The 46,878-nt window shown below is 68.8% G+C and carries 47 protein-coding genes and 1 tRNA gene; 33 read left to right on the plus strand and 15 right to left on the minus strand.

Annotation, left to right across the window (positions count from 1 at the left end; translation table 11 throughout):
- Positions 1-176: 176 nt before the first annotated feature.
- The 4 genes from ACFWQC_RS24565 to ACFWQC_RS24580 are packed head-to-tail and all read left to right on the plus strand — an operon-like array spanning position 177 to position 3,935.
- The gene (locus ACFWQC_RS24565) at positions 177-1,253 is read left to right on the plus strand and encodes a sulfate ABC transporter substrate-binding protein (protein ID WP_378684190.1); all 1,077 of its coding nucleotides are present in this window, start codon (positions 177-179) and stop codon (positions 1,251-1,253) included.
- 7 nt (positions 1,254-1,260) lie between these two features.
- A complete protein-coding gene (cysT, locus tag ACFWQC_RS24570) occupies positions 1,261-2,100 on the plus strand; it encodes a sulfate ABC transporter permease subunit CysT (protein WP_378684193.1) in 840 nt (279 codons plus the stop codon).
- Positions 2,093-2,935 (plus strand): sulfate ABC transporter permease, encoded by an 843-nt coding sequence (locus ACFWQC_RS24575; protein ID WP_378684196.1) that lies wholly within the window; start codon positions 2,093-2,095, stop codon positions 2,933-2,935. The genes cysT and ACFWQC_RS24575 overlap by 8 nt, the downstream gene beginning before the upstream one ends.
- Positions 2,936-2,963: 28 nt before the next feature.
- Positions 2,964-3,935 (plus strand): sulfate/molybdate ABC transporter ATP-binding protein, encoded by a 972-nt coding sequence (locus ACFWQC_RS24580; protein WP_378684199.1) that lies wholly within the window; start codon positions 2,964-2,966, stop codon positions 3,933-3,935.
- A gap of 30 nt (positions 3,936-3,965) precedes the next feature.
- Here ACFWQC_RS24580 and ACFWQC_RS24585 read toward each other — a convergent pair whose 3' ends face one another.
- The 3 genes from ACFWQC_RS24585 to ACFWQC_RS24595 are packed head-to-tail and all read right to left on the minus strand — an operon-like array spanning position 3,966 to position 5,454.
- On the minus strand, positions 3,966-4,424 hold the full coding sequence (locus tag ACFWQC_RS24585; RefSeq protein ID WP_091044275.1) for an Rrf2 family transcriptional regulator: 459 nt from the start codon (positions 4,422-4,424) through the stop codon (positions 3,966-3,968).
- Between the two features lie 39 nt (positions 4,425-4,463).
- Positions 4,464-4,958 (minus strand): SRPBCC domain-containing protein, encoded by a 495-nt coding sequence (locus ACFWQC_RS24590; protein ID WP_378684202.1) that lies wholly within the window; start codon positions 4,956-4,958, stop codon positions 4,464-4,466.
- Positions 4,959-4,962: 4 nt separating this feature from the next.
- Positions 4,963-5,454, minus strand: a complete 492-nt coding sequence (locus tag ACFWQC_RS24595; protein ID WP_378684205.1) for a YajQ family cyclic di-GMP-binding protein — start codon at positions 5,452-5,454, stop codon at positions 4,963-4,965.
- A gap of 133 nt (positions 5,455-5,587) precedes the next feature.
- On the opposite strand from ACFWQC_RS24595, the gene ACFWQC_RS24600 reads away from it, so the two are divergent.
- Positions 5,588-5,670: transfer RNA gene (locus tag ACFWQC_RS24600), tRNA-Tyr, on the plus strand.
- Positions 5,671-5,760: 90 nt separating this feature from the next.
- Here the strand turns inward: ACFWQC_RS24600 and ACFWQC_RS24605 are convergent.
- A complete protein-coding gene (locus tag ACFWQC_RS24605; protein ID WP_378684208.1) occupies positions 5,761-6,555 on the minus strand; it encodes a MerR family transcriptional regulator in 795 nt (264 codons plus the stop codon).
- A gap of 78 nt (positions 6,556-6,633) precedes the next feature.
- Here ACFWQC_RS24605 and ACFWQC_RS24610 point away from each other — a divergent pair, with 78 nt between their 5' ends.
- Entirely contained in the window at positions 6,634-6,996 is a 363-nt protein-coding gene (locus ACFWQC_RS24610) for a nuclear transport factor 2 family protein (RefSeq protein WP_378684211.1), read from the plus strand.
- 30 nt (positions 6,997-7,026) lie between these two features.
- Positions 7,027-7,815 (plus strand): SDR family oxidoreductase, encoded by a 789-nt coding sequence (locus ACFWQC_RS24615; RefSeq protein ID WP_378684214.1) that lies wholly within the window; start codon positions 7,027-7,029, stop codon positions 7,813-7,815.
- Positions 7,816-8,103: 288 nt separating this feature from the next.
- On the opposite strand, the gene ACFWQC_RS24620 is transcribed toward ACFWQC_RS24615, so the two are convergent.
- Positions 8,104-9,114 carry an NADP-dependent oxidoreductase gene (locus ACFWQC_RS24620; RefSeq protein ID WP_378684217.1) on the minus strand — a complete coding sequence of 337 codons (1,011 nt, stop codon included), beginning with the start codon at positions 9,112-9,114 and terminating at the stop codon, positions 8,104-8,106.
- A gap of 240 nt (positions 9,115-9,354) precedes the next feature.
- Between ACFWQC_RS24620 and ACFWQC_RS24625 the strand changes: the two genes are divergently transcribed.
- The 7 genes from ACFWQC_RS24625 (at position 9,355) to ACFWQC_RS24655 (ending at position 16,298) form a co-directional block, all read left to right on the plus strand.
- Positions 9,355-10,323, plus strand: a complete 969-nt coding sequence (locus ACFWQC_RS24625; RefSeq protein ID WP_378684220.1) for a polysaccharide deacetylase family protein — start codon at positions 9,355-9,357, stop codon at positions 10,321-10,323.
- A 51-nt stretch (positions 10,324-10,374) separates the two neighbouring features.
- Entirely contained in the window at positions 10,375-11,883 is a 1,509-nt protein-coding gene (locus tag ACFWQC_RS24630) for a long-chain fatty acid--CoA ligase (protein ID WP_378684223.1), read from the plus strand.
- Positions 11,884-11,967: 84 nt separating this feature from the next.
- Complete coding sequence (locus ACFWQC_RS24635) at positions 11,968-12,915, plus strand: AraC family transcriptional regulator (RefSeq protein WP_378684226.1); 948 nt, start codon at positions 11,968-11,970, stop codon at positions 12,913-12,915.
- Positions 12,916-12,999: 84 nt separating this feature from the next.
- Positions 13,000-13,836, plus strand: a complete 837-nt coding sequence (locus tag ACFWQC_RS24640) for an SDR family oxidoreductase (RefSeq protein ID WP_378684229.1) — start codon at positions 13,000-13,002, stop codon at positions 13,834-13,836.
- A 58-nt stretch (positions 13,837-13,894) separates the two neighbouring features.
- Positions 13,895-15,112 carry an acetyl-CoA C-acetyltransferase gene (locus tag ACFWQC_RS24645; protein WP_378684320.1) on the plus strand — a complete coding sequence of 406 codons (1,218 nt, stop codon included), beginning with the start codon at positions 13,895-13,897 and terminating at the stop codon, positions 15,110-15,112.
- Positions 15,112-15,849: a 3-oxoacyl-ACP reductase family protein gene (locus tag ACFWQC_RS24650; protein WP_378684232.1), complete on the plus strand. Its 738-nt coding sequence runs from the start codon at positions 15,112-15,114 to the stop codon at positions 15,847-15,849. Before ACFWQC_RS24645 ends, ACFWQC_RS24650 begins: the two co-directional genes overlap by 1 nt.
- On the plus strand, positions 15,846-16,298 hold the full coding sequence (locus tag ACFWQC_RS24655) for a MaoC family dehydratase (RefSeq protein WP_378684235.1): 453 nt from the start codon (positions 15,846-15,848) through the stop codon (positions 16,296-16,298). Before ACFWQC_RS24650 ends, ACFWQC_RS24655 begins: the two co-directional genes overlap by 4 nt.
- 7 nt (positions 16,299-16,305) lie before the next feature.
- Here the strand turns inward: ACFWQC_RS24655 and ACFWQC_RS24660 are convergent, their stop codons facing one another.
- Positions 16,306-16,572 carry a hypothetical protein gene (locus tag ACFWQC_RS24660; protein WP_378684237.1) on the minus strand — a complete coding sequence of 89 codons (267 nt, stop codon included), beginning with the start codon at positions 16,570-16,572 and terminating at the stop codon, positions 16,306-16,308.
- Positions 16,573-16,786: 214 nt separating this feature from the next.
- Here ACFWQC_RS24660 and ACFWQC_RS24665 point away from each other — a divergent pair, with 214 nt between their 5' ends.
- The 3 genes from ACFWQC_RS24665 to ACFWQC_RS24675 all read left to right on the plus strand — a co-directional run bounded on the left by ACFWQC_RS24665 (position 16,787) and on the right by ACFWQC_RS24675 (position 18,010).
- The gene (locus tag ACFWQC_RS24665) at positions 16,787-17,116 is read left to right on the plus strand and encodes a nucleoside triphosphate pyrophosphohydrolase family protein (RefSeq protein WP_355019422.1); all 330 of its coding nucleotides are present in this window, start codon (positions 16,787-16,789) and stop codon (positions 17,114-17,116) included.
- Positions 17,117-17,167: 51 nt separating this feature from the next.
- Positions 17,168-17,581: a TIGR03618 family F420-dependent PPOX class oxidoreductase gene (locus tag ACFWQC_RS24670; RefSeq protein ID WP_378684241.1), complete on the plus strand. Its 414-nt coding sequence runs from the start codon at positions 17,168-17,170 to the stop codon at positions 17,579-17,581.
- A 78-nt stretch (positions 17,582-17,659) separates the two neighbouring features.
- On the plus strand, positions 17,660-18,010 hold the full coding sequence (locus tag ACFWQC_RS24675) for a DUF1330 domain-containing protein (protein ID WP_378684244.1): 351 nt from the start codon (positions 17,660-17,662) through the stop codon (positions 18,008-18,010).
- A 20-nt stretch (positions 18,011-18,030) separates the two neighbouring features.
- Here the strand turns inward: ACFWQC_RS24675 and ACFWQC_RS24680 are convergent, their stop codons facing one another.
- Both ACFWQC_RS24680 and ACFWQC_RS24685 read right to left on the minus strand, forming a co-directional pair.
- Entirely contained in the window at positions 18,031-18,807 is a 777-nt protein-coding gene (locus ACFWQC_RS24680; protein WP_378684247.1) for a carbonic anhydrase family protein, read from the minus strand.
- Positions 18,808-18,898: 91 nt separating this feature from the next.
- On the minus strand, positions 18,899-19,666 hold the full coding sequence (locus ACFWQC_RS24685) for an IclR family transcriptional regulator (protein ID WP_378684250.1): 768 nt from the start codon (positions 19,664-19,666) through the stop codon (positions 18,899-18,901).
- A 108-nt stretch (positions 19,667-19,774) separates the two neighbouring features.
- Here ACFWQC_RS24685 and aceB point away from each other — a divergent pair, with 108 nt between their 5' ends.
- The 7 genes from aceB to ACFWQC_RS24720 all read left to right on the plus strand — a co-directional run bounded on the left by aceB (position 19,775) and on the right by ACFWQC_RS24720 (position 26,474).
- Complete coding sequence (gene aceB / locus ACFWQC_RS24690) at positions 19,775-21,418, plus strand: malate synthase A (RefSeq protein WP_378684253.1); 1,644 nt, start codon at positions 19,775-19,777, stop codon at positions 21,416-21,418.
- Complete coding sequence (locus tag ACFWQC_RS24695) at positions 21,415-22,668, plus strand: DUF6986 family protein (protein WP_378684256.1); 1,254 nt, start codon at positions 21,415-21,417, stop codon at positions 22,666-22,668. The genes aceB and ACFWQC_RS24695 overlap by 4 nt, the downstream gene beginning before the upstream one ends.
- Positions 22,669-22,721: 53 nt before the next feature.
- Positions 22,722-23,189: a helix-turn-helix domain-containing protein gene (locus tag ACFWQC_RS24700; protein ID WP_378684259.1), complete on the plus strand. Its 468-nt coding sequence runs from the start codon at positions 22,722-22,724 to the stop codon at positions 23,187-23,189.
- Positions 23,190-23,291: 102 nt separating this feature from the next.
- The gene (gene uraD, locus ACFWQC_RS24705) at positions 23,292-23,798 is read left to right on the plus strand and encodes a 2-oxo-4-hydroxy-4-carboxy-5-ureidoimidazoline decarboxylase (protein WP_378684262.1); all 507 of its coding nucleotides are present in this window, start codon (positions 23,292-23,294) and stop codon (positions 23,796-23,798) included.
- Complete coding sequence (gene uraH, locus ACFWQC_RS24710) at positions 23,795-24,139, plus strand: hydroxyisourate hydrolase (protein ID WP_378684265.1); 345 nt, start codon at positions 23,795-23,797, stop codon at positions 24,137-24,139. Before uraD (ACFWQC_RS24705) ends, uraH begins: the two co-directional genes overlap by 4 nt.
- Position 24,140: 1 nt before the next feature.
- Positions 24,141-25,046, plus strand: a complete 906-nt coding sequence (gene pucL, locus ACFWQC_RS24715) for a factor-independent urate hydroxylase (protein ID WP_378684267.1) — start codon at positions 24,141-24,143, stop codon at positions 25,044-25,046.
- A gap of 9 nt (positions 25,047-25,055) precedes the next feature.
- Complete coding sequence (locus ACFWQC_RS24720; protein WP_378684270.1) at positions 25,056-26,474, plus strand: nucleobase:cation symporter-2 family protein; 1,419 nt, start codon at positions 25,056-25,058, stop codon at positions 26,472-26,474.
- 52 nt (positions 26,475-26,526) lie between these two features.
- Here the strand turns inward: ACFWQC_RS24720 and ACFWQC_RS24725 are convergent, their stop codons facing one another.
- From ACFWQC_RS24725 to ACFWQC_RS24750, 6 genes are all read right to left on the minus strand, one after another.
- Positions 26,527-27,828, minus strand: a complete 1,302-nt coding sequence (locus ACFWQC_RS24725; RefSeq protein ID WP_378684273.1) for a guanine deaminase — start codon at positions 27,826-27,828, stop codon at positions 26,527-26,529.
- Positions 27,829-27,836: 8 nt separating this feature from the next.
- The gene (gene xdhC / locus ACFWQC_RS24730) at positions 27,837-28,664 is read right to left on the minus strand and encodes a xanthine dehydrogenase accessory protein XdhC (protein WP_378684276.1); all 828 of its coding nucleotides are present in this window, start codon (positions 28,662-28,664) and stop codon (positions 27,837-27,839) included.
- A 4-nt stretch (positions 28,665-28,668) separates the two neighbouring features.
- Positions 28,669-31,050 carry a xanthine dehydrogenase molybdopterin binding subunit gene (gene xdhB / locus ACFWQC_RS24735; RefSeq protein WP_378684279.1) on the minus strand — a complete coding sequence of 794 codons (2,382 nt, stop codon included), beginning with the start codon at positions 31,048-31,050 and terminating at the stop codon, positions 28,669-28,671.
- Positions 31,047-32,516, minus strand: a complete 1,470-nt coding sequence (locus ACFWQC_RS24740; RefSeq protein ID WP_378684281.1) for a xanthine dehydrogenase small subunit — start codon at positions 32,514-32,516, stop codon at positions 31,047-31,049. The genes xdhB and ACFWQC_RS24740 overlap by 4 nt, the downstream gene beginning before the upstream one ends.
- Positions 32,513-34,468: a 2-oxo-4-hydroxy-4-carboxy-5-ureidoimidazoline decarboxylase gene (gene uraD / locus ACFWQC_RS24745; protein ID WP_378684284.1), complete on the minus strand. Its 1,956-nt coding sequence runs from the start codon at positions 34,466-34,468 to the stop codon at positions 32,513-32,515. Before uraD (ACFWQC_RS24745) ends, ACFWQC_RS24740 begins: the two co-directional genes overlap by 4 nt.
- A 306-nt stretch (positions 34,469-34,774) precedes the next feature.
- Complete coding sequence (locus ACFWQC_RS24750) at positions 34,775-36,307, minus strand: PucR family transcriptional regulator (protein WP_378684287.1); 1,533 nt, start codon at positions 36,305-36,307, stop codon at positions 34,775-34,777.
- Positions 36,308-36,506: 199 nt separating this feature from the next.
- Between ACFWQC_RS24750 and ACFWQC_RS24755 the strand changes: the two genes are divergently transcribed.
- The 8 genes from ACFWQC_RS24755 to ACFWQC_RS24790 all read left to right on the plus strand — a co-directional run bounded on the left by ACFWQC_RS24755 (position 36,507) and on the right by ACFWQC_RS24790 (position 45,205).
- Positions 36,507-37,328: a hydroxypyruvate isomerase family protein gene (locus ACFWQC_RS24755; protein ID WP_378684292.1), complete on the plus strand. Its 822-nt coding sequence runs from the start codon at positions 36,507-36,509 to the stop codon at positions 37,326-37,328.
- Positions 37,329-37,350: 22 nt separating this feature from the next.
- Positions 37,351-38,244, plus strand: coding sequence for a 2-hydroxy-3-oxopropionate reductase (locus ACFWQC_RS24760; RefSeq protein WP_378684295.1), 894 nt, complete (start codon positions 37,351-37,353; stop codon positions 38,242-38,244).
- A gap of 1 nt (position 38,245) precedes the next feature.
- Positions 38,246-40,021, plus strand: coding sequence for a glyoxylate carboligase (gene gcl, locus ACFWQC_RS24765; RefSeq protein WP_378684298.1), 1,776 nt, complete (start codon positions 38,246-38,248; stop codon positions 40,019-40,021).
- 12 nt (positions 40,022-40,033) lie between these two features.
- Complete coding sequence (locus tag ACFWQC_RS24770) at positions 40,034-41,164, plus strand: glycerate kinase (RefSeq protein ID WP_378684300.1); 1,131 nt, start codon at positions 40,034-40,036, stop codon at positions 41,162-41,164.
- 234 nt (positions 41,165-41,398) lie between these two features.
- Positions 41,399-42,271, plus strand: a complete 873-nt coding sequence (locus tag ACFWQC_RS24775) for a fumarylacetoacetate hydrolase family protein (RefSeq protein ID WP_378684303.1) — start codon at positions 41,399-41,401, stop codon at positions 42,269-42,271.
- The gene (gene allB / locus ACFWQC_RS24780) at positions 42,268-43,626 is read left to right on the plus strand and encodes an allantoinase AllB (protein WP_378684306.1); all 1,359 of its coding nucleotides are present in this window, start codon (positions 42,268-42,270) and stop codon (positions 43,624-43,626) included. The genes ACFWQC_RS24775 and allB overlap by 4 nt, the downstream gene beginning before the upstream one ends.
- Complete coding sequence (locus ACFWQC_RS24785; RefSeq protein ID WP_378684309.1) at positions 43,623-44,471, plus strand: bifunctional allantoicase/(S)-ureidoglycine aminohydrolase; 849 nt, start codon at positions 43,623-43,625, stop codon at positions 44,469-44,471. The genes allB and ACFWQC_RS24785 overlap by 4 nt, the downstream gene beginning before the upstream one ends.
- Positions 44,471-45,205, plus strand: coding sequence for an SDR family oxidoreductase (locus ACFWQC_RS24790; protein WP_378684312.1), 735 nt, complete (start codon positions 44,471-44,473; stop codon positions 45,203-45,205). Before ACFWQC_RS24785 ends, ACFWQC_RS24790 begins: the two co-directional genes overlap by 1 nt.
- Positions 45,206-45,220: 15 nt before the next feature.
- On the opposite strand, the gene ACFWQC_RS24795 is transcribed toward ACFWQC_RS24790, so the two are convergent.
- Positions 45,221-45,706, minus strand: a complete 486-nt coding sequence (locus tag ACFWQC_RS24795) for a GNAT family N-acetyltransferase (RefSeq protein ID WP_378684314.1) — start codon at positions 45,704-45,706, stop codon at positions 45,221-45,223.
- A 476-nt stretch (positions 45,707-46,182) separates the two neighbouring features.
- Here ACFWQC_RS24795 and ACFWQC_RS24800 point away from each other — a divergent pair.
- Positions 46,183-46,878, plus strand: a 696-nt coding sequence (locus tag ACFWQC_RS24800; protein WP_378684317.1) for a DUF222 domain-containing protein, incomplete at its 3' end; no start/stop codon positions are given.

Raw genomic sequence — 46,878 nt, forward strand, 5'->3', positions numbered from 1 at the left:
GTCGAGACGGCACCCAGCTGCCGTCTCGACCGACCTGAGTGACGTCTCGGCGACTGCGTGCGTCCAAGGAGCGGACCGATCGCGTGTTTTCACATTCAATCGACTAATTCAAGTATTCTCCTCGACATTCGTAACCCGATCGACCTTGACTCGGCAGGGCAGAAGTGAGGAACCAGATGAAGAAGATCAAGGTTGCGGTGGCGTTGGCCGCTGCGAGCATCCTGACCTTGACCGCGTGCGGCGGCTCCGGCGGCGGCAGTGACGCGGAGTCGATCTCCATCGTCGGCTTCGCCGTCCCCGAGACGGCCAACAAGGCGATCGCCAAGGAGTTCAACAAGACCCCCGAGGGCGAGGGCGTCACCTTCCAGACCTCATACGGCGCCTCGGGCGACCAGAGCCGTGCGGTCGAGTCCGGCCTGAAGGCCGACTATGTCCACCTGTCCGTCGGCACCGACGTGCAGCGCCTGGAGAAGGCCGGCCTCGTCGACGCGTCGTGGGACGACGGCGACAACAAGGGCATCGTGTCGAGCTCGGTCGTCGTACTCGGTGTCCGTGAGGGCAACCCGAAGAACATCCAGGGCTGGGATGACCTCGTCAAGCCCGGTGTCGGCGTGGTCACGGCCAACCCGGCCTCGTCCGGCGCCGCCCGCTGGAACGCGTTGGCCGCGTGGGGCTCCGTGGTGAAGAACGGTGGCACCGAGGAGGAGGGCAAGGCGTACCTCGACAAGCTCTTCAAGAACGTCGTCACCCTCACCAACTCCGGCCGCGACGCCACCACCGCCTTCCTCGGCGGCACCGGCGATGTGCTGCTCGCTTACGAGAACGAGGCGATCCTCGCGGCCCAGCAGGGTGAGGGCTTCGAGTACATCATCCCGGACTCCACCGTCCTGATCGAGAACCCCGGTGCCATCCTCAAGGACTCCTCCAAGCCGTCTCAGGCCTGGCTCGACTTCGTCCTGGACCCGCAGGGCGGCCAGAAGCAGTTCGCGCTGACCGGCTTCCGCCCCGTCAACACCGCCGAGCCCGGCGTCGTCGACTGGGACGCGATCGGTCTGAAGCCCGAGGACATCAAGGGTGCCAAGGACCCGGCCGACCCGTTCCCGGCCCCGCAGCAGCTGCTCACCCTGGAGAACGACTTCGGTGGCCGCGACTGGTCGGGCGTCAAGGAGAAGCTCTTCGGCACCGGTGAGGACGGCGAGGAGCTCGGCATCGTGACCGACTCCATCGCCAAGTCCGGCAAGGCCTCGCAGTAGCCCGGTCATGAAGACAACCATCCCTACGGCCCGGCCGGCTGCCCGTCGCAGCCGGCCGGCCACCACTCTGACAAGGACCAGCGGCATCGGGCTCGGTATCACGATGCTCTGGTTCAGCCTGCTCGTCCTCATCCCGCTGGTGGCGGTGATCATCACCGCCTCCAGCGGCGGCTGGTCCGCGTTCGCGAACCAGTTCACCAACGAGCAGACCGCGTCGGCGATCCTGCTGACGATCCGTGCGGCCATCGTGGTCACCCTGATCAACGTCGTCATCGGCACTGTCATCGCCTGGGTCCTGGTCCGCGACAAGTTCTGGGGCAAGGGCCTGCTCGAGGTCATCATCGACATCCCGTTCGCGCTGCCGACGATCGTCGCGGGCCTCGTGCTGCTCTCCCTCTACGGCGCCGAGTCGCCCCTCGGCCTGCACTGGGCGAACACGTCGACGTCGGTCTACCTCGCCCTCGCCTTCGTGACGCTGCCCTTCGTCGTACGCATGGTGCAGCCCGTCCTCGAGGAGCTCGACACCGACCTGGAGGAGGCGGCTGCCTCCCTAGGTGCCTCCCGGTTCACCACGTTCTGGCGGATCATCCTGCCGTCGCTGGCCCCGGCCATCGCGGCGGGCGCGGCGCTCTCCTTCGCGCGCGGGATGGGGGAGTACGGCTCCCTGGTCCTGCTCTCGGGCAACCTGCCGTTCAAGTCCGAGGTCGCCTCGGTGCGGATCCTGTCCGCGATCGAGAACGACAACCCGGAAGGCGCGGCGGCGATCGCGGCGATGCTGCTGGGCGTCTCGCTCCTCGTCATCGTCGTCCTCGACCTGGTCCAGAGGAGGATGGTTCGCCGTGGCTGAGACCCGTCGCGCTCCGCGCACCCCGCTGACGTACGTCCTCCGCGTCATCGTCATCGCCTACCTCGGGCTCCTGGTGGCCTGGCCGGTGGTGCTGGTCGCCTGGAACGCCTTCTACGTGCCCGATGTCGGGTTCACGACCGAGGCGTTCACCGCGATCTTCAACGACCCGCAGATGATGCACGCCATCCAGCTGACCTGCGTGGCCGCGATCGTGGCGACGCTGATCAACCTGCTCTTCGGCGTCTCGATCTCGCTGCTGCTGGTGCGTACGGAATTTCCCGGCAAGCGCCTCCTGAGCGCGATGATCGACCTGCCGTTGTCGGTCTCGCCGATCGTCGTGGGCCTGGCGCTCGTGCTGGTCTACGGCGGCCGCGACGGCTGGTTCGGGCCGACGCTCGAGTCGGCCGGGATCCAGATCATCTTCTCGACGCCCGGCATCATCATGGCGACCGCGTTCGTGTCGCTGCCGCTGGTGATCCGCGAGGTCATCCCGGTGCTCGAGGAGATCGGCACCGAGCAGGAGCAGGCCGCCGCGTCGCTCGGCGCGAGCGGCTGGCAGACGTTCTGGCGGATCACGCTCCCAGGGATCAAGTGGGCCGTCATCTACGGCGTCGTGCTCACCCTGGCTCGCTCGCTCGGCGAGTTCGGCGCGGTCAAGGTCGTCTCCGGCAACGTGCTCGGCCAGACCCGCACAGCCACCCTCGCCGTCGAGGAGAAGTACCTCAACTTCGACCAGCAGGGCGCGTACGCCGTCGCCTTCCTCCTCGCCAGCGTCTCGGTCATCTGCATCCTCATCGTCTTCGTGCTGCGCGCCCGCGGTGCGCGCGTGCGGTGAAAGACTCTGACACGAAAGGCTGTATCCCATGAGCATCGAAGTAAGTGGTGTCAACAAGCGTTACGGCGACTTCGTGGCGCTGGAGGACATCAACCTGACCATCCCCACCGGGCAGCTGACCGCCCTTCTGGGGCCCTCCGGCGGCGGCAAGACCACGCTGCTGCGGGTCATCGCCGGGCTGGAGACACCCGACACCGGGTCGGTTGTGATCGAGGGCAAGGACGCGACCTCGCTGCCGGTCCAGAAGCGCAACGTCGGTTTCGTCTTCCAGCACTACGCCGCGTTCAAGCACCTCTCGGTGGCTCGCAATGTCGCCTTCGGTCTGGAGATCCGCAAGCGTCCTCGTGCGGAGATCGCCGCGAAGGTGGAGGAGCTCCTGGAGCTCGTCCACCTGTCGCAGTTCGCCAACCGGCTGCCCTCGCAGCTCTCCGGCGGCCAGCGGCAGCGGATGGCGCTGGCCCGGGCGCTCGCCATCGAGCCGTCCGTGCTTCTGCTCGACGAGCCCTTCGGCGCCCTGGACGCAAAGGTACGCAAGGAGCTACGTGACTGGCTGCGACGGCTCCACGACGAGGTGCACGTGACCACCGTCTTCGTGACCCACGACCAGGAGGAGGCCCTCGAGGTCGCCGACGAGATCGTAGTCGTCAACCAGGGCGGCATCGAGCAGATCGGCACTCCCGAGCAGCTCTACGACGAGCCCGCCAACGACTTCGTGATGTCGTTCCTCGGCGACGTGACCACCCTGGGCGGTTCCTTGATCCGACCCCATGACGTCGAGGTCACCCCGTCGCCGATCTCCGAGCACTCGCTCGAGGGCACCGTCTCACGCGTCCTGCGGATCGGGTTCGAGGTGCGCCTCACGATCCTCACCGACGACGGTGAGGTCGTGACCGCCGAGCTGACGCGTACGCATGCCCGTGCTCTGCAGATCGAGGAAGGTGTCAACGTGTTCGTCACGCCGTCGCCCGGGGCTTACACGATGCCGGCGCCGGCGGCGTAGGGCTGCGCCTTGCTGGAGGAACCCGCCCGCTCAGTGAGGCAGCCAGGCCTCGTCGCGCGCGGTGCGGGTGGTGACCTCGTCGGGCAGCTCGCGGGAGGCGAGCTCGGCGATCGAGACCTTCTCGAAGACCTCGCGCAGCGAGTCGCGAGCAGCGATCCACACGTGCTGGAGGACATCGGCGCGCTCGTTGTAGGTGACGCCCTCGGGACGCAGCCCGTAGACCGAGACCAGCGGACCGTCGACGGCGCGGATGACGTCGGCGACGGAGACGTCCGACGCCTTGCGAGCCAGGCGCCAACCGCCGGACTGGCCGCGCTGAGAGATGACGACGCCGGCCTTGCGGAGGTCGGCGAGGATCGCCTGCAGGAATCCGTGAGGGATCTCCTGGGCGCGGCCGAGCTCTTCGGCGCTGACAGCTTTTCCGTCCTCGCGCGCGGCCATCTCGATGAGGGCGCGGAGGGCGTAGTCGGACTTGGCAGATACTCGCACGGCCACATTCTTGCAGATGAATGCAGAATTTCGCTCAATCTAGTGGTCAAGTCCACTTTCATTCACGAGCGTCTCGGCTCGCACCTTGAGAGCCGCTGCATGCCGCCGGAACCCGTCCGCAACTCGCTCGGGTCCGGCCAGCCCGACCAGTGGACCGGAGAACTCCTCGACCGTCTCGTAGCGCGTCGGTCCGCCGGGTCGCTGGGTCAGCCGCTGGTGACGTACGCCCCGCACCAGGCCGAGCCGCGCCGGCCAGCCCTCATAGACATAGGCAAGGTACGCAGCCTCGACCCCGTCCGCGCCGACCACCGGTGGCTCGACCGCCGAGATCCGCTCCGGCGAGCGCGAGCGGCCGCCGTCCGCCCAGGTCACATGCAGCACGATCGAATTGCCCGCCGCCGCCGGCTGCGCGGTGTCGGCCCACACGACGAACGGGTTCCAGGCGGCGTACGCCTCGGTCTCGACCATCACCCGCCACACCACCTCGATCGGAGCGTCGATCTCGACCGAGGCTCGCGGGTGCTCGTAGGTCACGAGCTCAGCGGTAGTTGATGAACTGCACCGCGAAGTCGTAGTCCTGCCCCTTGACCAGCGAGATCACGTTCTGCAGGTCGTCGCGCTTCTTGGAGGAGACGCGGAGCTCGTCGCCCTGGATCTGCGCCTTGACGCCCTTGGGCCCCTCGTCGCGGATCAGCTTGGAGATCTTCTTCGCGTCCTCGGAGGAGATGCCCTCCTTGAGCGTGATCGAGATCTTCGACTGCTGCCCCGACTGGCGTGGCTCGCTCGCGTCGAGGATCTTCAGCGACTGCTGGCGCTTGATCAGCTTGTCCTGGAAGACCGAGAGGACGGCGCTGGCGCGGTCGTCGGCGGAGGCGGAGATCTCGATCCCGTGCTCACCGCTCCACTCGATGCTCGCGTTGGTCCCCTTGAAGTCGAACCGGGTCGCGACCTCGCGTGCGGTCTGGCTCAGCGCGTTGTCGACCTCCTGACGGTCGATCTTGCTCACGATGTCGAACGACGAGTCCGCCATGACTCTCTCCTCTGGATTCTGACCAAGTCTGTGGTGTCTCACCCTAGGACCTCGTCCCGTTTTCGTACGCCGCCAGCCCCTGCGCTATCGTTTCTTGCTGTCGCGATCCCTTTGTGGGAGCGCACGTAATCCCGGCAGATTGCCCGAGCGGCCAATGGGAGCGGACTGTAAATCCGTCGGCTTTTGCCTTCGAAGGTTCGAATCCTTCATCTGCCACACCAGGGAGAACACACCCCGGTGACCAGCGAGACGCTGGCCACCGGGGTGCTTCGCTTTTCGGCTGTGTCCAGCCGTAGCCCGCTGTCGTCAGGTGACGCGAAAGACCGGCCAGCCGATCTCGGTGCGCCACGCAGAGGGATCGCTGGTGTCACGAGGGCCGACAAGGTAGACCTCCCGTACGGGCCCGGCCACAGACATCGCGTTCTCCACGACCCAGGTCCCGAGTTCGCCGTAGGTGACCTCGATGCCGTCGTGCTCGCCGACGTGGGTGGTGACGGCCAGCTCCGCGGCCGGCAGGATCGCGGGGTGCACGCGTCCAGCGTGAGGCGGCTCAGCGGTCGGCAGGTAGACGAGCGCGTGACCGCGCTCCTGCTCGAAGAGGGCGTTGTCGTAGCTGCCGCCAGGCGGTCCGGTCACGGCGGCGCCGACTGCCGCCTCCAGTTCGGCCATCGCGCCCGCGTACCAGGTCGTGACGTCGCGATGCCCGACCACGGCCTCCACCGCCGCGACCGTACGGGCGGGCTCCGCACGCAGCTCGACGTCGATCGGCGCGGGGTCGGGCTGGAGCAGGCGGCGCAGTGACGTGACCGCCGCCCGGGTGCGGTCGAGTACATCCTCGAGGCGTTGCAGGTGGTCCGCGACCAGGGCCGCCCGGACACCGGGGTCGGGGGTCCTCAGAATCTGTCGCACATCGCTCAGGGGGACGTCGAGCTCGCGGAGTCGTTGGATGACCTGCGCGGTCGGGATCTGGTCTACGCCGTAGTAGCGGTAGCCGGTGGTCTCGTCCACCACGGCGGGCTCAAGCAGGGCCGCCTCGTGATACCGGCGCAGGGTCCGCACGCTCAAGTGGGTCAGTCGCGAGAACTCCCCGATGGTCAGCACACGCTCATTGTGAACGCTCCCCCTGGGGGAGAGTCCAGCGCTTGACCCTCCCACGCCGAGAGGCCAGATGGTGGACTCATGACACAGCACACCGATCTCCCGTCCGACCTGCTCCCGACCACTGTGCGCGACTTCTTCGCCGCCCACGTCGTCCGCGACGCCGACACCGCCTCGTCGTTCCTCACCGAGGATGGGGTCATCGTCGACCAGGACGAGACCTTCCGCGGCCGGCAGGAGACCCACGCGTTCCTGCGGGATGCCGGGTCCGAGTTCGAGTACACGACCGAGCAGATCGGCGCTCGCCGCGTCGATGACACCCACTGGGTGGTGACCGTGCGGCTCGAGGGCACCTTCCCGGGTGGCGTCGCCGAGCTCGACTACCGGTTCGCGTTGCGGGACGGCCTCGTCGCCGAACTCGTCATCGCCAACCGCCCAGCCTGACCGGCGCACCTCGATCTTCATAGGAGAGAAATGTCTGGTTCAGATCGCGATCGTCTCGACGGTCGCCGGGCGCTGGTCACGGGCGGTTCGAAGGGCTCGGGCAAGGCGGTCGCAGAGAGACTGCGAGAGATGGGTGCCGACGTGTACGTGACTGCGCGAGCGATGCCCGACGGGTACGAGCACCCTGACCGATTCATCGAAGCGGACGTGTCGACGGCAGAAGGCACCGACGCCGTGGCCGCTCGAATCGCAGAGGCCGGCGGCACGCTCGACATCCTGGTGCACGTCGTCGGAGGGGCGTCGACGCCTGCTGGTGGGTTCGCCGTCATCACCGATGACCAGTGGCTCACCGAGCTGAACCTCAACCTCCTGGGAGCGGTGCGGCTGGATCGTGCTCTTCTCCCGGCGATGATCGAGTCCGGGTCGGGCGTGGTGCTGCACTTCACCTCGATCCAGCGTGAGCTGCCCCTGCACGACGCGACCTTGGCCTACGCGGCAGCGAAGGCCGCACTGCGCACATACAGCAAGGGACTCGCCAACGAGCTCGCCCCGCGCGGCGTACGGGTCAACGCAATCAGCCCCGGCGGAATCGAGACCGAAGCCTACGAGAGATTCGTGGACCGGATCGCCGAGGGCAACGCACTCACCCGTGAAGCAGCCAAGCAGACCATCTACGACTCCCTCGGAGGAGTGCCCTTGGGACGGTTCGCGCACACCGAGGAGATCGCGGACCTGGTCGGCTTCCTGGTCTCGGACCGCGCCTCGGCAATCGTCGGCGCCGAGTACGTGATCGACGGTGGCACCGTCCCGACCGTCTGAGCCAGGCATCGGCTCCGAGTAGCCACCTGCGAACAGCTCGATCCGAAGGCGAAACCGAGGTTCGGCGTAATCAGAGGTTGAGCTTGGCCGAGCGGACGGCATGGCCATCGGTTTCGGGCACCGTGCGTCGTGCACCGTTTGTGGTCAAGACCTTGAAGTGGCCGCCTTCGCCCAGTTGCGCTGCGGCCTGCCCGAGCAGCAACGCCGAGCTCGGGTCGGAGTGCTGCCCGGATGTGCCGTGGCGACCTGTACTGATGACAGGGGCCGACCTTGGACGAACGTCGGCGGTTATCCCTGAATGTCTACGATGACCTTTCCCGGGCGGCTGTTGCTGAAGGTGTCGATGAACGCCCCAGGAAGTTGGCCGAAGCCTGGCAGGACGGTCTGGACGGCCGCGAGCTTTCCTGTAGTGATGAGCTTCGCGAGGTCAGCTTCGACCGCAGTGGCGCGGTCCATGTAGTCGAGGACGATGAAGCCTTGGGTGGTGACGCGTTTGGTGAGGAGCATGCCAAAGTTGCTGGGCCCTGCTGGTCGCTCAGGGAGGTTGTAGCCGTCGATCAACCCGCAGAGCGCAATCCGCGCGTGGTCGTTGAGCAAGTCGATCGCTGCTTCGAACATCGGGCCGCCGGAGTTCTCGAAGAGTCGGTCGATCCCATCGGGTACGGCTCGTCTCAAGAGTGCGCGCCAGTGCGGATCCTTACGGTCGATCACGGCGTCGGCGCCGAGGCTCGTAACCATGTCGCTCTTCTCCGCGCCGCCAGCGATTCCGATCACCCGGGCACCCGCTACCTTCGCGAGTTGAACAGCCACCGAGCCGACGGCGCCGGAAGCGCCGGAAACCAGCACGGTCTGCCCAGGCTGAGGCCGCAAGATGTCGTTGATTCCTGCCCATGCGGTCAGTCCCGTCATCCCGAGGATTCCCAGGTGGTACTCCAGAGGCACACCTGTGGCCGGCTGGATCTTCTGCCAGTTCGCGTCTGGCGCGGCGATGACTTGGCGCTGCTGCCAGCCGACGAGGCCGCGCACGAGGGTGCCCTCAGGGAAGTCTCCGTTGCGCGAGGCGGTGACTCGGGCGATCCCGAACGCCCGGACTGGTGCCCCGATCGCGACAGGAGGCAGGTAGCTCGGGCGATCGTCGAGCCAGCCGCGAATCGCTGGGTCGATCGAGATTTGGAGTGTCTCGATCTCGATGCCACCTGTTTCGACGGGCGGAACCGGTGTTTCTTCGTGTCGGAAGTCTGTGTTCTTGACATGTCCATGCGGACGCGTGGCCAAGACGATCTGCTGACTCGAGGTCATGGGGTTCTCCTTTGTTCATCGCGACGTTAGGCCCGGCTGAGTTGGCGCGTCTTGGCTAGGCGCGCACACCACTCGACACCGGCGTACGACACACGACGACCGAGCCAGCGGTCGCAGGTCCGGGTTGTGCGCTGAGGACAAGCGGAGCAGCGCGCACGGCCAAGACGTGGCGGTCGTCACATTTCTACGGTGGCCGAAGCGGGCTGAATCCGAGGAGCCCACAAGCGCACAGGAGTCGACATGCCAAAGACCACCGCCGAGCGACCGCTCAAGATCGCCGTCACCATCGACGACTTCGTCCTGTGGGACGGCGCGCCGATGCCAGCCGACGCCACACCCACCACAATCACGCGATCTGTGGCGAAGACCCTGAACGACTACGGGCTCAATGGCACCTACGGGTTCTCACACACGTACCGGCTCGATGCGGAGCCTGAGCATCTGGCGGCGTTCGACGCCTGGGCCGAAGCGGGCCACCATGTCGGCAACCACACCCACGAGCACGCGCCCCTTCGATGGATGTCGGATGCGGCATTCCGACACGACTTCGAGACCGCTGAGAAGCACATCGGACACCTGATCGAGGCTGCTCCGCGCAAGTACTTCCGCTACCCGATGGACATGTGCTCTGGCTCGGAGCAGCGACGCGGCAAGGTTGAGCAGTATCTGGCCGACAACGGCTATACGAATGCCCCGATCACCAGCTGGTTCAGCGACTTCGCGTTCATCGTCCCGTACTTTCGGGCCCTCACACTTCGGGACTCCGAGGCGCAGAAGCAGGTACGTGACATGCACGTCGCGACCGCGGTCGAGATGCTCCACAAGCACGCCGACACCGCCCGCGCGCTCTTCGGAGCGGATGCCCCGCTGATCTGGCTGGTGCACGGAACGACGGTCGCGAGGGACACGCTGCCTGCGATTCTCGAGGCCTTCCTCGAGCAGGGGGTCGAGTTCGTGCCCCTCGATGAGGCGATGCGCCACCCGGTGAACTACGCGATGCCGCCAGCTGTCGAGAGCTTCAGCAACCACCTGCAGCGGTTCGCCATCGCTGCTGGCCTGCCGAAGCCCGAGCTCGAGTATGAGCGCCTCGGCGAGATCATCCACCTCGCACCGATGCCGGGCAGCGACACCATGGCCGTCCTCGAGGACGGGGTGTTCAAGCCGATGGCGGAACGCCTCGGCGTGGCCTATGACTGGGACTGGTCCTGAAAGCCAGAAGCCCGCGACCCGCCGTACACCCCTGGATCCGAAAGTCACACGATGCTGAATCTGGCCGTCATGCTGTCCGACACCGCACGCACCGAGCCCAACCGACTCGCCCTCATCGAGGGTGATCGCACCTTCACCTACGGCGAGGTCCATGCCGCCGCGCAGAAAGTGGCGCAGTTCCTTTCCTCGCACGGTGTCCAACCCGGTGACCGGGTAGCGATGACCATCCCGAACGTGGCCGAGTTCCCCATCGTCTACTACGGCATCCTTCATGCCGGCGCTGCCGTCGTACCGCTCAACGTGATGCTCAAACGCGAAGAAGTCGCCTACCATCTCCAGGACTCGGGAGCAAAGGTCTACTTCTGCGCCATCTCAGACGGCGAGGACGCATGGCGCGGCTTCGATGCAGCCCCGGCCTGCGAGCACCTGGTCACCTTCGGTCCAGGGACAACCCCGCCTGAGGCCAGCACCTCGCTCGCCGATTTGCTCGCAGCCGAGAACGCAGAAGACGCGCACAGCCCGGCCGAGGCGACCGACACCGCCGTCATCCTCTACACGAGCGGAACCACCGGCAAGCCCAAGGGCGCCGAGCTGACCCACGCAAACATGGTTCTCAATGCGTTCGCGAACAACCGCCTCCTCGAGGCACGAGCCGACGACGTTCACCTGGTCACGTTGCCGCTGTTCCACTCCTTCGGTCAGACCGTCCAGATGAACGCCGGCTTCTGTGTGGGGGCCACCCTTGTGCTGCTACCACGGTTCGAGCCGGCTACCGCAGTCGAGCTGATCGCGCGACACCGAGTCTCGGTGTTCGCAGGTGTCCCCACGATGTACTGGGCGTTGCTCGCCGCAGCCGACCGCGGGGTGGACCTCGCCGGCGTGCTGCGTCTGGCCGTCTCCGGTGGTGCCGCAATGCCGGTCGAAGTTCTCACACGATTTGAAAAGACCTTCGGAGTGTCGATTCGTGAGGGGTACGGGCTTTCGGAGACCAGCCCCACCGTCACGTTCAACCCGCTTGGACGGCCCAGCAAGCCTGGCTCGATCGGCCGACCGATCTGGGGCATCGAGGTCAAACTGATCGACCCCGAGTGGAACGAGGTGGCCAACGGCGAAGCCGGTGAGATTGCGGCCCGCGGCCACAACGTCATGAAGGGCTACCTGGGTCGCCCGGAGGCAACCGCGGAAGTGATTCGCGACGGCTGGTTCCGCACCGGCGACATCGCCACCCGCGACGAGGATGGCTACTACTACATCATCGATCGCGCGAAGGACCTGATCGTGCGAGGAGGCTTCAACGTCTACCCTCGCGAGGTCGAGGAAACTCTCATCGCCCATCCAGACGTCAGCCTGGTTGCGGTCATCGGAATCCCCGACGAGCGCGTCGGCGAAGAGGTGAAGGCGTTCGTCATCCGTGAGCCCGGATCCGACCTGTCCACTGAAGCCCTCACGTCCTGGTGTCGCGAGCGCCTCGCGACCTACAAGTGCCCCCGCGCAGTGGAGTTCCGCGATTCGCTGCCGATGAACGCGACCGGGAAGCTGCTCAAGCGCGAGTTGCGCTGACGGGACCATTGTCCGGGGCGGATCTTGAACGTTACCGTCGAAGAGGCCGGGCACGTCGGCCGGTCTGACGAGGGAGGATGAGTGGTGTACACCGTCGACAAATCGCGCACCACCGACCGCGATCTTCGCGAGCGCGGCGAGTGGTGGCGCGACCAGGTCTCGTCAATTCATTGCCTCATGTCGTTCGAGCTCGCCCCCGACTACCGCGGTCGTCTCGAGCACCAACGCTCCGATACCTACCAACTGGTCCGATGGTGGGGGGACGCGGAGAATATCTCGCGCGACCACAAGCAGATCCGCACGGATCCGCGTGACGTGTATGAACTGCTCATCCCGGTTCACGGAGTCCTCACGCTCCGCCAGGACGGCCAGACCTCGCACGTCACCCCCACGCAGATGGCCCTGACGTCGCTGGACCGATCTTTGGATCTACGCCATGGCGACGGGTTCTCCTCGGTCGCGTTCATCGTGCCACGCGAACGACTCGATGTGCGATTGCCGCGGCTACCGCAGTCCGGAGTGACGCTGAACGCGACGCGCGGCCTCGGCAGCATCGTCGTCGACATGATCGCGAGCCTGCGAGAGAACGGGGCATCTCTCGCGGGCGGTCAGTTCGACGCCATCTGCGACCGCATCGTCGACCTGCTTGCGCTCACGTACAACGCCGATACCACTGCGGCCTCGGTCGACGTCCAGGAAGGCTTGGTGGTGAGCATCCGGCGCTTGGTTCGGGAGAACGCCCACGACCCTGGACTGACCGGTGCTGTCGTGGCCGCTCGCCTCGGGTGGTCCCTGCGCAACATCCAGACACAACTACAGCGCGTCGACACCACCCCCTCCGACCTCATCCGAGAAGAGCGACTCGCCCTTGCGCGCTTGAGGCTTCAGGACCCTGCCTGGTTCCGACAGAGTGTCACCCAGGTGGCCTACGCCTCGGGCTTCAGCGACCTCAGCACGTTCAGCAACGCCTACCGCCGGCATTTCGGCGAGCGCCCGTCCGACACAAGATCCGCCGCGCGGGCCGACGCCTGACGGTGAGGGCGACCTGCGCGCCATGCAATCAGTCGGCGCCGAGGCCCAAGCCCACAGAGGCACCCCGCCCATAACGTCGATGACATGAGCACTCCGAACCCCCAGGACGCCAACCACAGTCACGACGCCCTCTTCACGACTCGTGGCCGGACCGCGCTCGTGACGGGTGGATCTCGCGGGATCGGCGCAATGGTCGCCAGAGGATTGGTCCTCGACGGAGCTCACGTAGTGATCACCAGCCGCAATCCGGAGACGTGCCGGGCCACGGCTGCGAGCATCAACGCAGCGGCCGACACAGTTGGCTCCACCGGCCGCTGCACCGCCGTAGCAAGCGACCTGTCCTCCGTCGACGGTGTGACCACCCTGGTCTCCTGGCTGGAGGAACACCTCGAGTCGATCGACATCTTGGTCAACAACGCCGGAGCCACCTGGGGAGCGCCACTCGAGCAATTCCCCCTGGCAGGCTGGACCAAGGTGCTCAACACGAACCTGGTGGCGCCGTTCTATCTCACCACTGGACTCCTTCCTCTGCTCCGGAACGCGGCAGATCCCGAGCACCCCGCCCGCATCATCAACATCGGCAGTGTCGACGCCCTCATCACGCCGCATTGGGAGAACTTCTCCTACAGCGCCAGCAAGGCCGGCCTGCACATGATGACCCGCCAGCTCGCGAAGCACCTCGCACCCGAAAGCATCACAGTCAACGCGATCGCTCCCGGGCCGATTCTCACCGACATGCTCGGCCACATCGCGGCAGACCCCGATGCCGAAACGAAGATGCTGGAACGAGTGCCGCTCGGGCGCTACGGCAATGCAAATGACCTGACCGGCACTGTGCGTTTTCTCGCGTCACCTGCTGGCGCCTACCTGACCGGCGTCACCATCCCGCTCGACGGCGGGATCTCCGGCTGCGCCGGCTGAGCCGTATTGAAGCCAGCGCCCCGTGCCGCTTCATCTCATGTTCAAGGAGACTCCTACATTGAAATCCCCTGTCATCGTGGCCACCGCTCGATCGCCCATCGGTCGGGCCGGACGCGGCAGCCTCACCTCGATGCGCGCTGATGACCTGGCTACCCAGATGGTCGCTGCAGCACTCGCTCAGATCCCGGACCTCGACCCCACGACGATCGACGATATCTACGTCGGCGCCTGGGAGCACACCGGAGAGCAGAGCGAGAACATCGCGCGCCGGGTGGCCGTCCAGCTCGGCCTCGATTCCGTTCCGGGGGCCAGCGTCAACCGCGCATGCGCCTCCAGCGTCCAGACCACCCGCATGGCGGCCAACGCGATCAAAGCCGGCGACGGAGACGTCTTCATCTCGGCGGGCGTCGAATCTGTCTCCCGGTACCTCCCGACAGTCATGAGCGGCGTGGACCGTGGCGCCAACCCACAATTCGACGCGGCCCAGGAGCGCACCCGCCGCAACGCCATCGCCAACCAGCAGTGGACCGACCCCCGCGAGAACGAGGGTTTGCCGGACTTCTACATCTCGATGGGTCAGACCGCGGAGAACGTCGCTACCTATCGGGGCGTGAGCCGCCAGGAACAGGACGAGTTCGCACTCCGATCGCAACAACTCGCCGCATCGGCCATCGCTCAAGGCTTCTTCGACCGCGACATCACCCCGGTCAAGCTGCCCGATGGCAACGTCATCACGACGGACGACGGCCCCCGTCCCTCCACCGAACTCTCCAGCCTCGCGGGACTTCGCACCGTCTTCCGGGAGGGCGGCACTGTCACCGCCGGCAACGCCTGCCCCCTGAACGACGGGGCTGCTGCACTAGTGATCATGAGTGATCGCAAGGCCCGCGAACTGGGCCTGACCCCAATCGCTCGCATCGTGGCCACCGCAGCCAGTGGACTCTCGCCGGAGATCATGGGCCTCGGCCCGGTCGAAGCTTCGCGGCGCGCACTAGCAAAGGTGGGTCTCACCATCAAGGACATCGACCTCGTCGAGATCAACGAGGCCTTCGCCGCTCAGGTCATCCCGTCCTACCGAGAGCTCCGGATCGACATCGACAAGCTCAACGTCAACGGCGGTGGCATCGCCCTCGGCCATCCCTTCGGCGCCACGGGTGCCCGGATTACCACCACGCTGCTGCACGCACTTCAGGAACGAGACCAGCAGTTCGGCCTGGAAACCATGTGTGTCGGAGGTGGCCAGGGCATGGCGATCATCTTCGAGAGGCTCAGCTGATGGGAAACATGACATTCACCTTCGCCGACCGAACCGTCGTCGTCACCGGCGCCGCACGAGGCATCGGCCTCGCCATCTGCGAACGGTTCGCCCAAGCCGGCGCCACCGTCTACCTGGTCGACGCAGACACCCAGGCCGTGACGGAAGCAGCAATCAGGATCGGAGGGGTCGGCCTCACTGCCGACGTCAGCGACACGCCATCCGTCCAGGCCGCGGTCGACCGCGTCGTTACCGACACCGGCAGGATCGACGTACTGGTCAACAACGCCGGAATCCTGCGCGACCGGATGGTCTGGAAGCTCACCGACGACGACTACGGCTCAGTGATGGCTGTTCACGCCGGGGGAACCTTCCGGTTCACCCGCGCATGCACGCCACACTTCCGGAGCCAGGGACACGGGCGCGTCATCAACATCACCTCGTACACCGGACTCCGCGGAAACGTCGGCCAGGCCAACTACGCCATGGCCAAGGCCGGAATCATCGGCTTCACGAAGGCGACAGCGAAAGAGCTAGGGCCCTTCGGCGTCACCGTCAACGCGATCTCACCCAACGCCGAGACCCGGATGATCGAAACCATCCCGCAGGGCCAACGCGACCAGATCGCTTCCCAGATCCCGCTCCGACGATGGGGAACCCCGCGCGAGATGGCCGACGCTGTCGCCTTCCTCGCCACTGACGAAGCCGCCTACATCACCGGAGCCATCGTGCCCGTCGATGGAGGAATCGCGATATGAGCACCTTTGCCAACTTCGACGACCTGAGAGCCTCTGTCGGTGTCGCGCTCGGGCCCAGTAGGTGGATCGAAGTAACCCAGGAGCGCATCGACGGGTTTGCGCGCTACACCGAGGACCATCAATGGATCCACACCGACCCGGACCGGGCCCGATCCGGCCCCTTCGGGACAACCATCGCCCACGGATACCTCACGGTGTCGCTGATCGCCCCGTTCTTGACAGAGTTGCTCCTGGTCGACGGAATTTCGGCGGCAGTGAACTATGGACTCAACAAGGTACGTTTCCCGGCTGCACTTCCCTCGGGCACACAGGTGCGGGCCACAGGCCGACTCGACAGCGTCGAGGACATCCCAGGAGGGGTCCAGACAACAACGACCATCACGATCGAGACCGCAGCCTGCACACGCCCGGTCTGCGTCGCCGAGGTGCTGAGTCGCCTCCTCGCCTAAGGCCGGTCTACCCACGCCTGTGTTCGGCCAGGATTCGTCCGGTCTGCACGATCGCGTCACGTACCGGCCGCAGTTCGCGCCCGATGAGCTTCTCCGCAGCCATGTGGTCGAAAGGCTGGTTCTCCCCGATCAGTCGGCGATTGTCTCTCAGCTGAGCCTCGAAGACACTCGCAAGCCACGTCACCCAGGTCGGCATCGCTCGCGCAGGCATCTTCTCGCTGAGATCCGGGAGATGCCTGCGCAGGGCGCGTGCGACGTCGACGAGCGACACCATGGCCGTATGCACCTCATCGGCGCGCGAACGGTTCTGCGGCGCCCTGGTTCTAATCGTCCATCTGCCGCGCCTGGGAGAACACCCGTGGACCGGCAAACACTCTTCACCGGTGTGTCTCGCCTGTCCGTCCGCATCCGCGGCTGACGTCTCGGGCGGCCGCTGTCGCGTTCCGGGCGTGACGCGGGAGGCGCGGAAGGCGCGATAGGTTCTGGTGATGGATATGAACGCCTACCAGCAGGCAGCGCTGCGCACCGCGGGGTCGAAGGGCACGCCCAACGAGGTGTTCCATCTGCTGCTGGGGCTGGTCGGCGAGACGGGCGAGATCGCCGAGAAGGCGAAGAAGATCATCCGGGACCACGACAGCGACTTCGCCCAGTGGGACCTCGATGATCTCGCCAAAGAGCTCGGCGACACACTGTGGTACCTGGCGGTTCTCGCTGATCACTTCGGGCTTCCACTCGCGGACGTTGCCGAGCTCAACATCAAGAAGCTCGCCGATCGTCAGCAGCGCGACGCCATCGGTGGCAGTGGCGACAACCGCTGACCCGCCGATAGAGCCGTCGCAGCCACGGCCCTGGTTCACGAAGGAGCACCCATGACAGTCGACGCAACTGCCTCGACCGCGGAGAACGACGAGTTCTGGCGGGAGCGGCGGGTCTGCTTCCTGACGACGAGCCGCCCGGACGGCAGCCCGCATCTCGTCCCGGTGGGGGTGACGTTCGATCCCGAGGCCGGCATCGCGCGCGTCATCAGCAGCGCGGGCAGCAAGAAGGTCCGGAACGTACGCGCGGCCGGGGCCGGCGCTCAGGCGGCGGTCAGCCAGGTGGACGGGCGTCGTTGGTGCACGCTGGAGGGCACGGCGGTGGTCAAGGACGACGCGGAGTCGGTGGCCGAGGCCGAGCGGCGGTACGCCGAGCGCTACCGGCAGCCCCGTCCCAACCCGGAGCGTGTCGTCATCGAGATCACCGTGGCTCGGGTGCTCGGCAACACCCGTCCTTCGGGCTGGTGAGCTGGGCGGGGTGAGCTCCGTCCCTGGTGCCGAAAACCAGGTATGGCCACCGTTGCGGGCAAGGACGAGGGTGGAGCAATGACCACGAAACCTGCGTATGCCGTCGCATGGATGAACGGCATGAACGTCAACGACGACATCATCGAGTATCTGCGCCGGGTCGACGCCACCCTCGCGCCGTTCGACGGCGAAATCCTCATTCACGGTCCCGATCTCGTCGTGGCCGAGGGCACCGCTGAGGGCATGCTGGTGGTCCTCCGCTTTCCGTCGGCGGAGGCGGCCCAGGGGTGGTACACCTCACCGGCCTACCAGGAGATCCTCCCGCTGAGACTGAACAACATCGACCAGGAGCGTTCGTTCGCCATCCTGGCCGAGGGCGTTGCGCCGGGCTACTCCGCGAGCCAGAAGATCGCCGAGTTCATGGCCTAGCCGAACTGGTGCGCACCGGGTCAGCGGTCGGTGAGGACGACGCGGTCGTTGAGGTCCTGGACGTCGCGGCGGTTGCCGGTGGGGAACATGGTGCGGAACCGGTCGATCTGGTGGGGTGAGGCGGTGATGGGCTCGGTGAGCATGACCCACTGGACGTGCTCGGTGTAGGGCGCGGTCGTGAGGGAGCCGTCGTAGCGGTAGGACGTGTGTCGGCGCGGCAGGAGGGCGCCGACGTCGATGTGGCCGACCGGGTCGTCAGCGGTGCACTCGGAGACCAGGTGGTCGTAGAGGCTGCCGAGGGTCGGGTTGGCGCGGCCCGGGCGGACCCAGACGCCGACGACGAGGGTGTGGCCGGAGGCGTCCTGGTGCACGAAGTGCATCTCGATCGGGTAGTCCCGGGCGGGGAGCAGATGCTCGCTCGGGGTGTGCCAGTGGAACTGCACCAAGCCGTACGTCACGCCGCCCATCTCGAGCGAGCCGACGCCGGGCGGGAGCTCGGCGCGTACGGTCTCCTCGTCACCGCGGACAGTGCAGCCGTCGGGCTCGTCGGCGTCCTCGCGGATGTACTTCATCGTGACGGTCGCGTCGTGGGGGTAGTGGACGTGCAGGGCGGGCAGGTGCGCCTGCTCGGTGCTGCTGCGGTAGATGCGGATGGGGCTCTGGTGAGGTGCGGAGTGCGGTGCGCCGACGGAGGTCGCGGATGCGGCCGCTGACGAGGACAGCGCGGTGAGCCCCGCGATGGCGGCGGCTCCCTGGAGCAGGGCGCGACGGTTCAGCCCGACGTTGGTTCGCAACATGGAGATCTCCCGAGATCTACCGGGTCGAGGTGACCCGTGGACCGCAATACGTACCACAAACGGCGGTCGGACGACCGCCGTTGGCGCCGCGTCAGGCCAGGTCGGCGGCGAGCTGCTTGCCGGCCTCGGTGAGCAGAGGGACGGCGCGCTCGATGAGCTCGTCGCTCATTCGCCCGGTCGGCCCGCTGATCGACATCGCCAGGCGCGGGGCGTAGTCGGGGACGGCGACGGCGACGCAGCGTACGCCTGCCTCCTGCTCGCCCTCGTCGATGGCGTAGCGGCGCTCGCGGACCTGCACGAGCTGGTCGAGGTAGTCGTCGCGCGAGGTGATCGTGGTGGAGGTGTAGGGGACCATGTCGGTGCGCCGGAGGATGTCGCGGACCTGGTCGGGAGCCATGTCGGCGAGGATGGCCTTGCCGACGGCGGTGCAGTGCGGGGACACCCGGCGGCCGACCTCGGTGAACATACGCATCGACTGGCGCGACTCGGTGTGGGCGACGTAGACGATCTGGTCGCCGTCGAGCATCGCCAGGTTGGCCGACTCGCCGACCTCGTCGACGAGCCGGGTGAGGTGCGGGCGGGCCCAGGTGCTGAGCATGCGCGAGGAGCTCTCGCCGAGCCGGATCAGCTTGGGGCCGAGGACGTAGAGCCGGTTGGCCTCCTGGCGGAGGTAGCCCAGGTCGACGAGGGTGCGCACCAGCCGGTGGATGGTCGGCAGCGGCAGGCCGGAAGCCGCGGCGAGCTGGGAGAGCCCCATGGTCCCGCCGGCGTCGGCCATTGTCTCCAGCAGTGCGAAGGCACGCTCGATCGACTGCACGGCCCCGGTGCGCGCCTTCGGCGCCTTCTCGTTCTCGCTCACCTGAGCTCCCCGATCTATGGGTACTGTCTTCCGGATGACGGAAGTCTAGCGTCGTGTAGAGGAAATCTGGCTGGTTGCATCCCTTGTCTGGTCGGATTAATATCCGCAATGCGGAAACAAGAATCCATTTTAAGGAACCCAAGCCCTGGGAGGGTGGAGCTCGTGAACATTCAGATCACCGGTGGCGAGGTCGAGCGAGGAGCCGAGATCCTCACCCCCGAGGCCCTCGAATTCGTTGCGGAGCTGCAGCGACGGTTCGGGGCCCGCCGTGACGAGCTCCTGGCCGCCCGCCGAGTGCGCCGCGAGGAGGTCGCCCGCACCGGCCGGCTCGACTTCCTGCCCGAGACGGCCGACGTACGCGCCGGCGACTGGACGGTGGCGCCGGTCCCCGAGGACCTCCAGGACCGCCGCGTCGAGATCACCGGTCCGACGGACCGGAAGATGACCATCAACGCCCTCAACTCCGGAGCGCGGGTCTGGTTGGCCGACATGGAGGACGCCAGTACGCCGCACTGGAGCAACGTGGTCGGCGGCCAGGTGAACCTGTATGACGCCGTGCGGCGCCAGATCTCGGCGATGTCCCCGCAGGGCAAGCTCTACGAGCTCAAGCAGGACCAGCGGCTGGCCACGATCGTGATGCGCCCGCGCGGCTGGCACTTCGACGACCAGCACGTCGTGGTCGACGGCACGCCGGTCGTCGGCGCGCTGGTGGACTTCGGGCTCTACTTCTTCCACAACGCCCGCGAGCTCGTGGAGCGCGGGAGCGGGCCGTACTTCTATCTCCCCAAGATGGAGAGCCACCTCGAGGCGCGGCTGTGGAACGACGTGTTCGCTTTCGCCCAGGCGGAGCTCGGGATCCCGCACGGCACCGTGCGTGCGACCGTGCTCATCGAGACGATCCCGGCCGCGTTCGAGATGGACGAGATCCTCTACGAGCTGCGCGACCACGCCTCGGGGCTCAACGCGGGCCGGTGGGACTACCTGTTCAGTCTGATCAAGTACTTCCGCGACGCCGGGCCCTCGTTCGTGCTGCCCGACCGGGCGACGGTGGGGATGACCTCGCCGTTCATGCGTGCGTACGCCCAGCTGCTGGTCAAGACCTGCCACCGCCGCAACGCCCACGCCATCGGCGGCATGGCCGCGTTCATCCCGAGCCGTCGGGACCAGGAGGTCAACGCCACCGCCTTCGCCAAGGTCCGTGAGGACAAGGAGCGCGAGGCCGGCGACGGCTTCGACGGCTCCTGGGTGGCCCACCCCGACATGGTCCCGATCTGCCGCGAGATCTTCGACGGTGTTCTCGGTGACCGGGCGAACCAGGTCGACCGGCAGCGCGACGACGTCTCGGTCGCGGCTGAGGACCTGCTCGACGTCGCTTCCGCCGGCGGCGCGATCACCCTCGCCGGGCTGCGCGACAACGTCGAGGTCTCGCTGGTCTACCTCGACGCCTGGCTCCGTGGCTCCGGCGCCGTCGCCATCCACAACCTGATGGAGGACGCGGCCACGGTCGAGATCTCCCGCTCGCAGATCTGGCAGTGGGTGCACAACGAGTCGAAGCTCGACGACGGGACCCAGGTGACCGCAGAGCTCGTACGCCGGGTCCTGGACGAGGAGATGGCGAAGCTGTTCGCCGCGGCCGACGGGATCGAGCACCGCCTGGAGCAGGCTCGCACCATCTTCGAAGAGGTCGCGCTCGCCGACGACTACGTCGACTTCCTCACGCTGCCGGCCTACGACCAGGTGGTCGGGGTATGAGCCACCTGGAGGATCTCATCGGCCGGCTCGACCGGGCGCTCGCCGGTGCCGATGCGGCACTGGCCGCCGGCTATCCGGGTGATCGTGGCGTACGTCAGCCGGTGCACACCGTGTACGTCCCGGGCGACCGCTACGACGAGAAGACGGTCTCGGAGTGGTCCGCCGAGTCCGGTCGGGTGCTGGCCGAGCACGGGGGTTCGGCTGCCGAGGCCGCGGATTCCTTCGACCTGGAGCCTGGTCTGGCGGGCGAGATCTACGATCGCGTGACGGCCAAGCTCGCCGCCGAGCCGATCGAGGACCTGCGGATCGACTTCGAGGACGGCTATGGGGACCGGCCCTACGACGACGAGGACGCCGCCGTGGTGGCGGCCGCCCGGGCGCTCGCCGCCACCGTCCGTGACGGCTCCGCGACGCCGTTCCACGGCATCCGGATCAAGTCGTTCGAGGCCCCGACGCGACACCGCGGGCTGCGTACGCTCGACCTCTTCCTCGGCGAGCTCGTCCGCGAGGGCGGGCTCGGTGACGGCTTCGTCATCACGCTGCCCAAGGTGACCTCCGTCGAGCAGATCACCGCGATGGTCACCGCTCTGGACGCGCTCGAGGCGGTTCACGGCATCGCGGCCGAAAGTCTTCGGTTCGAGATCCAGGTCGAGACGCCGCAGGCGATCCTCGGCTCCGACGGCACGGCGCTGATCGCGCGGATGATCGCCGCCGGCGCCGGCCGGGTCACCGGTCTGCACTACGGGACCTACGACTATTCCGCCTCGCTCGGGGTCGCGGCCGCCCACCAGAGCATGGAGCACCCGGTCGCCGACCACGCCAAGGACGTGATGCAGGTGGCCGCTGCCGGCACCGGCGTCTTCGTCTCGGACGGCTCGACCAACGTGCTTCCGGTCGGGGACCCCGATGCGGTACGCGCGGCGTGGCGGCTCCACTCACGCCTGGTGAGCCGGTCGCTGGCCCGCGGGATCTACCAGGGCTGGGATCTGCATCCGGCTCAGCTCCCCAGCCGCTACCTCGCGACGTACGCGTTCTTCCGGGAAGGGCTCGAGGTCGCTTCAGCCCGCCTGCGGGCGTACGTCCACGGCGGCGACTCCAGCTACCTGGACGAGCCTGCCACTGCTGCCGCGCTGGCGGCGTTCGTGCTGCGCGGGGTCGAGTGCGGTGCCGTCGCGGCCGACGAGGTCGAGACGCTCGCCGGGATCGACCAGGCCAAGCTGGCCGAGCTCGCGCGCCGCCGGATCGGCTGACGCCGGCGGTTTCGCTACGTCGACCGTGGCGGCGGGCTGGGTAGCCTGCCGCCATGCGCGTCGAAGCCGAGTTCACCACCGAACCGTTCCGTGGCGAGGGCGAGCCTCCCGAGCATGCGACGGCGGCGCTCGCGGCCGCCCGTGAGGCCGGTCTGGAGTGCGACTTCGGGCCGTTGGGCACGTCGATGCGCGGTGACCGGGACGCCGTCCTGGCCACGCTGGCCGAGGTGGTGGCCGCGGGATTGGACCACGGCGCCGACCAGATCACCTTCCAGGTCCGGGTCGAAGGACACAGCGCGCCGCGGCGTACGGCCGGCGGGTTGGACGCGCTCCTCGTCGAGGTCGCGGAGAGTCTCGGTGGCGACCTGGCGGCCTTGGACCGCCAGGGCAAGCAGCGCGCCGTGCGGCTGCTGGAGGAGCGCGGTGCCTTCGACTACCGCAAGAGCGCCGAGATCGTCGCGTCGGCGCTCGGCGTCACCCGGTTCACGGTCTACAACTACCTGAACCGCGAAAGGGAGTAGTCCTCCCAGACTTTTCAACAAACTGTTGACTGTGACGAGAGACACATGCAATCGTTGTTGCTGTACGGAAATTAGTTTCCGCATAGCGAGAGAGAACGGTTCATGGATCTCCAGAGCTTCAACACCTCACCGGCGGACGTCGTACGACCCGTGCTGCAGGCCTGCTGCGACGCTCCGAGCTGGGTCGCCGCCGTCCTGGCCGGGCGCCCCTACGCCGACGAGGCCGACGTCGTCCGGGCCGCGGACGAGGCGGCCCGACGGTTCACCGCGGCCGACGTCGACCAGGCCCTGGGCGCCCACCCCAGGATCGGGGAGCGCGCCGAGGGCGAGCACGCCGAAGCCGCCTGGTCGCGGCGCGAGCAGGCCGCCGTCGGCACCGACCAGGCCACGGCACAGGCCCTCGCCGAGGGCAACCGGGCCTACGAGGAGCGCTTCGGCCGGGTCTTCCTGATCTGCGCCTCGGGTCTCTCGGCCGACCAGGTCCTGGCCTCCCTCCGCGACCGGCTCGGTCACGAGCACGACGAGGAAGCGGCCGTGGTCGCCGACGAGCTGCGCCGGATCGCGCTGCTCCGCCTCGAGCGCGTCCTCACCGCCGAGGTCTCCGCATGACCAGCGCCATCACCACCCACGTACTCGACACCGCGCTCGGCCGCCCGGCCGCCGGCGTCCCGGTCCGGCTCAGCCGGATCGATGTCGACGACACAGATCAATCGCCCGTCCTCGCCGACACCGTCACCGACGACGACGGCCGGGTGACCGACCTGGGACCCGATCAGGTCCCGGCCGGCACCTATCAGCTCCGGTTCGGCACCGCCGCCTACTACGCGGCGACCGGTCAGGAGTGCTTCTACCCGCAGGTCTCCGTCACCTTCGCGGTCACCGACCGGCGGCACCACCACGTGCCACTTCTGCTGAGCCCGTTCGCCTACTCCACCTATCGAGGGAGCTGACATGCCCATTCGTCTTGGACCCAACCAGTACGGCAAGGCCGAGAACCGCGTCGTACGCATCTACCGCGACACTCCTCGCCACCAGATCCGCGACCTCAACGTCTCGACCTCGCTGCGCGGCAGCTTCGACGACGCCCACACCAGCGGCGACCAGCAGGACGTACTGCCGACCGACACCCAGAAGAACACGGTCTTCGCCTACGCGAAGGAGATCGGCGTCGCCTCGATCGAGGAGTTCGCGCTGGCTCTGGCCGACCGCTACCTGGAGGCCTGCCCGGCCGCCGAGGGTGCCCGGGTCGAGGTCGACGAGTACGCCTGGGACCGGATCCAGGTCGATGGCGCCGGTCACGACCACTCCTTCGTGCGCTCGGGTGGCGGCGTACGGACCACCGTGGTCAATGTCGACGGCCGCGGTGCGGACCGGGTCGCCCATGTGGTGTCCGGCATCAAGGACCTAGTCGTGCTCAAGTCGACCGGCTCGGAGTTCCACGGCTTCCTCAAGGACGAGTACACGACCCTGCAGGAGACCACCGACCGGATCCTGGCGACCTCGCTCGTCGCCCGCTGGCGCTACACCGGAACGGAGGTCGACTGGGACAAGGCGTACGACTCCATCCGGGCCCTGCTGCTGCAGCGGTTCGCGGAGATCCACAGTCTCGCGCTGCAGCAGACCCTGAACGGGATGGGCACCTCGGTGCTCGAGCAGCACGGTGACGTCGCCGAGATCAAGTTCTCCGCGCCCAACAAGCACCACTTCCTCTCCGACCTCTCGCCCTTCGGCCTGGACAACCCCGGCGAGGTCTTCTTCGCCGCGGACCGGCCCTACGGCCTGATCGAAGCCTCGGTCGTACGCGACGAGGCCCCAGATGCCGGCAACGCCTGGCACGCCATCCCCGGATTCTGCTGAGGCCCGGCCATGCTTGGTCGTAGGAGGCAGGCAACCGCGTCGGCCCCGGCCTCGGCCCGTCCGGAGGACGAGCGGCATCCACCGGGCCAGCTCCTCGCCTACGGCACGCAGCACATCCTGACGATGTACGGCGGCGTGATCGCGCCGCCGCTCATCGTCGGGGGTGCCGCGGGTCTTTCCGGCACGGACCTGGCGCTGCTGGTGACCGCCGGTCTCTTCGTATCCGGCCTCGCGACGCTGCTGCAGACGCTCGGACTCGGGCCGTTCGGCAGTCGGCTGCCGATCGTGCAGGGCATCTCGTTCGCGAGCGTGTCGACGATGGTCACGATCGCCAGCGAGGACGGGCTGCGCCCGGTCTTCGGCGCGATCATCGTCGCCGGTCTGATCGGACTGGTGCTCTCCTCGTTCTTCGCCCAGCTGGTCAGGCTCTTCCCGGCCGTCGTCACCGGCACGATCATCACCGTCATCGGCCTCTCGCTGATGCCGGTCGCGTTCCGGTGGGCGATGGGCAACGACGCCTCCGCGCCGGACTACGGCTCGATGACGAACATCGCGTACGCCGGGCTGACGCTGCTCATCATCCTGGTGATCAGCCGGGTGTTCCAGGGGGCGATCTCCCGTCTCTCGATCCTCATCGGAATCGTCGTCGGGACGGTGATCGCGACGGTTGCCGGCCGGGCCGACTTCTCCTCGGTGGGCGATTCCGATCTGGTCGCGCTCCCGCCGGTCCTGCACTTCGGTGGCCCGACCTTCGAGGTCGGCGCGATCGTCTCCATGACGATCGTGGTGCTGGTGATCATGACGGAGACGACCGCGGACATCCTGGCGATCGGCGAGATCGTGGAGACCGACGTGGACACCAAGCGCGTCGCCCGCGGCCTCCGCGCCGACATGGCCGCCACGACGGTCGCCCCGCTGTTCGGTACGTTCCCGTGCAGCGCGTTCGCGCAGAATGTCGGGCTCGTGGCTCTGACCGGCGTCCGGAGTCGATATGTCGTGGCGACCGGTGGCCTCGTGCTGCTGCTCCTCGGATTGCTGCCGGTGGTCGGCGCGGTGGTGGCGGCGATCCCGTATCCCGTGCTCGGTGGTGCCGGCATCGTGCTGTTCGGCTCGGTCGCGGCATCTGGGATCCGTACGCTGTCCCGGGTCGACTACGAGGACAACCTCAACATGGTGATCGTCTCCGTCGCGATCGCCGTCGGGATCCTGCCGATCGCCGCCCCGACGTTCTGGGACGCGTTTCCCGAGTGGCTCGGCGTCATCATGCACTCCGGCATCAGCGCCACCGCCCTGGTCGCCGTCGTGCTCAACCTGCTGTTCAACGAGATCACCCTCGGCAACCGCTCCGGCGCCTCGGTCTTCGCCGCCTCCCAGGATTCTCGTGAGGGTTTCGGGGACCGGCTCGACGACGACATCGAACGGTCGTGAGGCCGAGTCGGCGTGATTTCGCGTCAGGATGCGCCGACTCGGCCTCCGGGGGTCAGCCGACGAGGTGGGGGTCGGGGGTGTTGACGAGGTCGCCCTCGATCCAGACGTTGCGTACGTCGGCGGGGGTGCCGAGGGCGAACATCTTGGCTAGGGCGTCGGCCGCGTCCGTGGCGTGGGCGAGGCCGACGGCGAGAGGGGTGCTGGGGGCGGGCTTGATCCACTGGGCGTCGAAGCGGTGGCCTACGGAGAAGTCGCCGACCGAGGTCCCGAGGCCGAGGGCCTCGGCGCCGGCGACCGTGGCCAGGCGGAGGAGGTGGGTGGGGGTCAAGGGGTGGCCGGCCTCGCCGAGGAGCTGCTGGGCGACGTACGCACTCAGGCCCTCCTTGAGCAGGGAGAACCCGGTGCCGGCGCCGACGTCGGAGCCCATCGCGACGCGTACGCCGTGCGCTCGGTGGCGGGCGAGGGGGAAGAGGCCGCTGCCGAGGGCGGCGTTGCTGGAGGGGCAGTGCGCGACCGCCGCGCCGCGCGACGCCAACAGAGCGAGCTCGGAGTCGGTCGGGTGCACGTTGTGCGCCAGGACGGTGCCGGGGCCGACCAGGCCGTGCCGGTCGTAGGAGGTCACGTAGTCGCAGCCGAAGAGCGCCTCGACGGTCTCGATCTCGCGGGTGTTCTCGTTGACGTGAGAGGTCAGCATCGCCCCCGGTACGGCACGCAGCACGTCGCCGCAGGCCGCGAGCAGGTCGTCGGTACATGACAGCGAGAACCGCGGGGTCACGGCGTAGCGGGCCCGGCCGACGCCGTGCCAGCGGGCCGCGAGCGCCAGCGACTCCTCCCGTGCCCGAGAAGGATCGGTGAACAGGTCCTCGCGGATGAGCCGGTCGCTGACCACGAGGCCGCTGGTGATCCGCAGCCCGACTCGCGCGGCCTCGGCGAAGACCGTGTCGACCGCGGGCGCGAAGTGGCTGCCGAAGACCAGTGCCGTGGTGGTGCCGGCGCCGACCAGGCCGCGTACGAAGTCGCTGGCCACGCCCTCGGCGTAGACGGGGTCGGCCAGGCGCGCCTCCTCGGGGAGAGCGGTCTGGTCGAGCCAGTCGAGCAGCGGCAGGCCGAGGCCGCCGATGACGCGTACCTGCGGGAAGTGCACATGGGTGTCGACGAATCCGGGCAGCACGAAGCCGCCGGAGAGGTCGACAACGTCCTCCTGGGGGTGCTGGCGGCTCAGGTCGGCGAACGATCCGCGGGCGCGGATCACGCCGTCGCGTACGAGCAGGGCGCCGTCCTGTTCGGCGCGGAGCTCGCCGCCGGAGAACGGGTCGGAGGGAGTGTCGAGGAAGGTTCCTCGGAAGAGCGTCATCGTGGGGTTCACCTTGGTTGTTGTTCGGATGGTGCGGGCTCGCCCGCGAAGATCTGGAGCAGCCGGGCCGCGACGCTGACCGCGATCGTGGCCGGTTCCTTGCCGCCGAGATCGGGAAGTCCGATGGGTGTGGTGATGCGGGCGATCGCCTCGGGGGCGTGGCCCTCGTCGGCGAGCTTGGCCCGGAACCGGCTCCACTTGGCGCTCGAGCCGATCAGCCCGATCGACCCGAGATGCCCGGCACGCAGAGCCGCGTCGCACAGGGCGGCGTCCTCGGCGTGGTCATGGGTCATGACCAGGACGTGGGTGCCCTCGGGCAGCTCGCCGATGACGAGCTCGGGCAGCACCGGCACCTGATGGATGTGGACGCCGGCGACGGCGTCGTCCAGCCCCCGCAGCTGCTCCGGCTCGAGCTGGGCGGTGCGGGAGTCGACCAGGTGCAGCTCGAGATCGTGGCGGGCGAGGATGCGCGCCAGCTCGAGCCCGACGTGGCCCATCCCGAAGATGGCCACGGACGGTACGACGGGCAGCGGCTCGAGCAGCAGCTCGACCTCGCCACCGCAGCACTGGACGCCGTGCTGGTAGGGCGCCTTGTCGGAGAGCGACACCTTCAGGCTCTCCGGGGTTTCCAGGCCGTCGGTCAGCATCGCCCGGGCGTGCTCGATCGCGACCGCCTCGAGGTTGCCGCCACCGACGGTCGCCCAGGTGTGGTCGGCCGAGACGACCATCTTCGCCCCGGCCTCGCGCGGCGAGTGGCCGCGTACGGACGTCAGGGTCACGAGTACGCCGGGAACGCGCTGCTCACGCAGCCGCTGGACGGCCTTCAGCCACTCCATGTCATCACCTCTCCCCGGCCATGGCCGGCTCGGCGCCGGGCTCGATCGCGGGTTCGACAGGCGTACGTGCTCGGTCGAGCGCCCAGTAGACGGCCTCCGGCGTTGCGGGGGAGGCCAGGTCGACGCTGGTGCCGGCCGGACCGAAGGCGGCGGCCGCCTCGCGCAGCGCCTCGCGGACCGAGAAGGCCAGCATCAGCGGGGGCTCGCCCACGGCCTTCGAGCCGTAGACGGCACCCTCCTCGTGGGCCTTCTCGAGCAGCTTCACCCGGAAGTCCTCGGGCATCTCGGAGAAGCTCGGCAGCTTGTACGTGCTCGCCGCCTGCGTCGCCAGCCGGCCCCGGTTGGGTCCGTCGGAGGTGTCCCAGCGCAGGTCCTCAAGAGTCAGCCAGCCAGCACCCTGGACGAAGCCGCCCTCGATCTGGCCGATGTCGATCAGCGGGCTCAGGCTGTCGCCGACGTCGTGGACGATGTCGACCCGCCGCAGCGTGTAAGCACCGGTGAAGCCGTCGACCTCGACCTCGGAGGCGGCCACCCCGTTGGCGAAGTACTTGAACGGCTCGCCCTGCATGACGTTGGGGTCCCAGTGCAGGCCCTCGGTGCGGTAGAAGCCGGCCGCCCACAGCTGCACCCGCTGGTGGTAGGCGGTGTTGACCAGCTCGTTCCAGCCGATCTCGCCGGAAGCGGGGGAGAGACCGCGGACGACGCCGTCGTCGAAACGTACGTCGCTGGGGCTGATCCCGAGACGACCGCCGGCGACCTGGGCGAGCCGCTCGCGGATCTGCTCGCAGGCATTCTTGATCGCGGCCCCGTTGAGGTCGGCGCCGGAGCTGGCCGCGGTCGCCGAGGTGTTGGGCACCTTGTCGGTGCGGGTGGGGGCGAGGCGTACGCGGGACAGGGGCAGGCCGAGCGCGGTCGCGGCCACCTGGAGCATCTTGGTGTGCAGGCCCTGGCCCATCTCGGTGCCACCGTGGTTGATCAGCACCGAGCCGTCCTTGTAGACGTGCACGAGGGCGCCGGCCTGGTTGAAGGCGGTGAGGTTGAACGAGATGCCGAACTTCACCGGCGTCATCGCCAGGCCCCGCTTGGTGTGCGGGTGCCGACTGTTGAAATCGGCGATCTCGGCCCGTCGCCGGGCCACCTCTCCGGACGAGGCGACCTGGTCCCAGCAGGCCGCCAGCCGGTCGGCCTGGCGCACGGGCTGGCCGTACGGCGTGGTCTGGTTCTGCTGATAGAAGTTGCGGCGGCGCAGCTCGAGCGGTTCGATGCCGAGCAGCGGGGCGCACCGGCCGAGCAGGTCCTCCATGACGAGCATGCCCTGCGGTCCGCCGAAGCCGCGGAAGGCGGTCTGCGAGGTCTTGTTGGTACGCGCCACCCGGCCGTCGACGCGGATGTCGGGCACCCAGTAGGCGTTGTCGATGTGGCACAGCGCGCGGGCCAGCACCGGCTCGGAGAGGTCGAGGCTCCAGCCGCCGTCGGCGGTGAGCGTGGCCTCGAGCCCGAGGATGTGGCCATCGTCGTCGAACCCGACGCGCCAGGTGCTGTGGAAGCCGTGACGCTTGCCGGACATGGTGATGTCCTGGGTGCGGTTGAGGCGCAGTCGCACGGGCCGCCCGGTCAACCGGGCGCCCAGCGCGGCGATGGCCGCGTAGCCGTGCGGCTGCATCTCCTTGCCGCCGAACGCGCCGCCCATCCGGAGGCACTGGACGGTGACCTCGTGGCTGGGGACGCCGAGCACGTGGGCGACGATCTCCTGGGTCTCGGAGGGGTGCTGGGTGCTGCTGTGCACCAGCACCTGGCCGCCCTCGTCGACCAAGGCCAGCGAGGCGTGGGTCTCGAGGTAGAAGTGCTCCTGGCCGGCGAACTCGAACTCGCCCTCGAAGACATGGACGGCGTTCTCCAGGGCCGCCGTGACGTCGCCGCGTTCGAGGTTGCGCGGGGTGCCCTGGAAGCTCTCCGCCGCGATCGCCTCGGTCACGGTGACCAGCGAGGGCAGCGGCTCGTAGTCGACCTCGACCGCGGCCGCGCCCAGCCGGGCGGCCTCCTGGGTCTCGCCCAGCACCCAGCACACCGCGTGGCCGTGGAACATCACCTCGGTCGGGAAGAGCGGCTCGTCGTGCTTGACGCCGGCGTCGTTGATGCCGGGTACGTCCTCAGCGGTGAGCACGCGGACGACGCCGGGCACGTCGTAGGCGGGGGCGGGCCGCAGCGCGGTGACCAGGGCGTGCGTGTGTGGCGCCTGGACCGGCCAGGCGTGCAGCGTGCCGGCGATCCGCCCGACCAGGTCGTCGGTGTAGAGCGCCTCGCCGGTGACGTGGAGCGCGGCGCTCTCGTGGGGCAGCGGGATCCCGACGATCGGGTTCTCAGGGCGTTCGGACAGGGCGCTCATGCCGGCACCTCCTGACGGTCGGTATGGGTCTCGGGATGGTTGTGGAACAGGCGCAGCAGGGACTGCCCGAGCATCGCCGAGCGGTAGGACGCGCTGGCGCGGTGGTCGTCCATCGGTGTGCCCTCGCCGGCCAGGACGGCCGCGGTGCGACGTACGGTCTCCTCGGTCCAGGGCTGCCCAACGAGCGCGTCCTCGGTGGCGACGGCCCGCAAGGGTGTCGCGGCGACGCCGCCGAGGCCGATCCGGGCGCGGATCACGGTGCCGTCGGCGATCTCGAGCGCGTAGCCCACGGCCACGCTGGAGATGTCGTCGAAGCGGCGCTTGGCGATCTTGTGGAAGCCGACGAGCGGGGCCAGCGGCAGAGGGAGCCGTACGCTGCGGATCAGCTCATCTGCGGCGAGGACCGTCTCCCGGTAGCCGGTGAAGTAGTCGGCCAGCGCGACGACCCGCTCGCCGCGCGGCGATGCCAGGACGACCTCTGCGTCGAGCGCGAGCAGTGCGGGCGGGGCGTCGCCGATGGGTGAGGCGGTGCCGATGTTGCCGCCGAGCGTTGCGCCGTTGCGGATCAGCCGCGAGGCGAACTGCGGGAACAGCTCGGCCAGCAGCGGGACCCGGCCGTTGAGCTTGCGCTCGATCTCGGTCAGCGTGAGGGCCGCGCCGATCTCGACATGGCCGGTGCGGAAGGAGAGCTCGCGCAGCTCGGGCAGCCGGTCCACCGCGACGACCAGCGGCGCCCGGCGGCCGCGGAGGTTGACCTCCACACCCCAGTCGGTCGAGCCGGCCACGACCTGCGCCTCCGGCCATTCGGTGATCACGTCGAGCGCCTCGGTGAGCGTCTCGGGGCGTACGAACTCGGCCCCGTCGACGGCGATCCGGGTCGGTCGGACCTCGGGCGGCGGCTGCTGCTGGCGCGCCGCAAAGGTGTCGTCGGCCTCGGGTGCGCCGAGGGCGTAGGCGGCGTCGCGGATCGGGCGGTAGCCGGTGCAGCGGCACAGATTGCCGCTCAGAGCGTGCAGGTCGACCCCGTTCGGGCCGTGCTCGTGATCGCACGGCTCGGCCTCGGCGTCGGCGGCACGTCCGGGGCGGTAGTACTCCGCGGCGAGGCTGCAGACGAAGCCCGGCGTGCAGTAGCCGCACTGCGACCCGCCGCGTACGGCGAGCTCCTGCTGGACCGGGTGGAGGTCGCCGCTGGTGCCGAGCCCCTCGCTGGTGACGACCTCTTGACCGTCGAGCGCGGCGACGGGGACGAGGCAGGCGTTGATCGACGTCCACTCGGTCGGCGAGCTGGTGCCGGGGCGCGCGACCAGGATCGAGCAGGCGCCGCACTCGCCCTCGGCGCAGCCCTCCTTGGCACCGGTGAGGCCGCGGCCGCGCAGCCAGTCGAGGGTGGTGGTGTGGGTGGCGACCCCGGTCAGGGGCACCTGGTCCCCGTTGACCGTGACACAGGGGGCGCTGGTTTTGGTCATGGCTGGCTCCGGATCGGGTTGCGGGTGCGGGCGCTGTGGATCGGGTTGGCGTCACGCAGGAAGTCATCGAAGCGGTGGCCGGCGATCTTGGCGATCTCGATCAGCGCGGCGGCGTGCTCCTGCCGTTCGCAGTTGCCGAGCCGCGACCGGCCCTCGGCGAGGATCCGGTCGAGCGAGTCGGAGTCGCGTACGGAGATGACCAGGGGGAAGCCGAACCGCTCGTGGTAGGCGTCGGTGAGCGAGGCCAGCGTCTCCTGGTCCGGCTCGGCCAGGTGGGTCAGGCCGCGCGAGGACTGGTCGCGCAGCGACTCCTCGCCGACCATCCCGTCCGAGACCAGGCGCGAACCGAGCTCGGGGTAGGCCTCGATCAGCTCGCGCTGCTCCTCGACGGAGCCGCTGAAGAGGGCGTCCTGGAACGCGCGCCGCAGGGCGTGCGTGTCGGCGAACGGACGCTGCTCCCAGGCCCGCTCCACCATCCACCGCGGCCCCTGGAAGAGCCCGTCGAACGTCTCCACGAACTCCGTACGCCCCATCTGGTTGACCTGGTCGAGCCGGACGCCCTCGCCGGGCTGACCGGCGACGGCGGGGCCGTAGTCCGGACCGACGTGGTGGAACAGGATGTTGAGCAGGATCGCGGTGAGGCTGCCGAGGGTGATGCCGCTGCCGAAGATGATCTCGGCCCAGTCCGGGACGGCCTGGGCGACCTGGGGCTGCGCGGTGACGTACATCGCCAGGCCGACGCTGGTCGCCACGATCACCACGTTGCGGTGGTCGTGGAAGTCGACCTTGCTGAGTGTCTGGAAGCCGACCACTGCGACGGTCGCGAACATGGCCAGGGCGGCGCCGCCGAGTACCGGGTGCGGGATGCCGGCGACGATCGCGCCGACCTTGGGCAGCAGCCCGATCAGGACCATGATCAGGCCCGCCGTGGCGACCACCCAGCGGCTCTTGACCCGGGTCAGCCGGACGAGGCCGACGTTCTCGGCGAAGCAGGTGTAGGGGAAGGAGTTGAAGACGCCGCCGATGGTGGTGGCCAGGCCATCAGCGCGCAGGGCTCGGGCGATGTCGGTGCGGCCGATCCGCTTCTCCACGATCTCGCCGGTGGCGAAGACGTCACCGGTGGTCTCGACGGCGGTGATCAGCATGACGACGATCATCGACACGATCGCGGCGGCGGAGAACTGTGGCCAGCCGAAGTGGAACGGGGTGGTCACCCCGACCCAGTCGGAGCCGGCGACCGCGTCGAAGTGGGCGTCCCCGAGGGCCCAGGCGACCAGGGTGCCGACGACCAGGCCGACGAGCACGGCGACGGTGGCCATGAAGCCCTTGAACACCCGCTGGATGATCACGATCAGGGCCAGGGTGCCCAGGGCGTACGCCAGGTTGCGCCCGCTGGTGGGATCCGAGGTCGGGCCGGCGCCACCGGTCGCGTCCGCGGCAGCGACGGGGAGCAGCGCGATGCCGATGATGGTGATCACCGAGCCCGTCACGACCGGCGGGAAGAACCGGATCAGCCGGCTGAAGTAGGGGGCGATGAAGAAGGTCGCCAGACCCGCGACGATCACCGCGCCATAGATGACGAGCAGGCCGTCGGTGCCGCCGCCCGCCGCGAGCCCGATCGCGATCATCGGCGAGACGGCGGTGAAGGTGACGCCCTGCAGCAGCGGCAGGCGTACGCCGACCTTCCAGAAGCCGACCGACTGGATGATCGAGGCGATGCCGCAGGTGAACAGGTCGGCGTTGATCAGGTGGATCAGCTCCTGCTGGCTCAACCCGATCGAGTTGGCGAGCAGGATCGGGACGATCACCGCCCCGGCGTAGAACGCGAGCACGTGCTGGAGGCCGTAGACGGCGAGCTTGGGCGCCGGGAGCACCTCGTCGACGGGGTGAATGGGGCGGCCACCGTCCTTCTTCTGGGGCCGGATCGACCTCAGGACTGCTCTCGCGTTCATCCTCACACCTTTCTCGGGGGCGCCCTCGGTGGGCAGGTGAGCTGTGACTTACCCCACAGCCTGGTCTCTCGGGCCCCCGAGCGGCACCCGCCGATCATCCGAAGATGAGGTCACCGCGGATACGGCCTTTGTGTGATGCTCCAGAATGACGTACGGCCGGTTTCCGTGTGGTTTCCGTGGCGTGAAACACGGCTCTGGGATCGCGTGTAACACGCTGTTCGTAGGACTTTCCGGTCGTTCCAATAGGGCGAGTAGTCCTACGAACGACGTGTTACACGGCGGCGGCCCAGCGCGTTGCGAGCTGGTTCACAGCGATCTGAGGGCGAGGAAGACGTCGACCCGGTCCTCCATCGTGGTCAGATCACGCCCGGTCAGCTCCTCGACACGGGAGATCCGGTAGCGCACGCTGTTGACGTGGAGATGGAGCGACTCGGCCGTACGCGTCCACGACCCGGCGTACGTCAGGAACCGGTCGAGCGTCGGCACCAGGTCGCTGCCGGTGCGCTGGTCGTGATCGAGGACGGGGCCGAGGACTCGCTGCGCGTAGGTGCGGCGGATGTCGTCTGGGACGGTGGCGAGCAGCAGTACGTGCGAGGTGACCTCCTCCGAGCTGGACAGCGCCACCGCGCCGCCCCCGGAGCGGGCGACCCGGTGTGCGAACCGGGCCTCCTCGAGCGCCCCTGCCAGCGCGTCGACGCCGCTCTCGCCACTCAGCCCGACCGACAGCGAGCCGCGGACCAGGGCCGGCGCCAGCCGGGTCAGGGAGCGGCGCAGCTGGTCGGTGAGGTCCGGGCGGGACGGAAGGAAGGCGACGGCGCAGCCGTCCCGCGCGCTCGCGACCACCGACGGCCCCAGGCCGAGAGCCACGTCCTCGAGCACCGCGGCCACCGCGTCCGGCGGGCCGCCGGGCCCGAGCTCGGCCACGGCGAGCACGAGCGGACGCTCCGGATCGAGCCCGGACTGGCGTAGCCCGGTCGCGATCTCGGCAGGTGAGGCACCGGCCTCCAGGTGGGCGAGGGTTGCCGCCGCGAGCGGCCGCCGGACCCGAAATCCCTCGTCGCGTCGAGAGCGATCCAGTGCCGTGATGGCGCCGAACTCGTGGACCATGTCGAGGTCCTCACGCGGCCAGGTGGTGTGGTCGCCCTCGACCGCGACGGTCCATCCGGTGAGGCGGTCGGCCAAGCCCGATCCGATGGGGAACAGGGAGTAGCTGCGGTCGCCCAACTCGGCCACGGCGGGCAGCAGGTGGGCGGTCAGGAAGCGGCGGGTCAGGGCGTCGACCGTCTCCGGATCGAGCTCCCCGGGTCCAGGTACGACATGGCGCCCGCTCGCGGTGAGCACCCGGCACGCGTGGCCGATCTCGGAGGTCACCCGGGCGGCGAGCTCGTCGAGACTGCGGCCTGAGGCGATGGCGGAGAGGAGCTGGCGCTGGCGGGCCAGGCTGGCCGACATCCGGGCGCTCTCGCCGGCGGCGCCGGCGGCCGCGACGTACTCGGTCACGTCGGCGAACGCCACATCCCCGGGCACCTCCACCAGAGCGACCTGATGGCGGTGACAGGCGTCGACGAGGTCCTCGGGAACCGCGCCGAGCAGGGCCGCTCCGGCCAGCAGACACGCCGCGCCGCCCTCCGCGATCGAGGACACGAACGTCTCGCTGTCCTCCGGTCCGCGGCGCCAGACCAGACCGGTGAGCACGAGCTCGCCGCCGTTCAGATAGCGGCCCGGCTCGAGCAGGTCGATCGTGATCGTGCGCCCCACCGGACGCTCGAGCGAGCCCTCGGGCGCGTGCAGGAGTCGCAGGCCCAGGCTGGGCGTATCCAACAGCTCTGCAAGTAGCACGGTGCCTCCACCGGTCGGCCGGTCCAATTCGGCCGCGCCTTGGAGGAAGGTACAACGCCCGCGCATGTGCACGGGAGGCCCGTTGTCGTTTCTTCACCACTTTGCGGGCAAGTTCTGCTCGGGGTTGACGTGACTCCGCTCACATCCTTATATTTCGAATGTCAGAAATCAAATTCCGCAATACGGAAGGAACGGTGTGATGAACCACCAGCTCCGGTACGAGGTGAACTGCTCGATCCTGTTCACCGAGCTCCCGCTGCTCGAGCGCCCCGCAGCGGTGAAGGCCGCCGGCTTCGACGCGGTGGAGTTCTGGTGGCCGTTCGCCGAGGCGGTGCCGTCCGACCAGGACGTCGACGCTTTCGTCGCTGCCGTGCAGGACGCCGGGGCGCACCTGGTCGGCCTCAACTTCTTCGCCGGCGACATGCCCGCCGGTGACCGCGGTCTGGTCTCGTGGCCGGCCCGGTCGGCGGAGTTCCGCGACAACATCGACGTCACGATCGGCATCGGTGAGCGGCTCGGCTGCACGGCGTTCAACGCCCTCTACGGCAACCGCGTCGACGGCGTCGCCCCCGAGGCGCAGGACGAGCTCGGCGCCGAGAACCTCGCGTTGGCCGCCCGCGCGGCAGCCCGCATCGGCGGCACCGTGCTCGTCGAGCCGGTCAGCGGTGCCGACCGCTATCCGCTGCTCACCGCCGCCGACGCGATCGCGGCGATCGACCGAGCCGGCGAGGCCAACATCGGCCTGCTCGCCGACCTCTACCACCTCGCCGTGAACGGCGACGACGTCGACGCGGTGATCGCCGCGTACGCCGCTCGTATCGCTCACGTCCAGATCGCCGACGCCCCGGGGCGCAACGAGCCCGGCACCGGCGAGCTCCCGCTCGAGCGGCAGCTCGCCGCGCTCGAGGCGGCCGGGTACGCCGGCTGGGTCGGGCTGGAGTACAAGCCCGCCAGGACCTCGGCCGAGAGCTTCGACTGGCTGCCGCGCGAGCGGCGGGCCACCGCCACCGCCATCCACTGACGACCCCTTAGGAGGGAACATCATGACCAACATCGCCTTCATCGGCCTCGGCATCATGGGCAGCCCGATGGCCGCCCACCTCGTGGACGCCGGTCACACCGTCGCGGGCTTCGACCACAGCCCCGAGCGCACCCAGGCCCTGGCCACGGCCGGCGGCCGCGCTGCCACCTCGACCGCCGACGCCTGCCGCGACGCCGACGTCGTCTGCGTCATGGTCCCGGACTCGCCCCAGGTCGAGGAGGTCCTCACCGCCGAGGGTGGCGTCTTCGAGACCGCCCCGGCCGGCGCGCTGATCATCGACTTCTCCAGCATCCGGCCCGACGTGAGCGCCGCGCTCGCCGAGCAGGCCGCTGCCCGGGGCTTCCGCATCCTCGACGCCCCGGTCTCCGGTGGCGAAGCCGGTGCGAAGAACGCGGCACTCTCGATCATGGTCGGCGGCGCGGCCGACGACTTCGCCACCGCGAAGCCGCTCTTCGACGCCGTCGGCAAGACCATCGTCCACGTCGGCCCGAGCGGCGCCGGCCAGACGGTCAAGGCGGCCAACCAGCTCATCGTCGCCGCCAACATCCAGGCGCTCTCGGAGGCGGTCGTCTTCCTCGAGGCGTACGGCGTCGACACGAAGGCCGCTCTCGAGGTGCTCGGTGGCGGGCTCGCGGGTTCGAGCGTGCTCAACCAGAAGAAGGAGAACATGCTGACCCGCTCCTTCCAGCCCGGCTTCCGGATCGACCTGCACCACAAGGACATGGGGATCGTCACCTCCGCCGCCCGTGAGGCCGGCGTCGTGGTCCCGCTCGGTTCGCTGGTCGCCCAGCTGATGGCGAGCGCCCGGGTCAACGGCGACGGCGGCCTGGACCACTCCGCCCTGCTGCGGGGCGTCGAGCGGCTGAGCGGCTCCGTCACGAAGGGGGAGAACTGACATGGCACGCATGCGCGCGGTCGACGCCGCCGTCCTGATCCTGGAGAAGGAGGGCGCGACCCAGCTGTTCGGCCTCCCCGGTGCCGCGATCAACCCCTTCTACAGCGCGATGCGTGCGCACGGTGGGCTCAACCACGTGCTCGCCCGTCACGTCGAGGCGGCCTCGCACATGGCCGAGGGATACACCCGGGCCAAGGCCGGCAACATCGGCGTCTGCATCGGCACCTCCGGTCCGGCCGGCACCGACATGGTCACCGGGCTCTACTCCGCCTCCGCCGACTCGATCCCGATCCTGTGCATCACCGGCCAGGCTCCGGTCGCGAAGCTCCACAAGGAGGACTTCCAGGCGGTCGACATCGCCGCCATCGCCGGACCACTCACCAAGATGGCGGTCACCGTGATGGAGCCCGCCCAGGTTCCGGGCACCTTCCAGAAGGCCTTCCGGCTGATGCGCGAGGGGCGTCCCGGCCCGGTCCTGGTCGACCTGCCGCTCGACGTCCAGCTGGCCGAGATCGACTTCGACGTCGAGACGTACGAGCCCTTGCCGATCGCCAGGCCGGCGGCCAGCCGTGCCCAGGCGGAGAAGGCGCTGGCGATGATGCTCGAGGCGGAGCGCCCGCTGATCGTCGCGGGTGGTGGCGTGATCAACGCCGACGCCGCCGACCTGCTCGTCGAGCTCGCCGAGGTCACCGGGGTTCCCGTCGTCCCCACGCTCATGGGCTGGGGCGCGATCCCGGACGACCACACGCTCAACGCGGGCATGGTCGGCCTGCAGACGTCCCACCGCTACGGCAACGCGACCATGCTGACCAGCGACTTCGTGCTCGGCATCGGCAACCGGTGGGCCAACCGCCACACCGGCTCGGTCGAGACCTACACCCGCGGACGTACGTTCGTGCACATCGACATCGAACCGACCCAGATCGGCCGGGTCTTCGCGGCGGACTACTCGATCGTCTCCGACGCCCACGCGGCGCTCGAGGTGCTCGTCGAGGTCGCGAAGGAGTGGGCGGCGGACGGGAAGAACCCGGACCGGACCGCCTGGGCCGAGGAGTGCGCCGAGCGCAAGCGGACCCTGCAGCGCAAGACCCACTTCGACAACGTCCCGATCAAGCCGCAGCGGGTCTACGAGGAGATGAACCGGGCTTTCGGGGCCGACACCCGCTACGTCACCACGATCGGTCTGTCCCAGATCCAGGCGGCCCAGCTGCTGCACGTCTACAAGCCGCGGCACTGGATCAACGCCGGCCAGGCCGGCCCGCTCGGCTGGACCCTGCCGGCCGCCCTCGGGGTCGCGACCGCCGTCCCCGACGACCAGGTCGTCGCGCTCTCGGGCGACTACGACTTCCAGTTCCTGATCGAGGAGCTGGCGGTCGGCGCCCAGTTCAACATCCCCTACATCCACGTGGTCGTGAACAACTCCTACCTCGGCCTGATCCGCCAGGCCCAGCGCGGGTTCGAGATGGACTACTGCGTGGAGCTCGCCTTCGACAACGTCAACAGCCCGGAGCTCGAGGGCTACGGCGTCGACCACCTCAAGGTCGCCGAGGGGCTGGGCTGCAAGGCGATCCGGGTGACCGACCCTGCCGATCTGGGTGCCGCCTTCGAGAAGGCCAAGGCGCTTCAGGCGGAGTATCGCGTGCCGGTGCTGGTCGAGGTCATCCTCGAGCGCGTCACCAACGTCTCGATGGGCGTCGAGATCGACGGCGTCGTCGAGTTCGAGGAGCTCGCCGAGCGTGGCGAGCACGCCCCGACCGCGCTCGTCCCGCTGGACTGAGGGCGGCATCCCGTGGTCCGAGTGCTGGTCGCCTCCGACAAGTTCAAGGGGTCGCTCACCGCTGCCGAGGTCGCCGCGGCGGTGAGCGCCGGGCTCCGCCGGAGGAGTCCCGGCGTGGTCGTCGACGCGATCCCGGTCGCTGACGGTGGCGACGGCACCCTGGCGGCGGCCGAGTCCGCCGGGTTCGTCCTCGTCCCGGTCCGCGTGACCGGTCCGACGGGTGAGCCGGTCGAGACGGCGTACGCCCGTCGCGACGGAGTCGCGGTCGTCGAGCTCGCCGACGCTTCCGGGTTGGCGCGGCTGCCGGGTGTGCCGGATCCGATGCGGGCCTCCAGCATCGGGGCCGGGCAGGCGATGGCGGCCGCGATCGATGCGGGCTGTCGCCGGATCGTGCTCGGGATCGGCGGCAGCGCCAGCACCGACGGGGGAGCGGGTCTGCTCTGCGGGCTCGGCGCCAGGCTGTTCACCGTCGCCGGGGACCCGGTGGGTCCGGGTGGAGCCGGGCTCGAGGAGGTCGCCCGGATCGAGGTCGACGAGCTGCGGCGGCGCCTCGACGGGGTCTCGGTCACGGTCGCGTGCGACGTCGACAACCCGCTCACCGGCCCTACCGGGGCGGCTGCGGTCTACGGCCCGCAGAAAGGGGCCGATGTGGACCAGGTACGACGGCTGGACGCCGCGCTCGGCCGCTGGGCATCTCTGGTGGCGTCGTTCACCGGGACCGATCTCCGTGGTCACCCCGGCGCCGGAGCGGCCGGCGGTGTCGGCTTCGCCGCACTCGCCCTGCTCGGCGCGGAGCTGCGATCGGGCATCGAGCTCGTCCTCGAGCTGGTCGACTTCGCCGCCGGGCTGGAAGGCGCGGACCTCGTCGTCACCGGCGAGGGCGCGCTCGACGAGCAGACCCTCAATGGCAAGGCCCCGGCCGGTGTCGCCGCCGCGGCCGCACGCGCGGGTGTCCCTGTCGTGGCGGTCTGCGGGGTCAACCATCTCGACCACGATCGGCTGCAGGCGGCCGGGATCGGGGCTGCGTACGCCTTGACGGACATCGAGCCCGATCGGCAGCGCTGCCTGACCGAGGGCGCTGCCCTGCTCGAGCAGATCGCCGAGCGGATCGCCGCCGACCATCTCATCAAGGAGGACGCATGAGCGGCCAGCGGAATGTTCACCGAGGTAACTCGGTGAGCGCCCACCTCCTTCGTGGAATTCCGCGAGGGGAGTGCATCGAGACCGAGGCAACTCGGTCAGCATCCGAGGAGACCGCGGCAGCGGCCAGCGGAATGTTCACCGAGGTAACTCGGTGAGCGCCCACCTCCTTCGTGGAGCTCCGCGAGGGGAGTGCATCGAGACCGAGGTAACTCGGTCAGCATCCGAGGAGGACGCATGAGACTGCTGAGTGTGGGCCCGCCGGGCCAGGAGCGGCCCGCGGCCCTCGACGACCAGGACGTACTGCGGGATCTGTCGGCCGTCGTGCCGACGATCGACGGCGACCTGCTCGGTGACCCGGTGCGGCTCAGGTTGATCCAAGACCTGATCGCCTCGGGCCGCCTCCCCACCGTCGCCGACGGCACCCGGATCGGACCGCCGGTGGCCCGGCCGGGCAAGGTCGTCGGGATCGGACTCAACTACGAGGACCACGCCGAAGAGGCTGGAGTCGCGATCCCGGACGAGCCGGTCGTCTTCCTCAAGCCCTCGACATCTGTCGTCGGGCCCTACGACGCGATCGAGCTGCCGCCGGGGTCGACGATGACCGACTACGAGGTCGAGCTGGGCGTGGTGATCGGGCGCCGGCTGTCCCGGTGCAGAGACCGGCGGCAGGCCCTGGCCGCGGTCGGCGGCTACCTCACGGCCGACGACGTCAGCGAGCGCGCGCGGATCGCGGCCGGGCCGACGTGGGCGAAGGGGAAGTGTGCCGACACCTTCACCCCGATCGGTCCGTGGCTGGTCACGCCCGACGCCGTCGGCGACCCGCAGGCCCTCGGCTTGGAGCTCTTGGTCGACGGCGAGCGGAGACAGCAAGGGACGACCGCCCGGATGGCCTACGGCGTCGGTGAGCTCCTCGCCTTCCTCAGTACGCTGATGACACTCGAGCCCGGCGACCTGGTACTGACCGGGACACCTGGCGGGGTCGCAGCGTTGCGGCCCGAGCCCCGACCCTTCCTGCGGGAGGGGCAGGTGGTGGAGGCCGAGGTGACTGGCCTCGGCCGCCAGCGGACGCGGGTGGTGGCAGTCGATGAGGCGGAGGTGAGGGTGTGAGTCGAGATCTCGATATCGTCATCCGGGCGGCACGGATGGTGACCCCCGAGGGCGAGCGAGCCGGAGCCGTCGGAGTCCGCGACGGCGCGATCGTCGCGGTGGCGCCGATCGCGGAGGACCTGGCCGCGGCCCGGGTGGTCGAGCTCGCCGACGACGAGGTGCTGATGCCCGGGGTCGTCGACGCGCACGTGCACGTCAACGACCCGGGGCGGACCGAGTGGGAGGGCTTCGCCTCGGCGACCCGTGCCGCGGCCGCCGGCGGGGTCACCACGATCGTGGACATGCCGCTCAACAGCATCCCGCCCACCTGCGACCTCCCGGCCCTCGACCTCAAGCACAAGACCGCAGCGAGCCAGGCCTTCGTCGACGTCGGCTTCTGGGGCGGTGCCATCCCCGGCAACCTCGCCGAGCTGCGGCCTCTGCACGAGGCGGGCGTCTCCGGGTTCAAGTGCTTCCTGCTGCACTCGGGGGTCGACGAGTTCCCGCCGCTCGACGCCGAGCAGCTCGAGCTCGCGATGCGGGAGATCGCGACCTTCGACGGTCTGCTGATCGTCCACGCCGAGGACGCCCACGCGATCGAGCATGCGCCGGAGGCAGCGGGCGGGGCGTACGAAAGATTCCTCCACAGCCGGCCCCGCGGGGCGGAGAACCTCGCCACCGCCCAGGTGATCGAGCTGGCCCGGTGGACCGGCTGCCGCGTCCACATCCTGCACGTCTCCAGCTCCGACGTGCTCGCGATGCTGGCCTCGGCCCGCCGCGACGGGGTCCCGGTCACGGCGGAGACCTGCCCGCACTACCTGACCTTCGCCGCGGAGGAGATCCCCGACGGCGCGACGCAGTACAAGTGCTGCCCGCCGATCCGGGAGGCGGCCAATCGCGAGCTGCTCTGGAACGGCCTGCGTGAAGGCGTCATCGACATGGTCGTCACCGACCACTCGCCCTCGACGCCCGACTTGAAGGCCCTAGACACCGGTGACTTCGGGGTCGCCTGGGGCGGCATCTCGTCGCTCCAGCTCGGGCTGTCGGCGGTCTGGACCGAGGCAAGGAGCCGCGGCTTCACCCTCACCGACGTCGCCCGCTGGATGTCCGAGGCTCCAGCACGTCATGCCGGGCTGAGCCGCAAGGGGCGGATCGAGGTCGACCACGACGCCGACTTCTGCGTCCTCGCCCCCGACGACTCCTACGTGGTCGATGCCGCGAAGCTCCATCACAAGAACGCCGTCACGCCCTACCACGGTCGATCGCTCGCAGGCGTCGTCCGCGAGACCTGGCTGCGTGGCGAGAAGATCGACATCGAGGCCGCGCCCCAGGGCCGGCTGCTCACCCGAGTCACCCGAGAAGGAGCCCGACCATGAGCGCAGCACACAACCCTTCTGGCCGCTACTACGCCCCGACCGGCGGCCACCCGTCGCAGCGTGAGCTGACCACCGACCGGGCCGTCTTCACCGAGGCGTACGCCGTGCTCCCTCGTGGCACCATGCGCGACATCGTCACCAGCAAGCTCCCGTTCTGGGAGGGCACCCGACTGTGGGTGATCGCCCGCCCGCTCTCGGGGTTCGCCGAGACCTTCTCGCAGTACATCGTCGAGGTCTCGCCCGGCGGCGGCAGCGACAAGCCCGAGCTCGACCCGGGCGCGGAGGGTGTCCTGTTCGTGGTCGAGGGCGCGCTGACGCTCTCGGTCGAGGGCGAGAAGCACGACCTCACCCCCGGCGGCTACGCCTTCCTCCCGCCCAGCTCCACATGGACGCTGCACAACGCCAGCGACCAGGTCGCCCGCTTCCACTGGATCCGCAAGGCGTACCAGCGGGTCGAGGGAATCGCGGTACCGGACGCATTCGTCACCAACGAGGTCGACGTGCCCGGCGGCGAGATGCCGGGCACCAACGGTGCCTGGAAGACCCAGCGCTTCGTCGACCCCGATGACGTACGCCACGACATGCACGTCAACATCGTCAGCTTCGAGCCGGGCGGCACGATCCCGTTCCCGGAGACGCACGTGATGGAGCACGGGCTCTACGTCCTCGAGGGCAAGGCCGTCTACCTGCTCAACAAGGACTGGGTGGAGGTGCAGGAGGGCGACTTCATGTGGCTGCGGGCCTTCTGTCCGCAGGCCTGCTACGCCGGTGGTCCCGACAGGTTCCGCTACCTGCTCTACAAGGACGTCAACCGCCACGCTCAGCTGAGCCGGCAGTTCACCTGATGCCGGTCGCGGTCGTCACCGGTGCCGGGTCCGGACTGGGCAGAGTGATCGCCCAGGCGCTGGACGGCGCCGGCTTCCAGGTCGCCCTGCTCGGCCGCACCAAGGCCGCGCTCGAGGAGACCGCGTCGATGATGGCGCGGTCCCTCGTGCTGCCGACCGACGTCGCCGACGCCGGTGAGGTGGAGGCCGCCTTCGCCGCCGTCGTCGGGATGTGGGGCCGCGTGGACCTGCTGGTCAACAACGCCGGCACCTTCGGACCGAGTGGTGACGTCGACGAGGTCCCGCCGGAGGAGTTCGCCGCGACGCTGGCCGTCAACGTCACCGGCTCCTTCCTCTGCGCCCGCGAGGCTTTCGCCCAGATGAAGCGGCAGGACCCGCGGGGCGGGCGGATCATCAACAACGGCTCGATCTCCGCGCACGTGCCCCGCCCCGGCAGCGCGGTCTACACCACCTCGAAGCACGCGATCACCGGCCTCACCCGCGCCCTGGCCCTCGACGGTCGCGCCCACGACATCGCCGTCGGCCAGATCGACATCGGCAACGCGGCCACCGAGATGACCGCCGGGATCGCCGTCGGCGCCCGCCAGGCCGACGGCGCCGTACGCCCCGAGCCGACCTTCGACCCCCAGCACGTCGCCGACGCGGTCGTCGCCATGGCCCAGCTCCCGCTCGGCGTCAGCGTGCCCACGATGACCATTCTCGCGACCGGGATGCCGTACGCCGGCCGCGGCTGACCGGCTTTGGGCTCCTCAAAGACTGACCCAATAGCGCCGGACCTGGTTGGCGCCGTGACTCACGGTGCCCTCCAGAAGCCCGCCGCAGCCCTCGATCGTCTTGATCGAGGCGACGTTGTCGTCGGCGCAGACAAGGAGGAGACGCTCCAGACCGGCCGTGCGTCCATGTCGGCGGATCTCAGCGAGTGCCCAGCTCGCGAGCCCTCGTCGTCGGGCTGACGGTCGGATGCCGTAACCCACATGCCCGGTTCGAAGCACCTGATCGCTGTTGGTCGTACGCAGCACGATGCCGCCGACGACCACGTCTCGGTCGACGATCCACCAGAAGAGCGCCGGTCTGGCACGGATCCGGTCCACCCAGGCGGCGAAACCGCTCGCGCTCTCAACGTCATCGCCAGGGGCGAGGCCGAAACCGTCCTCGTGGACTCCAGGGCCCCATTCCCGATGGCACTCGAGCCACGCATCTCGCAGTGCGGGGTCGGGCGCAACCAGTTCGACCACTGACCCATCGTAGGCAACATGTGCTGGTCTGAACCGGTGGATGAGTGTCTGTCTGGTCCCGTGTCCGGGTGCCAGCACGGGTGGGGCCGATACGGTGTTTGGGTTGGGAGATTTAGAAGCAGGGTGCCTGGGCGGGTGCCATTTACCTGTCTTGCGGACTTCCAGCAGCGGTCTGGCTTTGGGATTGGGATATCTGTCCCTGATTGGGTTTCGAGCTATTTCCGTGACTTTGACTTTGCGTTGTGTGGTAGGCTCGGCGCAGGCGTAAACGTGAAGGCCGACCACCTCGAAAGAGGCGTGCCCTATCTTGCCCGAGACACAACGGGTGTGGGGTAATCCAGGGGAACCAGGGGCGTGAACGCCGAGCTGCGAGGGTAAGTAATAGCCCGTACTGCCGGGCCTCCGAGACCAGCGAACCAGAACACATCCGCATCAGCGGGTGTGGAGAGTTCGTACGTCGGGAGGTGACCGTTTCGATGACCACGCTGCAACAGCCACAACACCCTGTGCTCGGGGCCGTGGTCGCGATCACCGCCTCGCTTGACGGAGTCGCGGAAGCAAACCCCTCGTTCATGGCCACCGACCAGAAGGCCGCCGCCTTGGTCGAGATCGCCCGGGCCAAGACCCAGCTGGCTGAGCTCGAGCTGCGGGTGCTCGCCGTTGCCGATGATGTGGCCGCCGAGACTGCGGCGCGCGATGTCGCGGCGTGGCTGCATCACCACACCCACCAGCGCCCCGAGACCCTGCGCGCCGACCTCCGCCTGGCCCAGGCCCTGGACCGGACCTACCACCAGGTCGCGGCCGCGATGCGAACCGGCGCCTGCAACCCGGCACAGGCCCAGGTGATCGTCAACGCGCTCGATGACCTCCCCGCAGATCTCGACACCGAGATCAAGACGAAGGCCGAAGAGGCCCTGGTCGCCTACGCGACCCGGTTCGACCCCACCCAGCTGCGCCGCCTGGGCCGTCGGATCCTCGACGTCATCGCCCCCGAGATCGCCGAAGCCGAAGAAGCCCGACGGCTCGCCGCCGAGGAGGCCCACGCCCGGAAGAAGACCCGCCTGTCCATGCGCCGGGTCGGGGACGGCACCACCCGCATCTCCGCTGTGGTCCCTGAGGCGGCCGCCGACCGGCTCGCGACGAATCTCGAAGCGTTCTCCTCGCCCAGGCGT

The sequence above is a fragment of the Nocardioides sp. NPDC058538 genome (assembly GCF_042719275.1).
Lineage (GTDB): Bacteria > Actinomycetota > Actinomycetes > Propionibacteriales > Nocardioidaceae > Nocardioides.

Excerpts from the sequence above, each read along its gene's own strand:
- ACFWQC_RS24610 (WP_378684211.1), top strand. The coding sequence starts at position 6,634 with ATGACACAGCACACCGATCTCCCGTCCGACCTGCTCCCGACCACTGTG.
- ACFWQC_RS24650 (WP_378684232.1), top strand. The coding sequence starts at position 15,112 with ATGGGAAACATGACATTCACCTTCGCCGACCGAACCGTCGTCGTCACC.
- xdhC (WP_378684276.1), bottom strand. The coding sequence starts at position 28,664 with ATGGAGTGGCTGAAGGCCGTCCAGCGGCTGCGTGAGCAGCGCGTTCCC.
- ACFWQC_RS24695 (WP_378684256.1), top strand. The coding sequence starts at position 21,415 with ATGAGCCACCTGGAGGATCTCATCGGCCGGCTCGACCGGGCGCTCGCC.
- ACFWQC_RS24775 (WP_378684303.1), top strand. The coding sequence starts at position 41,399 with ATGAGACTGCTGAGTGTGGGCCCGCCGGGCCAGGAGCGGCCCGCGGCC.
- ACFWQC_RS24665 (WP_355019422.1), top strand. The coding sequence starts at position 16,787 with ATGGATATGAACGCCTACCAGCAGGCAGCGCTGCGCACCGCGGGGTCG.
- aceB (WP_378684253.1), top strand. The coding sequence starts at position 19,775 with ATGCGGAAACAAGAATCCATTTTAAGGAACCCAAGCCCTGGGAGGGTG.
- ACFWQC_RS24755 (WP_378684292.1), top strand. The coding sequence starts at position 36,507 with ATGAACCACCAGCTCCGGTACGAGGTGAACTGCTCGATCCTGTTCACC.
- ACFWQC_RS24725 (WP_378684273.1), bottom strand. The coding sequence starts at position 27,828 with ATGACGCTCTTCCGAGGAACCTTCCTCGACACTCCCTCCGACCCGTTC.
- ACFWQC_RS24680 (WP_378684247.1), bottom strand. The coding sequence starts at position 18,807 with ATGTTGCGAACCAACGTCGGGCTGAACCGTCGCGCCCTGCTCCAGGGA.
- uraD (WP_378684284.1), bottom strand. The coding sequence starts at position 34,468 with ATGAACGCGAGAGCAGTCCTGAGGTCGATCCGGCCCCAGAAGAAGGAC.
- ACFWQC_RS24675 (WP_378684244.1), top strand. The coding sequence starts at position 17,660 with ATGACCACGAAACCTGCGTATGCCGTCGCATGGATGAACGGCATGAAC.
- ACFWQC_RS24720 (WP_378684270.1), top strand. The coding sequence starts at position 25,056 with ATGCTTGGTCGTAGGAGGCAGGCAACCGCGTCGGCCCCGGCCTCGGCC.
- ACFWQC_RS24580 (WP_378684199.1), top strand. The coding sequence starts at position 2,964 with ATGAGCATCGAAGTAAGTGGTGTCAACAAGCGTTACGGCGACTTCGTG.
- ACFWQC_RS24655 (WP_378684235.1), top strand. The coding sequence starts at position 15,846 with ATGAGCACCTTTGCCAACTTCGACGACCTGAGAGCCTCTGTCGGTGTC.
- xdhB (WP_378684279.1), bottom strand. The coding sequence starts at position 31,050 with ATGAGCGCCCTGTCCGAACGCCCTGAGAACCCGATCGTCGGGATCCCG.
- ACFWQC_RS24565 (WP_378684190.1), top strand. The coding sequence starts at position 177 with ATGAAGAAGATCAAGGTTGCGGTGGCGTTGGCCGCTGCGAGCATCCTG.
- ACFWQC_RS24615 (WP_378684214.1), top strand. The coding sequence starts at position 7,027 with ATGTCTGGTTCAGATCGCGATCGTCTCGACGGTCGCCGGGCGCTGGTC.
- ACFWQC_RS24790 (WP_378684312.1), top strand. The coding sequence starts at position 44,471 with ATGCCGGTCGCGGTCGTCACCGGTGCCGGGTCCGGACTGGGCAGAGTG.
- ACFWQC_RS24660 (WP_378684237.1), bottom strand. The coding sequence starts at position 16,572 with ATGGTGTCGCTCGTCGACGTCGCACGCGCCCTGCGCAGGCATCTCCCG.
- ACFWQC_RS24640 (WP_378684229.1), top strand. The coding sequence starts at position 13,000 with ATGAGCACTCCGAACCCCCAGGACGCCAACCACAGTCACGACGCCCTC.
- ACFWQC_RS24785 (WP_378684309.1), top strand. The coding sequence starts at position 43,623 with ATGAGCGCAGCACACAACCCTTCTGGCCGCTACTACGCCCCGACCGGC.
- uraH (WP_378684265.1), top strand. The coding sequence starts at position 23,795 with ATGACCAGCGCCATCACCACCCACGTACTCGACACCGCGCTCGGCCGC.
- ACFWQC_RS24740 (WP_378684281.1), bottom strand. The coding sequence starts at position 32,516 with ATGACCAAAACCAGCGCCCCCTGTGTCACGGTCAACGGGGACCAGGTG.
- ACFWQC_RS24620 (WP_378684217.1), bottom strand. The coding sequence starts at position 9,114 with ATGACCTCGAGTCAGCAGATCGTCTTGGCCACGCGTCCGCATGGACAT.
- ACFWQC_RS24625 (WP_378684220.1), top strand. The coding sequence starts at position 9,355 with ATGCCAAAGACCACCGCCGAGCGACCGCTCAAGATCGCCGTCACCATC.
- gcl (WP_378684298.1), top strand. The coding sequence starts at position 38,246 with ATGGCACGCATGCGCGCGGTCGACGCCGCCGTCCTGATCCTGGAGAAG.
- uraD (WP_378684262.1), top strand. The coding sequence starts at position 23,292 with ATGGATCTCCAGAGCTTCAACACCTCACCGGCGGACGTCGTACGACCC.
- ACFWQC_RS24760 (WP_378684295.1), top strand. The coding sequence starts at position 37,351 with ATGACCAACATCGCCTTCATCGGCCTCGGCATCATGGGCAGCCCGATG.
- ACFWQC_RS24630 (WP_378684223.1), top strand. The coding sequence starts at position 10,375 with ATGCTGAATCTGGCCGTCATGCTGTCCGACACCGCACGCACCGAGCCC.
- ACFWQC_RS24595 (WP_378684205.1), bottom strand. The coding sequence starts at position 5,454 with ATGGCGGACTCGTCGTTCGACATCGTGAGCAAGATCGACCGTCAGGAG.
- ACFWQC_RS24670 (WP_378684241.1), top strand. The coding sequence starts at position 17,168 with ATGACAGTCGACGCAACTGCCTCGACCGCGGAGAACGACGAGTTCTGG.
- ACFWQC_RS24700 (WP_378684259.1), top strand. The coding sequence starts at position 22,722 with ATGCGCGTCGAAGCCGAGTTCACCACCGAACCGTTCCGTGGCGAGGGC.
- pucL (WP_378684267.1), top strand. The coding sequence starts at position 24,141 with ATGCCCATTCGTCTTGGACCCAACCAGTACGGCAAGGCCGAGAACCGC.
- cysT (WP_378684193.1), top strand. The coding sequence starts at position 1,261 with ATGAAGACAACCATCCCTACGGCCCGGCCGGCTGCCCGTCGCAGCCGG.